Genomic DNA, 56189 nt, shown 5'->3' with positions numbered 1-56189 from the left:
AAACGAGGCCGTCGAACAGCTGGACGTGGACCGCGTCGCCCGCCGCGACGTCGCCCTGGTTCTCGTCCAGCACGATGAAGCAGTTGGCCTCCGACATGGAGCGCAGGATGCCCGAGCCCTGCTTGCCGGCCGGGCGGACCTTCCACTCGCCGGCTTCCTCGAACAGGCGGCCGCGCAGGAACTCCCGGCGGTTCGCCAGCTTGCGGATCGCCTCGCTGCAGATCACGCGGGTCAGCGGGCGTTCGGGCAGCGGGTCGAGGCCGGCGATCTTCAGCAGCGCATCGACGACGAACTGGTAATAGGTGACCAGTACCGCCACCGGGTTGCCCGGCAAGCCGAACATCCAGGTGTCGCCGATGCGCCCGAAGGCCAGCGGGCGGCCGGGCTTGATGTCGATCTTCCAGAAGCTCACCTCGCCGAGGCGCTGCATCAGCGCGCGGATGAAGTCCGCCTCGCCGACCGACACGCCGCCGGTGGTCAGCACCACGTCGGCACAGGCGGCTGCGTTGCGGAAGGCGGTTTCGAGGGCCTCCGGCTGGTCCGGGACGACGCCCATGTCCACGATGTCGCAGCCCAGCTTGGCGAGGGCGCCGTACAGCGTGTAGCGGTTGGAGTCGTAGACCTCGCCCGGCGCCAGCGGCCGGCCGATGCTGGCCAACTCGTCGCCGGTGGAGAAGAAAGCCACCCGCAGGCGCCGATGGACGCTGACCTCGGCCAGCCCGAGGGACGCCACCAGCCCCAGCTCGGCCGGGCCGATGAGCTTGCCGCGGGGGAGGGCGACGGCGCCTTCGGCCAGATCCTCGCCAGCCCGCCGCACGTTCTGGCCGCAACGGATGCCGGGCGGTACGACGATCACGCTGCCGTCCCTCCGCGCGACCTCCTGCACGACGATGGTGTCGGCGCCGGCGGGCATCACGCCGCCGGTCATGATGCGCACCGCCTGGCCGGGGCCGACCAGGCCGGAAAACCCCCGCCCGGCCAGCGCGGTGCCGACCACCTGCAGCGTCACATCACCATCGGCCTCTAGATCGTCGGCGCGCACCGCGTAGCCGTCCATCGCCGAGTTGTCGTGGGCCGGCACATTGCACGGCGCTACCACGTCCTCGGCGAGGATGCGCCCGAGGGCGGCGCGGATCGCCACGCGCTCCCAGCCGGCCAGCGGCCCGATGCGACCGAGGATGATCCGCCGCGCCTCCGCGGCGCTGATCGACTTGCGGCCGTCGGCGCCGCTACAGCCTGCATCCATGTCCATCGCGCGTCTCCTGCTGGGGGCGGAGCGGGATTAATAGCACATCGGGTGGCTGCTTGACCATGAGGCGGCGCGCAGGGATTTTTTCATACGAAAAAAGCTCTTTTTCGTATGAAGGAAACGATTTTTCAGGTGACAAAAAGACCAAGCGGCGCCGCTGGACCGTTTTGTCACGTCACGAAATCTGTTGGTGGCGTGAAAAAATCATTATTCCGTGCCGCTGGAGAGTTCTTTGGCGTGAAGGATGATTTATGTCGTATGAAAATTTGAATATTTCATATGAAAAATAATTTTTTTCAGCCGGAGAAATGAATGGACGGCGCCACCGGGCCTCACTGTCGTGTGCCGGCCCAATCAGTCTGGCGCTCTCCGACACGGGCATTTGAGTTGGCTGCGAGCACTTTGGATTCGCCGGGCTTCCATCCTCCTCCAAGTGCCTTGAATGCAGCGACCGCTGCGCGTGCAGATTCTGTTTGCGCCTGTACTCGCGCATCGGAGGCTCGAAGGAGAACTTCGTCGGCCTGCAGCACTTCAATCAGACTGACCACCCCTTTCTTATAGGCTGCAAACGAAGCCGCGCGTGCGCGGGCGAGTGAGTCCACGCCTTTGGCAAGTGCTGTCGCCTGATCTTCCCGCTTTACCAAAGCTGAAAAGGCGTTTTCTACGTCCTCCGCGGCATGTAGCACGGCCAGACGATACGCAGCCAACATCTCGGCTTCCTGCCCCTTGGCCTGCTCGATCTGCGCATTGATGCGACCGAAATCGAACAGGCGCCAGCGCAGCCCGAGTACGCCAGCGGTTTGACTGGCGCCGCCAGTGAACAGATTGCCGCTGGACACCGATGTCGCGCTGCCAAGCAGTCCGCTCAGGGAGACCTTGGGGTAGTACTCGGCGATGGCGATACCTATACGGGCGTTCGTCGCGGCTAGGCGACGCTCCGCCACGATCAGATCAGGCCGCTGCCTGAGTAACTCGCTGGGCGATCCGGTGTCTGCGATTCTCGGTGCGACCGGGATGACGCCTGTTTCAACCAGTTCTCCTCCATGCGTCCCAGGCGGTGAACCCAACATGACATCGAGCGCATTCGTGGCTGCGTCCAGGCCCGTCTCAAGGGCAGGGACCGACGCCTGGACCTGGGCCAGCGCTCCTTCAGCCTGTCTGACTTGAAGTTCAGCCGCCAAGCCTTTCTCATGGAGGCGGTTGATCATGGAGAGCAGTTCCTGCTGTGTCAGAACCTGCTGTCGGGCAACCGCCAGGCGGGTCTGCAATCCACGTATGCTGATGTAGATGTCGGCGGTTTGCGCTGCCACTGCCAAGCGCGTAGCAACTGCTCCAGCTTCGGATGCCTGGTACTCGGCGAGTGCAGCTTCCTGTCCGCGGCGTAGCCCTCCGAACACATCCAGTTCCCAGCTTGCACCAAGATTGGTTTCGTAAGCGGTGCCATAGCGGTCGAACCCAGGGGTGGAGTTCAAAACCCGTCCCAACGGAGTTTCGACGGATTGATAGGCTCTGGAAGCCTGACTGGTAACGGTGCCGGACGGTACTAACGCAGCATTGGCGGCACCTAGCCCTGCGCGCGCCTGAGCGACCCGCGCCGTTGCCTGCGCCAGATCGAGGTTTTGCGCCAGCGCCAGCGTCACGAATCGGGTCAGTTGTGGATCGCCGAAGCCCGTCCACCACGCGGCAAGATCCGCATTGGCTGCAGCGGCTCTCTGTTCTACGGCGTGCTGTCCTTGGAAGCGCTCCAGCAAGGGCACATCAGGGCGAACGTAATCCGGGCCGACAGCACAGCCCGTCGATAAGCCGGCAACCAGGAGCGCTGCGAAGCTACGTTTCGGCAACATAGAGAATCATCCTCGAAAGATATTTGTGACTATATTACGAAGTGGTCACAAATTGTCCAGTGCTTTCAACCGGCGTAAGCTGCATGCTATGAAGAAAACAAGCTCATCCACTTATCCTGCTGCAACCCGAGGGCCAGCCGACCACGAGGTGCGAAACCAGATTGTTGCCGCGGCGACGGAGCATTTCAGCCGCTATGGTTACGAGAAAACGACGGTTTCTGACCTCGCCAAGGCTATCGGTTTCTCCAAGGCCTACATCTACAAGTTCTTCGAATCCAAGCAAGCCATCGGCGAGATGATCTGCGCAAACTGCTTGTGTCAGATCGAGACTGAGGTCAGTGCAGCAATTGCCGAGGCCGATCATCCGCCTGAGAAGCTGCGGCGGATGTTCAAGGCGGTTGTCGAAGCCAGTCTTCGCCTGTTTTTCCAGGATCGTAAGCTCTATGAGATCGCTGCATCGGCCGCTACCGAGCGATGGCAGGCCACGCGCGCTTACGAAGAACGCATCCAGAAGTTGCTCCAGGATATTTTGCTGGCGGGCCGTCAGAGCGGGGACTTCGAGCGCAAGACACCGTTGGACGAAACGACGATGGCGATTTACCTGGTCATGCGCCCCTACCTTAACCCGCTGCTCCTGCAATACAGCTTCGATTACACCGACCAGGCACCGGGCCAGTTATCCAGTCTGGTGCTGCGCAGTCTGTCGCCCTGAGCGCATGTTAGATTTGTGACTGTTGACGTAATTGGTCACTGGTACCAGAATGAAAGTCCTGAACATTTCACGAGGGGACTTTCATGCTCCGGCGTCGCATCGCTACAACTTCTGCCATTTGCGCATTGCCGTTTGCGTTGGTCGCTTGCGGTGAAACGACGCCAGCCGATCCGCGTACCGAAGCCCCCTTGGTGCGTGCCGCAATCGTCCAAGGGGCCACGTCTGCATCACGTTCATTCACGGGAACCGTAGCCGCTCGGGTACAAAGCGACCTCGGCTTTCGCGTCTCCGGCAAGGTGCTGGAGCGGCTCGTGGATGCAGGGCAAACCGTCAAGCGCGGCCAGCCCCTGATGCGCATCGATCCCGTCGATCTCAAGCTTGCTGCGCAGGCGCAGCAGGAGGCCGTCGTCGCCGCGCGGGCTCGGGCGCAACAGACCGCTGAAGATGAAGCACGCTACCGCGACCTGCGTGGAACCGGCGCCATATCCTCTTCGGCCTACGATCAGATCAAGGCCGCAGCAGATGCCGCCAAAGCCCAGCTCAGTGCCGCTGAGGCGCAGGCTGAAGTCGCCCGTAATGCGAGCCGCTATGCTGAATTGGTCGCAGACGGCGACGGGGTGGTCGTGGAAACGCTGGTCGAACCGGGCCAGGTCGTCAATGCGGGACAAGTCGTGGTGCGCCTGGCCCGCGCCGGACAGCGCGAGGCCGTTATCCAACTGCCAGAAACGCTTCGTCCTGCCCTTGGCTCGGTCGGACAAGCCTGCCTCTTCAGCAAGGAAGACCTTCGCGTTCCGGCCAGGCTCCGGCAACTCGCCAACTCCGCAGATCGACTTACGCGCACCTTCGAGGCGCGGTATGTGCTGGATGGCGAACTGTCAAACGCACCCCTGGGCACCACGGTCGTAATCCAGATACCGGACGGACATTCTTCAGGACAGGACAGTCTGTACGTGCCGATTGGTGCTTTGTTCGACGCGGGCAAAGGACCCGGGGTGTGGACCATCAATGGCGAGCCGGCAAAGGTGTCCTGGCGACCGGTCGCTGTTCAGCGCATGGATGACACCGGCGCCTACGTTGCGGGTCAGATCAAGCAGGGGGAACGGATCGTTGCGCTCGGCGCGCATCTGCTACGCGAAGGCGAGCAGGTTAGGGTGGCGGGTCTCGCCGTCGCCACTGGGGCTGAAGGAGCACGTCCGTGAGCGAGGGGCGTTTCAACCTGTCGGCGCTCGCGGTACGCGAACGCGCCATTACCCTGTTCCTGATCGTCCTGATCTCGGCCGCTGGCATTCTCGCGTTCTTCAAGCTTGGGCGTGCGGAAGACCCGCCATTCACGATCAAGCAGATGACGATCGTCACCGCCTGGCCGGGTGCGACGGCCAAGGAGATGCAGGACCAGATCGCCGAACCGCTGGAAAAGCGCATGCAGGAATTGCGCTGGTATGACCGCACGGAAACCTTCACCCGCCCCGGCCTGGCCTTCACCATGGTTTCGCTGCGTGACAGCGCACCGCCTGCGGAGGTCCAGGAGGAGTTCTACCAGGCCCGCAAGAAGATCAGCGACGAGGCCAAGAAGTTGCCTGCAGGCGTCATCGGTCCGATGGTCAACGACGAATATGCGGACGTGACCTTTGCGCTCTTCGCCCTCAAGGCCAAGGGCGAAGAGCAGAGACTGCTGGCGCGCGACGCGGAAGCGCTGCGCCAGCAACTACTGCATGTCGCCGGCGTCAAGAAGGTCAACATCATCGGCGAGCAGCCCGAACGCATCTTCGTGTCCTTCTCGCACGACCGCCTGGCGACGCTGGGGGTTGCGCCGCAGGATATCTTCGCCGCGCTCAACAGCCAGAACGTGCTGACGCCCGCCGGCTCGATCGAAACCAAGGGGCCGCAGGTCTTCGTGCGCGTCGATGGCGCTTTCGACACGCTGGAGAAGATCCGCCAGACCCCGATCGTTGCGCAGGGCCGCACGCTGAAGCTGTCGGATGTGGCGAGCGTCGAGCGGGGGTATGAAGATCCCGCCACCTTCCTGGTTCGCAACGGCGGCGAGCCGGCGCTGTTGCTCGGCGTCGTGATGCGCGACGACTGGAACGGGCTCGACCTGGGCAAGGCACTGGGGGCGGAAGTCACCAAGATCAACGCGGAACTCCCGCTGGGCATGACACTGACCAAGGTCACCGATCAGTCCGTCAACATCAGCTCGGCGGTGGACGAGTTCATGGTCAAGTTCTTCGTCGCCCTGCTGGTGGTGATGGTGGTGTGTTTCGTCAGCATGGGTTGGCACGTCGGGATTGTGGTGGCGGCAGCCGTACCGCTGACGCTGGCGGCGGTGTTCGTCATCATGGCGGCTACCGGCAAGAACTTCGACCGCATCACGCTGGGCTCGCTGATCCTGGCGCTGGGGCTGCTGGTGGATGACGCAATCATCGCCATCGAAATGATGGTGGTGAAGATGGAAGAAGGCTATGACCGCATCGCGGCCTCGGCCTATGCCTGGAGTCATACGGCGGCGCCCATGCTGTCCGGCACGCTGGTCACGGCCGTCGGCTTCATGCCCAATGGCTTCGCACGCTCCACGGCAGGCGAATACACCAGCAACATGTTCTGGATCGTCGGTATCGCACTCATCGCCTCCTGGGTGGTGGCGGTGATGTTTACGCCTTACCTCGGTGTGAAGCTCTTGCCCGAGTTCAAGAAAGTCGAGGGCGGTCACGAGGCGATCTACGACACGCCGCGCTACAACCGCTTCCGTCAGATATTGGTGCGCGTCATCGCCCGCAAGTGGATTGTTGCCGGTACCGTGATCGGCCTGTTCGTGACGGCGGTGCTGGGTATGGCCGTGGTCAAGAAGCAGTTCTTCCCGACCTCCGACCGGCCGGAAGTGCTGGTCGAGGTACAGATGCCCTACGGCAGCTCGATCGAGCAGACCAGCGCCGCGACGGCGAAGGTCGAAGCCTGGCTGGCCAAGCAGGAGGAAGCCAGGATCGTCACCGCCTACATCGGCCAGGGCGCACCGCGCTTCTTCCTGGCGATGGCACCTGAGCTGCCCGATCCGTCCTTCGCCAAGATCGTGGTGCTCGCCGGCAACGACAAGGAACGGGAAGCCCTCAAGTTCAGACTGCGTCAGGTGATAGCCGACGGCTTGGCGCCCGAGGCGCGGGTGCGTGTCACCCAGATCGTGTTCGGGCCTCCTTCGCCGTTTCCTGTGGCTTACCGCGTCATGGGGCCGGATCCGGACAAGTTGCGCGAGATCTCCGCTGAGGTCGAGGCCGTCCTGCACGCCAGCCCGATGATGCGCACCGTCAATACGGACTGGGGACCGCGTGTCCCGACCCTGCACTTCACCCTCGACCAGGATCGGCTCCAGGCGGTTGGGTTGAGTTCCAGTTCGGTAGCCTTGCAGTTGCAGTTCCTGCTGAGCGGGGCACCGCTGACGGAGGTGCGGGAGGATATCCGCTCGGTACAGGTCGTCGGTCGCTCTGCGGGCGATGCCCGTCTCGATCCCGCGAAGATCGCAGGCTTCACGCTGGTCGGTTCGGCGGGGCAACGCATCCCGCTGTCGCAGGTGGGCAAGGTCGAGGTGCGCATGGAAGACCCCATCCTGCGGCGGCGTGACCGCACGCCGACGATCACCGTGCGCGGCGACATCGCCGAAGGCTTGCAGCCGCCGGACGTGTTGACGGCCATGACCAAGCAGCTCCAGCCCGTCATGGACAAGCTGCCGAGCGGCTACCGCATCGTGGAGGCCGGCTCCATCGAAGAGTCGGGCAAGGCTTCGGTCGCCATGCTGCCGATCTTTCCCATCATGCTGGCCGCCACGCTGCTGATCATCATCCTGCAGGTCCGCTCGATCGCCGGAATGGTCATGGTCTTCCTGACCAGTCCGTTGGGACTGATCGGTGTGGTACCGACGCTGATCCTGTTCCAGCAGCCCTTCGGCATCAATGCGTTGGTTGGCTTGATCGCGCTGTCGGGCATCCTGATGCGCAACACGCTGATCCTGATCGGACAGATTCGTGAAAACGAGCGGGCGGGGCTGGACCCTTTCCGTGCGCTTGTCGAAGCGACCGTGCAGCGCGCGCGTCCGGTGATCCTGACTGCACTGGCGGCAATCCTCGCCTTCATCCCGCTGACCCATTCGGTGTTCTGGGGAACGCTGGCCTACACACTGATTGGCGGCACCTTTGCCGGGACGATCCTGACGCTCGTGTTCCTGCCGGCCGTGTATTCCATCTGGTTCAAGATCAGGCCCGCTCACTCGCACCACTGATCAGCGGTTGCCCCAGGCTCACTCCTCAATCCTCTATTGCTGAAAAGGAATTGCCATGTCGAATGCTCAAGTTGTACTGGTTACCGGTGTGTCGTCCGGCATTGGACGCGCCACCGCAGAGAGGTTTGCCAAACGTGGTTGCCGAGTATTCGGTACCGTACGCAAGACCAGCAAAGCAATGCCAATTCCCGGTGTTGTACTGATTGAGATGGATATCCGTGACGATGCATCAGTTCAACACGGAATCCAGACAATCATTGCTCATGCCAAGCGGATCGACGTACTGGTCAATAGCGCAGGCGTGACCCTGCTGGGCGCAACGGAAGAAACGTCGATTGCCGAAGCCCAAACGCTGTTCGACACTAACCTCTTCGGGCTTTTGCGCGTGATCAAGGCCGTGCTGCCGCAGATGCGCGAGCAGCGCTCCGGCCGCATCGTCAACGTCAGCTCGGTGCTGGGCTTTCTGCCCGCGCCGTACATGGCACTCTATTCGGCCTCCAAGCACGCCGTTGAAGGGCTGTCCGAGACCCTGGATCATGAGGTGCGCCAATTCGGGATTCGAGTCTCACTGGTCGAGCCCTCGTTCACCAAGACTAACCTGGATCTCAACGCACCGCAGACCATTCGCAAGATAGCGGATTACAGCGAACAGTTCGGCGTCGTATCCCAGGCAATTCAGAAGAATGTCCAGAAGGCGCCCGACCCTGACGGCGTAGCCGGCACGATCATCGATGCAGCGTTGGGGGGCTGGACGATGCGACGCACGCCCAAAGGGGAGGCATCGCTTCTGGCCAAACTCCGTCGCTTCTTGCCTGCTGGGCCTGTCGAGCAAGGTCTAAGAAAAACGTTCGGACTTATCTGAATTGATCAATTCCGCCAGCCTCCGGTAACGCAAGATTGTAAATCGCCAGGCATTCGCTTTTTGATCGTTATTAACTAGGAGATACCAATGTCGACGCCCATGTTTGTCCTTGTGCAATTCAATGTAAAAGACTTTCCGAAATACTTTGAGCAATATGGCTCGCTGATGAGCACGGAGGTCGAGAAGTTCGGCGGCAAGTTTATTGCGGCCACACGCGATGTCGAGGTCAAAGAAGGTCAGTCCAGCGGAAATCTAACTGCCATAATCCGCTTCCCTTCCAAAGAAGCAGCCACTGCAATGTATGAGTCTGCGGGGTACGCGCCGTTGAAGGCCAAACGCATTGAAGAGCTGACAGATGGCGGAAATCTGATTTTCATACCAGGCCTTTAATAAATTCACTCACCATAGAATCTGCGGAGTAGGGCAAACGTGCAGCGTAGCTCAACTGTCTCGCCCTGGCCGTTATCCAGGGTCATTAGCCTAGCCGTGTTCCTTGGCTGGTCGGGGGCTGCCTGATCTACGCCGTCAGCGCCTTGTGGTTTTTACTGGTGCCCGGCACTGAGCCCGCGTATCTGATGCACTGGCTACCGGGCATGCTGTTGGGTGGCGTCGGCGTGGGAATGGTGTTGCCTTCGCGATCGGGCGCAGCTGTCAGCCACTTGCCTTCAGACCATTACGCCGTCGGCGGCGCCATCAATCAGGCGATACGCCAAATCGGCTCCGTCATGGGGGTTGCCCTCACTGTGTTACTTCTAGGCAGTGCCCATTTGCAGCGTGCCGACTTCGATGCTGTCTACCTGTGCCACATGACTTTGGCGTTTTTGAGCGCTGCCCTGTACCTGCCCGTCAACACGTTGTCCGTGACTCTTGCCAAAGCCCGTGGCTCCAACTCAATTTCATAAAACACAGGGGCACCGAGAGCCTGCCTTGCGGCAGCGAAGTTGCTTGGCCAACCAGCGGTCTGCCATGCGTGCAGGTGATCGGCCGAAGCGGACGTCCAGTGCAAGGGACGTGACAGGTCGCCACCGATTCATTGCGGGCGGTCGCAAAATTCGAAAGCAGTCAGATCGCTCAACGTTCGTTGTGACGCAAGCTGCCGTTCAGCAGGCGCGTGGCTTCAGCTGAACTGCTCAGCCGCCTCCATTCAGCCGACAAAAGATACGGAAGCCGACGGGGGCCAGAAGCGTCAGGATGGCCGTGCGGACGACGTGCGACGCGACCACCAGGGGAACACCGAGGTTCAGGTGGCTCGCCGTGAGCGACATCTCGGCAATGCCCCCGGGGGCGAAACTGAGCACGAGGCCGGGGAAGGGCAGGCCCATTGGTGCAGCCAGCAGGAACGCCAGGGAGGCCGTCACGGCCAGAAACACCAGGCTGACAGCAACGACGCACGCGATGAATGCCGGCGCCTTGCGCAGGAATCCGGGCCCGAACCGGCAGCCCAGGGAAATGCCGATCAGCATTTGCCCACCGGCCGTCAGCCAGTCCGGCAGCCCGGACAGGGGGACACCAAGGACCGACAGTGCAGCGACGGCCGAAAGCGTGCCAAGCACCCAGGAATTGGGCAGGCGCAACAATTTGAACAAACCGACGCCCCCCAGGCTTGCGGCCACCATCAGCGGAAAGTGCTGCCACTGGACGCTCCTGGAATGGAGTAATGCACTGCTGTCCCCGTGGCGGCCAAACAGTGTCAAGGCGAGGGGAACGATCAGCACGACCAACATGACCCGGGTTGCGTGGGCCGCTGCCACCTTGTCCACGGAGGCGTTCCACAGATCGGAAAGGTTGGCCATCTCCGAGGCCCCGCCGGGCATGGACGAAAAAAATGCGGTGGGTCGGTCGGCCAAACGCCAGCGGACGATCAGCATGGCGCCGGCCACGCCCATCATCATGGAAACGAACGCCATCCCGACGATGAGGGAGGCGTGGGAGACCAGTTCCACCAGAACGGCTGAGGTGAAATACAAGCCCATGTTGCTGCCGATGATCCACTGCCCCCCTTGCCTGGCCCACGGGGGCGCGAGCAAGGGCAGGCCGGTGATGCGTGCCAGGGCTATGGCGTACAGGGACCCCACCAGCCACGGCAGCGGCAGATTGCCGAATCGCCACAAAAGCGCCCCCGCTCCGGCGACCACGATGCTGCCGGCCATCGCTGGAAGCTGACGCAAGAGGCCAGCCCATGCGGTAGCCGGTTCGGAGGCTTTGTTCATCACTGCATGACCCCGGGACTAGGCTTGTCCCTGCGGCGCCAGCACGGAAGCGCCACGCTCGGCGATCCCGCCACGGTGGTAAAGGATCACGGTGGCGATCAGGCCGCAGACTGCCGCGAACGTCATCCAGTATCCCGGGGCCGCCTTGTCGCCGCTGGTTTCGATGAGCCAGGTCGAAATCATCGGCGTAAATCCGCCGAAAACCGCTGTCGCCAGGCTATAGGCCAGGGAAAAGCCAACCGTGCGGACATGCTTGGGCATCACTTCCGTCAGGGCCACCACCGCCGCGCCGTTGTAACTGGCGTACATGAAGGACAGCCAGAGTTCGGTCACCAGCAGGTTCTCGAAGCTGACGTTCGCTACCAGCCAGGACAGGATCGGATAGGCGGTGAGAATCGGCAGGACCGTGAAGGTCAGCAATACCGGCCGACGTCCGAACCGGTCGGATACCGCACCCATGACGGGTAGCCAGAAGAAGTTGGACATGCCGACGCAGAACGTGGTCAGCAAGCTGTCCGCGGAACTCAGCTGGAGTACGCTCTTGCCGAAGGTCGGCGTATAGACGGTGATCAGGTAGAAGGACACTGTCGTCATGACGACCATCATCATGCCGGCAATCACGATGCGCCAGTTGTGCGCGATGGAACTGACGATCTCCTTGAAGGTGGGGTGGTGCTTGCGCGCCAGGAATTCCTCGGTCTCCTGCAGGGAGCGGCGGATCATGAAGATCACCGGGATGATCATGCAGCCGATGAAGAAGGGAATGCGCCATCCCCAGGCGTTGATGTCGGCCGGGAGCAGCCATTGGCTGAGCAGGTAGCCGATGACCGACGACGCCATGATGGCCACCTGCTGGCTGGCCGACTGCCAGCTGACGTAGAAGCCCTTGTGGCCGGGTGTTGCCATTTCAGCCAGGTAAACCGACACCCCGCCCAGCTCCACCCCCGCCGAGAAGCCCTGCAGCAGGCGGCCGATCAGGACGAGGATGGGGGCGGCGATGCCGATGGTGGCGTAACCCGGCACGAAGGCAATGAGGATGGTGCCGAAGGCCATGATGCCCAGCGTCACGATCAGCCCCTGGCGGCGACCGATGCGGTCGATATAGCTGCCCAAGAGGACTGCCCCCAGGGGACGCATCAGGAAGCCCGCGCCGAAGGTGGCAAAGGTCAGGATCAGAGATGCGTATTCGTTGTCGCTCGGGAAAAACGTCTTGGAAATGTACGTGGCGTAGAAGCCGTACAGAAAGAAGTCGAACATCTCCAGGAAGTTGCCGCTGGTAACGCGCAAGACCGTAGAGATCTTCGAGGCGCGGGCTGCTTTGGTGTTTTGCATGGTGGGCTCCAAAGGCTAGTGAGCGTTGTCGTTGGCCGGATCGAGCCCGGTCTGCCGGATCAGCGGGGCCGCGGTGGGGGAGGCGAGGTAGTTGATCAGCGCCTTGGCCGCTTCCCGGGCCTTGCTGTCTGCGACGATGCCGGCGGAGAAGGGCGTGATCTGCTGGGCGGCGTCAGGCAAGGCACCGACAAGATCGATCCCTGGGATCGGCAACAACTCGCTGATCTGCTGCAGCCCGATTTCCGCCTCCCCCCGGGCGACCACCTGCCCCACCGGCTCCGCGGGAATCATCCGGCTCTTGCCCTGGATCTGCTCGGCAATGCCCATGCGCGGGATAAGCACCGTCGACAGGAAGACGCCGCTGGCGCTGTCGGAGTAGGCAATGCTCTTGGCCGCCAGCAGGGCTTTCCTCAGGCCCTCCATGCTTGAGATATCCGGCCGGGCCGCTCCGGCCTTGACCGCCAGACCGATCCTGGAGCGGGCCAAAACCTGGTGCTGGGCGTCCAGTACCTTGCCATGGCTGATCAGTTCATCCAGGGAAGTGCCGACCATGATGACGACGTCGATGTCTTCCCCCCGGGCCAGGCGATTCGGAATTGCTTGCGGGGTCTCACCCATGGAAGGTCCCCAAGCGATCACCAGATGGTGGCCGGTCTGCTTTTCGAAGCCGGGCGCCAGTGCCCGGTAGGCGGCAGCAAAGCCGCCGGAACTGACGACGTGGATGTCATCGGCAGCGGCGATTGAAACCATGAGGCCGAGGCTGGCTGCGATGATTCCCCGCAGCATGCTCCGGCCCGGCGTCCAGCACGTCATCATTTGTCTCCTTTGTGTTTATGGTGGGCCGCTGCAATAATGCATTCCACGGATTAAAAGGTTAATTGCATTTATTTAATGGATTAATGAGCCGTGCGCATCAACTTCGAGATCAGCGAACTCCAGGCCTTCATTGCCGTGGCGGAGAAATCAAGCTTTAAGGCGGCGGCCGAGAGCCTGTTCATTTCCCAGCCCGCATTGAGCCGGCGTATCGAGAAACTGGAGGCCAGCTTGCAGATTCGATTGCTGGAGCGGACGACGCGGCGTGTCTCCCTGACGGATGAAGGCCGGCAGTTTCTGGGTCACGCCGAGGCGGTGATTGAAGAGCTGGAGATGGCCATGCAGGGCATGGCGGAACGGACGGTGCTACGCCGGGAGAGCCTTACGATCGCCTGCGTGCCCTCGGTGGCGAATTACCTCTTGCCGACGGTGCTGAAGGAATTTGCCTCAACCCACCCGGGCGTCCGGGTCAAGGTCATCGACGAGAGTGCACGGGATGTCCTGGATTGCGTGGTGGCCGGACAGGCGGATTTCGGGGTGAATTTCATCGGCACCCAGGAGGCCGACATCGATTTCAAGGCCATTTATACCGAGCACTACGTCCTGATGGCACGCAAGGACCATCGCTTGGCGGGGGAGAAAACGGTGGTGTGGGCGGACCTGGCCGGTGAAAAGCTCGTATCCGTCTCGCAAAGCAGCGGCAATCGGATGCTGATCGATAACGCCCTGGCCAAGGTCGCAAGACGGCCGAGCATCCAGTACGAGATCAACCATGTGACTGGTGCCATCAGCATGGTGGCCGCCGGGCTCGGTGTGGCCGTATTGCCGGGGCTGGCGCTCGGCGACAATGTGTATCCCAATCTGGTGAGCATTCCCCTGACGGATCCGGACATCACCCGGACGCTGGGACTGATCACCCGCAAGGGCGGACGGCTTCAGCCGGCGGCGCAGGCACTGTCTGAACTTCTGGAACAGGCCGTCCGGGCCTTATGAGTGGCCGGCGCTAGGTTGTGAGGGCATCTGCCGATGGCTTCTTGCGGTAAAGCATCAGCGTGGAAACGAGCCCGCAGCCGGCTGCGAAGCTCATCCAGTAGCCCGGTGCGGCCTTGTCACCGGTCTCATTGATCAAGAAAGTGGACATCGCCAGGGTCACGCCCCCGAACAAGGCTGCGGCCAGGCTGAAGGCCAGCGAGAACCCCATGACGCGAATCCTGGATGGAATGAGCTCGATGAGCGCCGGGATCATGGCGCCGTTGTAGAGGCCGTAGTAGATGGAGAAGAGCAGCTGCACGCCCAGCAGTCGGGGCAGGCTCGGGCTACCAGCCAGCCAGGCGAACGCGGGATAGGCGCTCGCCAGCGCGAGCGTGGCGACCGTCATCAGGACCGCCTGCCGGCCGACCCGGTCGGAAAGCGCACCGCCGATCGGCAGCCAGAGAAAATTCGAGACCCCGATGCAAAGCGTGACCAACAGACTGTCAGTGGCTGACAGATTGAGGACGGTGCGGCCGAAGGTCGGGGTGTAGACCGTGATCAAGTTGAACGTGACGGTCGTCATCGCCCCCAGCAGCATTCCGTAAAACACCGTCGCCCAGTGGGCACGCAGGGTCGCGAACAGCTCCCGGGTATCCGGCGGGTGTTTGCAGGCATGAAACGCGGTTGTCTCTTCCAGGTTTCTTCGCAGCATGAAGATGCAGGGAATGATGGAACAGCCGATCAGGAAGGGAATGCGCCAGCCCCATTCGTCAATCTCCTGGGGGGAAAGCCAGTGGTGCAACCCGTAGCCGAGAGCGGCAGCAAGGACGATAGACACCTGCTGGCTTGCCGATTGCCATGCCGTGTAGAGGCCCCGGTGTCCAGGGGGAGACATCTCGGCGAGATAGACGGACACCCCGCCCATCTCCGCCCCGGCCGAAAAGCCCTGCAACAGACGGCCGACGACGACGAGTATCGGAGCCAGAATGCCCAGGCTTGCGTAGGAGGGCACGAGGGCGATGAGACCGGTGCCGCAGGCCATGATGGACAACGTCACGATCAATCCACGGCGCCGCCCGACCTCATCGATATAGCCGCCCAGCACGACAGCCCCGAGGGGACGCATCAGGAATCCGGCACCGAAAACGCTCAGCGCCAGCATCAGGGAGGCGAACTCACTGCCCGATGGGAAAAAGGTCCGGGAAATATTGACGGCGAAGAAGCCGAAAAGGAAGAAGTCAAACTGCTCGAGGAAGTTGCCGCTGGTCACCCGCAAAATCGCCCTGACACGGGACTGGCGAGCGGACCCGGATTCTTCGGCATTTTTCTCCTGGCTTTCCGGGTCCATCTCTTCTCATGGCGGGCGACGAGGTCAGTGCTCGGGATGATATCGCCGGGTTGGCGCCGATGGCAGCTTCCGGGAAACGCGGTGGACCGGTGATGACTTTGGAAACAGGCTTTGGACCGTCCGCTTCGGGCCGAAGGCAAACGTTCTCAGCTTTCGGTGCTACCGCCTTCCGCTCCCTCGCATCACGTTTCAAGCCCACCCCTCCAGCCTTGCCGCGCCGCGCATTGACATCACGATGCGGCGGCGTATTCTCAAAAGACACGCGGCCCATTTCGGGTGGGCCATGGCGGGAGATAGAGTCCGGCGGATGTTCGAGGCGCTCCACGGAGTGACCCTTCGGCCCAGCAGTGGCCGCACCGGCCGGTTCGCGATCCATCTGGAGGAGGAATCGTTCGATGTGGAAATCCCTGCACATTGATCCCAAGAAGTGCACCGGCTGCCTGCAGTGCGAGATGGCATGTTCGGTCGAGCACACCGGGGTCATCAATCCTTCCAAGTCGCGCATCAAGGTCTTCAGTTTCGAGACCGAGGGGCGCAAGGTTCCCTACACCTGTACCCAGTGCACCGAGGCCTGGTGCATGAACGCCTGTCCGGTGGATGCGATCCGCCTCGATGCGGCGACGGGCGCCAAGCAGGTCTTCGACGACGTTTGCGTCGGCTGCAAGGTCTGCACGATCGCTTGCCCCTTCGGCACCGTCAATTACAACCAGGACACCGGCAAGGTCCAGAAATGCGACCTGTGCGGCGGCGATCCGGCCTGCGCTGCAGCCTGTCCGACCGCGGCGATCACCTATGTGGACGCCGACTGGACCGGCTTCGACCGCATGCGGGCGTGGGCGGCCAAGGCCAACACGGCCGTCACGGAATAAGGAGGCGACCATGGGCTGGAACAGGAAAGTGCTGCGTGTCGACCTCACTGCCGGCACCTGCAAGGAAGAGCCGCTCAACATGGAGTGGGCCGACGAATACCTCGGTTCCCGTGGGCTGGCGACCAAGTACCTGGTGTCGGAGATCGACCCGAAGGTGGATCCGCTGTCGCCGGACAACAAGATGATCATGTCCACCGGGCCGCTGACCGGCACGATGGCGTCCACCGGCGGGCGCTACACGGTGGTCACCAAGGGGCCGCTGACGGGGGCCGTGGCGTGCTCCAACTCCGGTGGTTTCTTCGGCGCCGAGATGAAGTTCGCCGGCTGGGACATGATCATCTTCGAAGGCCGCTCGCCGAAGCCGGTGTATCTGTACGTCGAGAACGACAAGGCCGAACTGGTCGATGCCGCCGACCTGTGGGGCAAGAGCTGCTGGGAGACCGAGGAGGCGATCAAGCATCACCACCAGGACCCGCTGATCCGCGTGTCGTCCATCGGCCTGGCCGGCGAGAACCAGGTGCTGTTCGCGTGCATCGTCAATGACCTGCACCGGGCGGCGGGGCGCTCCGGTGTCGGCGCGGTGATGGGCTCGAAGAACCTGAAGGCGGTGGCCCTGCGCGGCACCAAGGGCGTGTCCGGCATCAAGGACATGAAGGCCTTCATGAAGATCACCAACGAGAAGAAGAAGATCCTCGCCGACAACGCGGTGACCGGCCAGGGGCTGCCGAAGTACGGCACTCAGGTGCTGATGAACGTGATCAACGAGATCGGTGCGCTGCCGACCCGCAACCACAAGGACGTGCAGTTCGAGGACGCCGGCAAGATCTCCGCCGAGGCCATGCACGAGAAGCGGCCCACCGACGGCAAGCCGCAACTGGTCACCAACGCGGCCTGCTTCGGCTGCACCATCGCCTGCGGGCGCATCGCCGAGATCGACAAGGGTCACTTCACGGTGGTGAACAATCCCAAGTACTGGGGCGCGTCCGGCGGCCTGGAGTACGAAGCGGCCTGGGCGCTGGGCGCCGCCAACGGCGTCGGCGATCTGGAGGCGCTGCAGTACGCCAACCTGCTGTGCAACGAGCAGGGCATGGACCCGATCTCCTTCGGCGCCACCATCGGTGCGGTGATGGAGCTCTACGAGATGGGCGTGCTGACCAAGGAGCAGCTCGGCACCGAGGCGCCTTTCGGCTCCGCCGCCGCGCTGGCGAGCCTGGCTGAGATGACCGCCCGCGGCGAGGGCTTCGGCAAGGAGATTGGCGAGGGTTCCCGGCGCCTGTGCGCCAAGTACGGCCATCCTGAACTGTCGATGACCGTCAAGGGCCAGGAATTCCCGGCCTACGACGCCCGCGGCATCCAGGGCATGGGCCTGGCCTATGCCACGTCCAACCGCGGCGCCTGCCATCTGCGCGGCTACACGGTGGCGTCGGAAGTGCTGGGCATTCCGGTCAAGACCGATCCGCTCACCACCGAGGGCAAGCCGGAGCTGGTGAAGGCCTTCCAGGATGCGACGGCGGTGTTCGACGCGGCAGGGATCTGCGTGTTCACGTCCTTCGCGTGGACCGTGGCCGATGTGCAGCCGCAGATCGAAGCGGCCTGCGAAGGCGACTGGTCGATGGAGAAGCTCAACGCGATGGGCGAGCGGATCTGGAACATGGAGCGCTTGTTCAACAATGCGGCGGGCCTGACCAGCAAGGACGACAACCTGCCGCCGCGCCTGACCACCGAACCGGCCAAGACCGGTCCGGCCAAGGGGCTGGTGAACGGCCTCGCGACGATGCTGCCGGAGTACTACAAGCTGCGCGGGTGGACGCCGGACGGGGTGCCGACGGCCGAAACCCTGGAGCGCCTGGGGCTCTGAAGAGCGGGATGGCGGGGCAGGTGTCCCGCCATTCTCTTTCAGCTTCCTGTTTCCTGCGCCGATGCAGCCATACGGTACGCGTCGGCGCGATCCTGATCCGAGGATTTCCCGATGAAACACCTCATCCTGGGCAACGGGCCGGCGGGCGTGGTGGCCGTTGAGGCCCTGCGCCGCGCTGCGCCGTGTGACGAGATCGTGATGGTCGGCTGCGAGAGCGAGCCATCCTATTCGCGGATGGCGATTCCCTACCTGCTGGAAGGCAACATCGACGAGTCCGGCACCTGGCTGCGCAAGACGCCGGATCATTTCGACAAGCTCGGCGTGCGCCAGCTCAATGCCCGGGCGGTGGCGCTGGATGCCGCGCAGCAGCGCGTGCTGTTCGCCGACGGCCATTTCGAGAACTACGACCGCCTGCTGGTGGCGACCGGCTCCCACCCGGTGCGCCCGCCGATCCCCGGTGTGGATCTGCCGGAGGTGCAGACCTGCTGGACGCTGGCCGATGCGCGGGCCATCGCCGCCCACGCCAAGCCCGGCGCGCGGGTGATCCAGCTCGGTGCCGGCTTCATCGGCTGCATCATCATGGAGGCGCTGGCCAAGCGCGGCGTCGAGCTGACCGTCGTCGAGATGGGCGACCGCATGGTGCCGCGCATGATGACGCCCAAGGCCGGCGGCATGATCAAGCGCTGGGTGCAGGAGAAGGGCATCCGCGTCGTCACGTCGGCGGGGGTTGAGCGCATCGAACGGGGCGATGCCGGCGGCGCGCCGTTGACGGTCAAGCTGTCCACTGGTGATCTGCTGCCCTGCGACCTGCTGATCGTCGCGGCCGGCGTGGCGCCCAACATTGCCTTCCTCGACGCGACGCCGGTGCATGTGGCCAAGGGCGTGCTGGTGGATGCGCGCATGGAGACCTCGGTGCCGGGCATCTTCGCCGCCGGCGACGTGGCCGAGGCGCCGGACCTGTTCACTGGCGCCCATCTGGTGTCGGCCATCCAGCCCAACGCGGCCGACCAGGCCCGCGTGGCGGCGATCAACATGGCCGGCGGCAATGCGCGCATGCCGGGCGTGCTGGCGATCAACGTGCTGGATACCCTGGGGCTGATCTCCACGTCCTTCGGGCAATGGTGGGGCGAACCGGACGGGCAGGGCGTCGAGCAGGTGGACGAGGCGGCCTACCGCTACCTCAGCCTGCAGTTCAAGGATGACGTGTTGATCGGCGCCACCTCCATCGGTATGACTCAGCACGTTGGTGCGCTGCGTGGGCTGATCCAGGGCAAGCTCAAGCTCGGCCCGTGGAAGGACGTGCTGCTGCAGGCGCCGCAACGTTTCTTCGAGGCCTACCTGGCGGCCACGCAGCCGGACTCGGTGGCCCGTCATCACCCGGTGGCCGCCTTCGCATGAGAGTCGTCTTCAAGCTGTTCGCGTCGCTCTCCGACTATCTACCGGCCGAGCGGCGCGGCAACCGCATCGAGCTCGACGTGCAGCCCGGCACGACGGTCGGCGACCTGATCGCGCGCTACCAACTGCCGGAGAGGAGCGCGCACCTCGTGCTGGTGAACGGCCATTACATCGCGCCCGCCGGACGCCCCGAACATGCGCTGCAGGAGGGCGACGAACTCGCCATCTGGCCGCCGATTGCCGGAGGCTGATGCTTGCTGCGGGGGGAAGATGTGTGCGCGCCGGGCGGCTTCGTGCGGGAAGTCGGCGCGACATTGGCGGAGTTTGAACGGGGCCTGCGGCTGGCGCTGCCGCATGGCATCACCACGCTGGAGCCGGGCCGGCTGCGGGCCGATGACGGCTGCGCGGTACTGGAGGTTGAACTCAGCGAGATGCCGGAGCGTTGCATCGGCCTGTTCCGCCTGCCAGTGCTGCAGGCGCGCCTGCGCTTCACTGCGGGCGACCGCGCCGCGCGCAGGGCGCTGCTGGCCCGCATCGATCTCGCGATGCAGCGCGGCGGCGGCTGAGCCGGGTTTTTTTACAAATAAGTTCCGCGCATGAACGGACTCACGCAGGCTTTTTCCGACGCCTTTGCCTTGCTAACCGGTTTCGACCAGCAGGTCGCCGGGATCGTGCTGCTGTCCCTGCGGGTCAGCGGCCTGGCGGTGCTGTTCGGTACGCTGCTCGGGCTGCCGCTGGGGGCTTGCCTGGGCGTCGGGCGCTTTCCCGGCCGGACGGCGCTGGTGGTGATTCTCAACGGCTGCATGGGCCTGCCTTCGGTGGTGGTGGGGGTGGTGGTCTATCTGCTGCTGTCGCGCTCCGGGCCGCTGGGTGAGTTGGGCCTGCTGTATTCGCCCACGGCGATGGTCGTCGCCCAGAGCCTGCTGGTGGTGCCGCTGATGGCGGCCATCGCCCGGCAGGTCGTCGAGGATGCCTGGCGGGAATACGAGGAAGAGCTGACGGCGATGCGTTTCGGCTGGTTCGACAGCGTGCGCGTGCTGCTCCATGACTGCCGCCATTCCCTGCTGGTGGCGGTACTGGCCGGGCTGGGGCGGGCCATGTCCGAGGTGGGGGCGGTGATGATCGTCGGTGGCAACATCGACCGCTCCACCCGCACGATGACCACCGCGATTGCGCTGGAAACCAGCAAGGGCGACTTGCCGTTGGCCATCGCGCTGGGCCTGGTGCTGCTGTCGGTGATCCTGCTGCTCAACGGTTTCGCCCACGCGCTGCGCCAGTGGGCGCTGAGGCGCTACGCATGAGGGCGGACGACGTGGTGCCGGCGCCATCCCTGTTTCCGCTGCGCGTCCATGAGCTGCGCTGGCAGGCCGGCGGGCACGCGGTGCTCGACGGGCTCAGTATGGAACTGGGCGGCGAGGGCATCACCATCCTGCTCGGCCCCAACGGGGCGGGCAAGAGCGTGTTGCTGCGTACTTTGTGCGGCCTGCTCGAAGCGGACAGCGGCGAGATCCATTGGGGAGGCGATGGCGGTCGTCCCGAGTTCGGCGTGGCGATGGTTTTCCAGCAGCCGAAGATGCTGCGCGATTCGGTGCTTGCCAACGTGGAGCTGGCGTTGTGGCCGCAGCGCGTGCCGGCGGCGGAGCGGCGCCAGCGGGCCCGTGCGGTGCTCGAACGTGTCGGCCTGGTCCATCGGGCCGATGACGGCGCCCGCGGGCTGTCCGGCGGCGAGCGTCAGCGCCTGGCGCTGGCACGGGCCTGGGTGACGCGGCCGCGCCTGCTGCTCCTCGACGAGCCGACCGCCAGCCTCGATCCATCGTCGGTGGAGGCCATCGAGCGCATCGTGCGGGAGATCCGTACCGAGGGCACACGTATCCTGATGACCACCCACAACCTCGGCCAGGCCACCCGGCTCGCCGACGACGTGGTGTTCATGGACGGCGGGCGTGTCTGCGAACACGCCCCGGTCCAGCGTTTTTTCGCCCGTCCGGCCTCCCAGGCCGCGCGGCTCTACATCCAGGGAGAACTACCATGGCGTATGGCGTTTTGAAGTTCATCAAATCGGCTGTGCTGGGCCTGGCGGTGCTGGTTTCGGCGGCCCAGGCCGGCGAGACCATCGTGGTCGCGTCCACCACGTCCACCGAGCAGTCGGGGCTGTTCAATTTCATCCTGCCGATCTTCGAGAAGGAAAGCGGCATTGCCGTGAAGGTGGTGGCCCTGGGCACCGGCCAGGCGCTGGACGTGGGGCGGCGTGGCGATGCGGACGTGGTGCTGGTGCATGACCGGCCCGCCGAGGACAAGTTTGTCGCCGATGGTTACGGCGTCGAGCGCAAGGATGTGATGTACAACGATTTTGTGCTGGTCGGCCCCGTGGCCGACGCGGCGGGCGTGAAGGGGGCGAAGGATGCGACGGATGCCTTCGCGCGCATCGCCCGCAAGGGCAGCCCATGGGTGTCCCGCGGCGACCGTAGCGGCACCCACGCGGCGGAGCTGCGTTTCTGGCAAGCGGCGGGCGTCGAGCCGAAGGGGCAGGGCTGGTACAAGGAGGCCGGCTCCGGCATGGGGCCGACGCTGAACATGGCGGCCGGCATGGGCGCCTACACGCTGGCCGACCGGGGCACCTGGGCCAGCTTCAAGAACCGCCAGGATCTGGCCATCCTGTATGCGGGCGATCCCAAGCTCTACAACCCCTATGGCGTGATGCTGGTGAACCCCGCCAAACATCCGCACGTCAAGAAGGCCGCTGGCGAGAAGTTCATCGCCTGGCTCACGTCGGCGGACGGCCGGCGGGCGATCTCGGCCTATCGCATCGGCAACGAGCAGCTGTTCTACCCCTTGCCGAAGTAGCGGGGCTTACTCGGCCTTCGGCTGCGACAGAATGGCGTGGCCGTGCTCCAGGCGCTCCACCTGGGCCAGCGTCGACACCGGGACGCCGAGCGCCTCGATGTGCTCGCGGCCCTGCTTGAAGCGCTTTTCCACCACGAAGCCGGCGCCCAGCACCTCGGCACCGGCTTCCCGCACCATGTCGATCAGGGCGGTGGCGGTGCGGCCGTTGGCAAGGAAGTCGTCGACGATGACAATCCGCTGGCCGGCCTTGATGTAGCGCTGGGAGATCACCAGCTGGGTATGGCCGCCCTTGGTCGGCGACGGGATGATCCGCGAGATCGCTGGCGCTTCCACCTGCGGCGAGTACTTCTTGGCATACACCAGCGGCACGCTGAGGGTCTGGGCGACGATCAGCGCCGGCGCGATGCCGCTCGCCTCGGCGGTGAGGATCACGTTGGGCTGGAAGAAGGACAGGCGCCGCGCCAGTTCATGGGCCAGCTCGAAGATGAAGGCCGGCTCGATGCGGTGGTTCAGGAAATGGTCGATGCGCAGGATCTGGCCGTTCTCGACGGTGGCTTCCTTTTCGATGCGATGGACCAGCGGGGCGTAAGGGGCGGTGAGATCGAGATGGGGACTCATGGTGTGGCTCGGTTTGCGTAGCGCCGGCGGTCGGATGGCCGCCTGCACGACGAGTTTATCAATTGGACTTTGCTGAGCCTGTGGCAGTTTCCGCAAGACGTTGCAGGTGGCCGCGCACCAGCGCGATGTGCTCGCGCAGGGTGTACAGCTCGGTGCTGAAGGCCAGCGGCAGCTTGCGATGCAGCGCGCGCTGCTCGATGCGGTCGACGCGCAGGATGAAGGCGTCGATGGCCTCTGCGTTGTGGGCGGCGGCGGGGCTCTGGTCGAGCTCGTTCTCCAGGTATTTCAGCTCCCCGTACCAGCGGTAGATGCGGGAACGGATGCGCCAGTTGTAGATGCCCGGCAGCACCTTGGAGAGGGGGATCACCACCGCCACCAGCGGTAGCAGCATGACGATCAGGCGGTCGATCAGCACCGCCAGCCAGAACGGCAGGTAGCGCTGCAGCAAGGGCGGGCCGCTTTCGTAGAAGCGGCGTGCCGACGGGTGCAACGGCAGCGCATGGTCCTGCGGCGCCGGGAAGGCGCCGGCCGCCTGCAGCAGGCCCGGCGCGCTGTGGATCTCGCGGGCGTGCTTGAGGAGCAGGGTGACGATGGCCGGATGGATGTCGGCCTTGACCACCAGGTTGGCGGTGGCGGCGAGCAGGTGGATGTCCTTGGCCGGCCGGTCGTCGGCGATGTCGATGGCGCCGCGGGGCAGGGTGACCGTCAGCAGGTGCGGAAAGTGGCGCACGTAGCCTTCCGCCTGGACGAAGTCGAGCAGCTTGATGCCCTCCGTGTGGAGCAGCGCATCCACCACCGGCGCCTGCGGCGCGCCGACCACGAAGAAGGCATCCACGTCGCCGCGCTTGAGGGCGTCCACCGCGTCCATGCCGCCGATGGCCACCAGCGTCGGGTCGTGGGTGGCGAAGCCGTTGGCGGACAGCAGCTGCAGCGCGAAAAGCTGGGCACCGCTGCCCTGCACGCCGACGGCGATCTGCTTGCCTTTCAGCTGGGTCAGGCGCTCGTAATCATCTTTGCCCCGGTAGAAGACCCACACCGGCTCCAGATACATGCTGCCGAGGGTGGCCAGGTCTTCCGAATCGGGCTCGTTGGCGATGCCGCCTTGCACGAAGCCGGCGTCCACGCTGTCGTCGGTCTTCAGGCGCATCAGGTTCTCGACCGCACCGGTGGACGGGCGCAGTTCGACCTCGATGCCCTCCTGGGCCAGCTTGGCTTTGTAGCGCTCGCCGAAGAACTGGTAGGCGCCACCGGCAGCCCCCGTACTGATGACGATCTTTTTCGGCGGCGCGGGCCGCACGAACTGCCAGGCCAGCACAAAGGCGGCGATGACCAGCGCGATGGCCGGCAGAGCGAGGACGAGGAGGTCGCGACGGCTGCTGGTGGCGGTCAGGCGGCGCATGGGGAGCTCCTGTGACGGCGGGTGGATTCAGGGGGGCGAATGTTACGCCTGTCCGGCGTGCTGCGGCGGCCGGCGGCTGGCCGAAATGCACCGGGAGCGTGCCTCGTTCCAGGATTTTCCCGTTGATGGTGCGCTGCCGCATGAGATGCCGTTTTGCGCGTATTCGTAAGCCCATGATTTTTATGGGAAGGCGGCGCATGATTTAACTGGCATACATGCTGCTAACTTGGATTCTGTCTTGTATCCAAGTTTGGGTGCTAACTGTGAATGCCAGCCTGCCACGTGTATTGACGATCGCCTCCCTGCTCGAAGGCTACCGGAGCGGGCGTTTCCTTCCCGGCGACCTGGTGCGTGCGTTGCTGGCACGGATCGCCGCCGCCGATGATCCGGCGGTGTGGATCAGCGTGGCGTCCCACGCCGATCTGCGCGAGCGGCTGGCGGAAATGGATGCCAGCCTGCTGGCCGACCCGGTGGCCGCTCTGGCCCGCCGGCCGCTGCTCGGCGTGCCCTTCGCGGTGAAGGACAACATCGACGTGGCGGGCTTCAGGACGACCGCCGCCTGCCGCGAATTCGCCTACCTGGCCGAGCGCTCGGCTGACGCGGTGCGGCGCCTGGAGGAGGCCGGTGCCGTCGCGCTGGGCAAGACCAACCTCGACCAGTTCGCCACCGGCCTGGTCGGCACCCGCTCACCCTACGGCGCGGTGTGCAATCCCTTTCACCCGGATTACATCTCCGGCGGTTCGAGTTCCGGTTCGGCGGCGGCGACGGCGCTCGGGCACGTGGCCTTCGCGCTCGGCACCGATACGGCCGGGTCGGGCCGGGTGCCGGCGGGCTTCTGCAACCTGGTCGGGCTCAAGCCGACGCCGGGCCTGATCGGCACCGGCGGCGTGGTGCCGGCCTGCCGTAGCCTGGACTGCGTGTCGATCTTCGCCCACACCGTCACCGATGCCTGGCAGGTGCTGGCGGTCACCGCGGACGGGGCGGTTCCCGCCCACGGGCTCAAGCCCCGCGGCATCGTCGTGGGCGTGCCGACCGGGCTGCAGGGTGAGCTCGATACGCAGGCCTGCAAGGCTTTCGAGGCGGCCCTTGCCGCGGTGCACGGTCTGCCCGGCGTGACGCTGACAGACGTCGACCTCGAGCCTTTCCACGCAGTGGCGGCGCTGCTCTATGACGGACCATGGGTTGCCGAGCGACGGGCCGCGCTGGGCAGCTTTCTCGATACCCCGCACGCCAGCCTCGACCCGGTTGTCGCATCGATCATCGGCCGTGCGGACACCCATTCCGCCGCCGACGCCTTCCGCGGACGCTATCGGCTGGAAGCGCTGGCGCCTGCCTGCCACCAGGTCTTCGAGCAGGTGGACGTGCTGCTGGTGCCGACTGCGCCAGCCCACTTCACGCGGCGCGAGATCGTCCAGCAGCCCATCGAGCGCAACGCCTGGCTGGGGCGCTATACCAACTTCGTCAATCTCCTCGGCCTGTCGGCGCTGGCGATGCCAGGACCGTTCCGCAGTGATGGCCTGCCGGCGGGCGTGACCCTGATCGGCCCGTCCGGCGCCGATCATCTGCTGGCGGAAACCGCGCGTTGCTGGGAGCACGTCCTGCATCGGCGGCTGGGCCTGACCGAAGGGGAGCCGCCGCGCCGGGAGCAGCCGCTGCCAGCCCTGCCGCTGCGGGAGGCCACCGTGCAGGTGGCCGTGGTTGGCGCTCATCTGAGTGGTCTGCCGCTCAACTGGCAGCTCCTTGAACGGGCCGCCCGTCTGGTGGAGACCATGCGTACCGCGCCGCTGTACCGCCTGTACGCCTTGCCCGGAACCGTGCCGCCCAAGCCCGGGCTCGAACGGGTGAGCGGCGGGGGGTACGCCATCGAGGTGGAAGTGTGGGAGATGCCGCTGCGCCTGTTCGGCAGCTTCGTCGCCGAGGTTCCGCCGCCGCTGGGCATCGGCACGCTGATCCTCGCCGACGGTCGGCAGGTGAAGGGCTTCATCTGCGAGGGTGCCGCCCTGGCCGGCGCCCAGGATATTTCCGCCACCGGTGGCTGGCGTGCGCATCTGCGCGCTGCGGCGCCGCCTTCCGACCCGACCTTGTCCTGAACCCCCCAACGAAAGAGAGAACAACCATGGCTCAAACCCGTTTCTCCGCCGGCCGTCGCGACATCCTCCGCATTCTCGGCAGCGGTGCCGCCGTCAGCGCCTTGCCCTTCGGCATCGGCCTGGCCGGCGCGGCCGACAAGCTGGTGGTCGGTGTGATCTACGTCGGCCCGCGGGACGACTTCGGCTACAACCAGGCCCAGGCCCAGGCGGTGGCGGCGCTCAAGAAGATGCCGGGCGTGAAGGTAGTAGAGGAAGAGAAGGTGCCGGAGACGGTGGCCGTGCAGAAGACCATGGAGGCGATGATCAACCAGGACAAGGCCAGCTTGATCTTCGCGACGTCCTTCGGCTACTTCGACCCCCACGTGCTGAAGATGGCCGAGAAATACCCGAACGTGCGTTTCGCCCACTGCGGCGGGCTGTGGACGGCGGGCAAGCATCCGAAGAACGTCGGCAGCTTCTTCGGCTACATCGACGAATGCCAGTACCTCGACGGCATCGCCGCGGCCTCGGCGAGCAAGAGCAAGAAACTCGGCTTCATCGCCGCCAAGCCGATTCCGCAGGTGCTGCGCAACATCAACGCCTTCCTGCTCGGCGCGCGCTCGGTAGACCCAAAGGCGACGGTGAAGGTGATCTTCACCGGCGACTGGTCGCTGCCGGTCAAGGAGGCCGAGGCCGCCAACAGCCTCATCGACCAAGGCGTGGATGTGCTGACCTGTCACGTGGACAGCCCCAAGGTCATCGTCGAAACCGCCGAGCGCCGTGGCGTGTACAGCTGCGGCTACCACGCCAGCCAGGCCAAGCTGGCACCCAAGGGCTACCTGACCGGCGCGGAGTGGGACTGGCAGACACCGTATACGCAGATCGTCAAGGCGACCCTCGACGGCAAGCCGATGGTCAATTTCCTGCGCGGCGGGCTGAAGGACGGCTTCGTCAAGCCATCGCCCTTCGGGCCGGCGGTGTCGGCGGAGGCGAAGAAAAAGTCCGAGGCGGTCAAGGCGGCGATGCTGAAGGGCGATTTCCCGATCTTCAAGGGGCCGTTGCTGGACAACACCGGCAAGACGGTGATCGCCGCCGGTAAGGTGCTCGGCCAGCAGGATCCCTTGCTGGAGAGCATGAACTATCTGGTCGATGGCGTGATCGGGCAGGTCTGAGCCATGGACGCCGCCATGAACCGGGCCATGCGCGCTGTCGCGCCGCTGGCGCCCTTTACCGCCGCGGCGCTGGCTGCCGCGCTGCTGTTCGCGGCCTTCCTGGCGGCCCAGGGCTTCGAGGCGCCGGAGGCGCTGGGGCTGGTGGTGGAGGGCGCTTTCGGCTCGGCCTTCGCGTGGCAGAACACCCTGGCGCGTGCCGCGCCGCTGATGCTCACCGCGCTCTGTGTGGCCCTGCCGGCCCGCGCCGGGCTGGTGATCATCGGTGGGGAAGGGGCGTTGGCGCTGGGCGCGCTGGCCGCGGCGATGGTGCCGTCCCTGACCGCCGGCTGGCCGGCCCTGCCGGTGCAGCTGCTGATGGCGCTGGCGGGCTTCGTGGCCGGCGGGGCGTGGATCGCCGCGTCCGCCTGGCTGCGCCACGTGAGGGGTATCAACGAGACCATCTCCAGCCTGCTGCTCTCCTACATCGGCATCGCGCTGTTCAATTTCCTGGTCGAAGGCGTCTTGCGTGATCCGGCCAGCCTCAACAAGCCTTCGACGCCGCCGCTGCCCGACGCGGTGCTGATTGGTCCGCTGCCGGGGCTGGAAGTGCATTGGGGCCTCGTTTGGGGCGTGCTGGCCTGCGCGGCGGCGTGGTTCCTGCTGCGGCGTACGGTGTTCGGCTTTTCGGTGGCGGTTGTCGGCGGCAATCCGCGGGCGGCGCTGATGGCCGGCCTGCCGGTCGGCACTCTGCTGCTCGCGGCCTGTTTCCTCGGCGGCGGCGCGGCCGGGGTGGCGGGGATGCTGGAGGTGGCCGCGGTGCACGGCAGCGCCAACGCCTCGCTGCTGGCGGGCTACGGCTACGCCGGCATCCTGGTGTCCTTCGCAGCCCGCCACAACCCGCTGGGCATCGTCGCCGGCGCCATCCTGGTGGGCGGTATCGGTGCGTCAGGCAGCCTGCTGCAGCGGCGCCTGGATCTGCCCGACGCTGCCGTGCTGGTCTTGCAGGGCGCGCTGTTCGTGGCCCTGCTGGCCTTCGAAACCCTCAACCGGAAAGGAGCCCGCCGTGTCTGAAACCACTGACGGCCTGGCCTTCGGCAGTCTTGCGCTGGCCCTGCTGGGCGGTGCCCTGCGGGTCAGCACCCCCTTCCTGTTCGTCAGCCTCGGGGAGTGCATCACCGAAAAATCCGGCCGCATCAACCTGGGCCTGGAGGGCACGCTGGTGCTGGGCGCGATGGGCGGCTATGGGGTCTCGCTGCTCACCGGCTCGCCATGGCTGGGCGTGCTGGCCGCTGGGCTGTGCGGGGTGCTGATGGGGCTGCTGCACGGAGGCCTGTGTTCACTGCCCAAGGTGAACGACATCGCCGTCGGCATCGCGCTGATGCTGTTCGGCACCGGACTGGCCTTCTTCCTCGGCAAGCCGCTGATCCAGCCCCAGGCACCGATGCTGCCGTCCGTGGAACTAGGGGCGTGGAGCGACAATGAACAGATCCGCTCCGCGCTGCGCATCAACGTGCTGCTGCCCGTCGGGCTGGCGTTGGCGGGCCTGCTGCACTGGGCCTTCCGGGCCAGCCGCTGGGGCCTGGCGCTGCGCCTGGTCGGCGACAACGCGGCGGCGGCTCGGGCGCTGGGCTACCCGGTGGTGCCGATCCGTATTGGGGCGACAGCGGCCGGTGGCTTCCTGGCCGGCGTCGGCGGTGCCTTTCTGTCCCTCTATTACCCGGGCAGCTGGAACGAAGGTCTGTCCAGCGGGCAGGGGCTGATGGCGGTGGCGCTGGTCATCTTCGCTCGCTGGAGCCCCTTGCGCTGCGCGCTGGCGGCGCTGCTGTTCGGGGCGGCCGGCGCGCTCGGCCCGGCCTTGCAGTCGCAGGGCATCACGGCCGGCTACTACCTCTTCAACGCGGCGCCCTATGTGCTGACCCTGGCCCTGATGGCGGCCAGCTGGACGCCGGGGCAGACCCTGGCCGGCGCGCCCGGCGAGCTGTCCTTCACCCAGCGCTGAATCCACGACAACCCTGGCAGGAGCTTCAAGCATGACCGCTTTCCACCTCGAAGCCGATCCCTATCCCTGGCCCTGGAACGGCGACCTGACGCCGGCCAACACCGCGCTGATCATCATCGACATGCAGACCGACTTCTGCGGCGTCGGCGGCTACGTGGACAAGATGGGCTACGACCTGTCCCTGACCCGCGCGCCGATCGGGCCGATCAAGGCGGTGCTGGCGCGCCTGCGCAGCCTGGGCTTCTTCATCATCCACACCCGCGAGGGGCACCGTCCTGACCTGGCCGACCTGCCGCCCAACAAACGCTGGCGCTCCCAGCGCATCGGTGCCGGCATCGGCGATGCCGGGCCTTGCGGGCGCATCCTGGTACGCGGCGAGCCGGGCTGGGAGATCATCCCCGAACTGGCGCCGCTACCCGGCGAGGTGGTCATCGACAAGCCGGGCAAGGGCTCGTTCTACGCCACCGATCTGGAGCTGGTCCTGCGCACTTGCGGCATCCGCAACATCATCCTGACCGGCATCACCACCGACGTGTGCGTGCACACCACCATGCGCGACGCCAACGACATGGGCTTCGAGTGCCTGCTGCTGGAGGACTGCTGCGGCGCCACCGACCATGGCAACCACCTGGCGGCGCTCAAGATGATCAAGATGCAGGGCGGGGTATTCGGCGCGGTGTCGGATTCCAGCACCTTGCTGGCGGCGCTGGAGTAGGGCCATGGACGCGCTCACCCACACCCTGCTGGCGGCCGACGTGCAGAACCGCGGCGCGGCCGTCGAGGCTTACCGGGTCACCAAGCGCTTCGGCGCGCTGACGGCCCTCGACGAGGTGTCCCTCAAGGTGGAGTCCGGCAGCTTCCACTGCCTGCTCGGCGAGAACGGCGCCGGCAAGAGCACGCTGGTGAAATGCTTGGTCGGCTACCACCCGCCGGAGGAAGGCAGCTTTCTGGTGGATGGTCGTGAGCAGGCCATCCGCAGCCCGCGGGACGCCCAGCGCCTGCGCATCGGCATGGTCTACCAGCACTTCACGCTGGCGCCGGGCATGACGGTGGCCGAGAACCTGCTGCTGGCCCGCGGCGACCTGCCGCTGCGCATCGACTGGCGGCGGGAGAAGGCGGCGCTGGCGGCCTTTCTGGACAGTACGCCGTTCCGCCTCGACCTGAACGCGCGGGTGGCCGACCTGGCTGCCGGCGAGAAGCAGAAGCTGGAGATCCTCAAGCAGCTTTACCTGGGCCAGCGCCTGCTGATCCTCGACGAGCCGACCTCGGTGCTGACCCCAGCCGAGGCCGACGAGGTGCTCGGCCTGCTGCACGGCATGACGCGGGACGGCCGCCTGACGGTGATGATGATCACCCACAAGTTCCGCGAGGTGAGCGCCTACGGCGACAGCGTCACGGTGCTGCGGCGCGGCAAGCTGGCGGGGAGCGGCAAGGTTGGGGAGCTGACGACCCAGGACATGGCCGAGATGATGGTCGGCAGTGCGGTGTCGGTGGCCACCGCGCCGCGGCGGCGGGCTGCCGATGCCTGGCGAACGGCTGGGGACATCCGCCTGGCGGTGGATGGCCTGTGCGCCGACAACGACCGGGGCATGCCGGCGGTGCGCGAGCTGGACTTGGTGGTGCGCGCCGGTGAGATCGTCGGCATTGCCGGGGTGGCCGGCAACGGGCAGAAGGAGCTGGTCGAGGTGCTGCTCGGCCAGCGCAGCGCGCGCGGCGGGGCGGTGCACGTGGATGGTGAGAGCTACGGCGCGACGCGGGCCGAGCTGCGCCGCCACGGTGTCTTCAGCCTGCCCGAGGAGCCCCTGCGCAATGCCTGTGTACCCAACATGAGCGTGGCGGAGAACATGGGGCTGCGGGATTTCGACATCGCGCCGTTCTCCGGCAGCTGGTTCAGTCTGCGCTTCCTGCGCCGCGGCGCGCTGACACGCCGGGCGAGGGAATGGATTGAGGCCTTCGGCGTGCGTCCGCCGGATCCGTCGGCGGCCATCGAGAACCTGTCCGGCGGCAACGTCCAGCGGGCCGTGCTGGCCCGCGAGCTGTCCGGCGCGGTACGCCTGTTGATCGTCGCCAACCCGGTGTTCGGGCTGGACTTCGCTGCGACGGAGGCGATCCACCGCCGGCTCGACCAGGCCCGCAACGACGGCGCGGCAATCCTGCTGGTCAGCGAAGACCTGGACGAGCTGCTGGAGCTGTCCGACCGCATCCTGGTGATGTCGGAAGGGCGCATCGCCCATCAGGCGCTGGCCGGTTACGTGGATGTGGCGGAGGTCGGCCGCCACATGGCGGGCGGTGCCGGGCATGGGGCGGGGCACTGAGGAGATGAGCGCCATGATCCGCGTCGACGCACAGCCTTACGGCTTCACCTTCGCGCCGGCCAGCACGGCGCTGATCGTCATCGACATGCAGCGCGACTTCATCGAGCCGGGCGGCTTCGGCGAAAGCCTGGGCAACGACGTGTCGCGGCTGACCGCGATCGTTCCGACGGTGGCCGCGTTGCTCGACACCTGCCGCCGCCACGGCATCGCCGTGATCCACACCCGCGAAGCGCACCGGCCCGACCTTTCCGATTGTCCGCCGGCCAAGCAGGGGCGGGGCGACGCAGCGCTGCGCATTGGCGACACGGGGCCGATGGGGCGCATCCTGGTGGCCGGCGAGCCGGGCAACGACATCCTTCCGGCGGTGGCGCCGCTGCCTGGCGAGATCGTCATCGACAAGCCGGGGAAGGGGGCCTTCTACGCCACCGCCTTGGGCGAGATCCTGCGGCTGAAAGGGATCACCCATCTGCTGTTCGCCGGCGTGACCACCGAGGTCTGCGTGCAGACGACGATGCGCGAGGCCAACGACCGGGGCTACGAATGCCTGCTGGTCGAGGACGCCACCGCGAGCTACTTTCCGGCCTTCAAGGCCGCCGCCATCGACATGATCGTCGCCCAGGGCGGCATCGTCGGCTGGAGCGCCCCGCTGGCCGCGCTGATGGCCGCCCTCGAACCCTCGAAAGCGAATCCATGAGCGCACCCGCCATCAATCTTCCCCATGTGCTGGCCGAACTGGGCGCCGTGTTCGAGCGCTACGAGGCCGCGCTGATCGCCAACGACGTGGCGGTGCTCAACGCGCTTTTCTGGGACAATCCGCTCACGGTGCGCTTCGGCATCGCCGAGATCCACTACGGCGCTGCCGCTATCCGCAAGTATCGGGAGCACTTCGTTCCCCCCGCCAACATGCCGCGACAACTGCGTAACCTAGTGATCACCACCTTCGACGAGAACTTCGCCACCGCCGACGTGGAATTCCTGCGCGACGGCGATCCGGTCGGCCGCCAGAGCCAGACCTGGGTGCGCTTCCCGGAAGGCTGGCGGGTCGTCTCGGCCCACGTGAGCATGCAGACCTGAGCCCATGGGCAACTCCAGCCGACCCAAAGAAAATGCCCTCGCCAACCGGATCTACCAGCAACTGAAGGACGAGATCTTCTCCTTCCAGCTGCTGCCGGGGGACCGCTTCACCGAGACCGAGGTGGCCGAGCGCTACGGGGTATCGCGCACGCCGGTGCGTGGTGCGCTGTACCGCCTGGAGCGGGAAGGCTTCCTGCAGGTGTATTTCCGCAGCGGCTGGTCCGTGCGCAGCATCGACTTCGAACGCCTGGACCAGCTCTACGACTTGCGTGTCGTGCTCGAGGAGGCGGCGGTGAGCCGCATCTGCGAAGCGCCGCAGACCGCGGACCTGGCGGCGTTGACCGAGGTGTGGCTGGTGGACCCGGCGGAGCGCCTGACCGACGGCAACCGCGTCGCCGCGCTGGACGAAGCCTTCCACCAGGGCCTGGTGCTGGCCACCGGCAACCGGGAAATGGCCGCCGTGCACCAGGACGTCACCGAGAAGATCCGCATCGTGCGCCGCCTGGACTTCACCAACCCGGCGCGCATCCAGGCGACCTACGACGAGCATGCCCAGTTGTTGCGCTTGCTGATCCAGCGCAAGGCGGCGCAGGCGAGCATTCTGCTGCGCTCCCACATCGAGGCCAGCAAGGCCGAGGTGCGCAAGATCACGCTGCACAACCTGCACGCGGCGCGGCAGCTGAATCTTGCACAGGGGCAGCTCAGCGCAGCGGCGGCGGAGCAGGGCGCAGGACACTGACCGGGCGGCTGCCTTTTCTCCGGCAAGGGCTTGAAAAACCTGGGATCGGCTCGCCGATTCGCCGTAGAATCGCGCCCTTCGACCGTGAGCGGTGTGTGTGGATTAGATGGGAATACTGTTGCTTGCGCCCATGGAGGGGCTGGCCGATTACCTGCTGCGCGACGTGCTGACCCAGGTGGGCGGCTACGACGGCGCGGTGACGGAGTTCGTCCGCGTCTCCGGCAGCCTGCTGCCCCATCGCACCTACCGCCGCATCAGCCCCGAAATCGACAACGGTGGGCGCACGTCCGGCGGCACGCCGGTGGTGGTCCAGCTGCTCGGCAGCGATCCGGCCGCGCTGGCCGAGAATGCCGCCCGTCTGTGCGAGCTGTCGCCGCCGGGCGTCGACCTCAACTTCGGCTGTCCGGCCAAGACCGTCAATTCCCACGGCGGCGGCGCCATGCTGCTGGCCGATCCCGAATGCCTGTACCGCATCGCCGGTGCGGTGCGCCGCGCGGTACCGCGGCACATTCCCTTCACCGCCAAGATGCGACTCGGCGTGGAGGACACCTCTCTCGCGCTGGACTGCGCGCGGGCGCTGGAAGCCGGCGGCGCCGAAGGCCTGGTGGTGCATGCCCGCACCAAGCGCGACGGCTACCGTCCGCCGGCCCACTGGGAATGGATAGCCCGCATCCGCGATGTGGTCAAGCTGCCGGTGGTGGCCAACGGCGAGGTGTGGAGCGAGGACGACTGGCGGCGTTGCCGTTCGGTGAGCGGCGCGGACGACGTGATGCTCGGCCGCGGCGCGGTGTCCGATCCCTTCCTGGCGCGGCGCATCGCCGCCGGTGCCGAAGTGCCGGCCGACCGGGACGCGGAGTGGGGCGAGCTGCTGCACCTCATCGGCGACTTCTGGGAGCGCGTGCAGCTGAAGGTCGAGCCGCGCCACGCGCCGGGCCGCCTGAAACAATGGATCAACATGCTGCGGCGCAATTTCCCGGCCGCCGAACTTCTTTATCAGGACCTGCGCGCCCAGCCCGAATGCCGGGCCATCGACCACGTCCTGCGCCGCCATGGCGTGCCGCTGCTGCAGGCCGCTGCCTGACCCAAACCGATGTACGCCAATTCAAAGATTCCGGAGAGCGCCCAGCAGGGCGTCCATGAACATCTCGTCGAGCGGGTGGCCAAGCACGCCAGCTGCGAGTTCCGCAAACCCGTCCTCGACCACAACAAGGCGGCCTTCGAGGCCAGCCTGGCCGGCTGGGACGGTAAGGCACCGCTGATCCTCGATTCCGGCTGCGGCGTGGGCCACAGTACCATCCAGCTGGCGCGGGCCTTTCCCGACCACTGGGTGATCGGAGTGGACCAGTCGGAAGACCGCCTGAGCCGCAAGAAACCCTACCCGGATGCGCTGCTGCCGAAGAACATGATCTTCGTGCGCGCTGACCTGGTGGACTACTGGCGTCTGATGGCCGACGCCGGTATCCGCCTGGCGCGCCATTACATCCTCTATCCGAACCCGTGGCCGAAGATCGGCCACCTGGCGCGGCGCTGGCATGCGCACCCGGTCTTCCCCTTCGTGCCGCGCCTCGGCGGCCGGCTGGAGTGCCGCAGTAACTGGAACATTTATGTGGAAGAATTCGCCATTGCGCTGGGGCTGCTGATCGGCCGCCAGCTGCCGTGGGAGTCCTTCGAGGCGCCGTCGCCGCTGACCCCATTCGAACGCAAATACCGGGATTCCGGCCAGACCCTTTACCGGTGTGTGGTGGAGCTCGATCGCCAACCGACCGTGGAGGAAACCCCGCAATGACCACCGCTCAATCCATTCCGCTGACCGAAGAAGAACTCGAGCAGCTCGAAGAACTGCTGGTGTCGGACGAAGTGCCGGCCGACTGCATGAACATGGAGATGCTGGACGGCTACCTCGCCGCCATCGTCGCCTCGCCGCTGCCGATTCCGGTGGAGGAGTGGCTCCCCGCCGTGTGGACCGCCGAAGAGGGCGAGGTGGGCTTCGGCTCCGGCGCGTCCCTGCAGAAGGCCATCGAGCTGGTGCTGCGCTACTACAACGACCTGATCGAGATGATCGGCGACGAAGAGGGCGATGAGGAAGGCGAGGCCGAAGGCTGGCAGCCGTTCTGCTACGCCCAGGGTGGCGACGACGATCCTGCCATCGGTGAGGAGTGGAGTAACGGCTTCGAGCAGGGCTTCGAGATGTGGCCGTCCGAGTGGCCGGACAAGGTGGGCGACACGTCCATCGCCGAGGCACTGCTGGAGACCATCCTCGGGCCCGAAGAGGAAGTGGCGGTTCAACCCGACACGGAGGCGCAGCTGGCCGAGCTGGAAGAGAAGGGCTTCGCCGTCCAGCATCTGTACCAGAACTGGCGTGCGCTGGGCCTGCCGGCTCCGGAGCCGGTGGCTGTCAGCGCTGCGGCGGGGGCTACCAAGAGCGGCCCGGGCCGTAACGAGCCTTGCCCCTGCGGCAGCGGCAAGAAGTACAAGAAGTGTTGTGGGGCCGACTGAGCCGTGGCTGACCCCTGCCTGAGCTGTGGCGCCTGCTGCGCCAGCTTCCGGGTGGATTTCCATATCGCCGATCTGGAAACCACGCCCGGCGGCTGCGTGCCGGTGGCGCTGACGGTGCCGCTCACCGCGACGCTGGTGCGGATGCGCGGCACCGATGCAGCGGAGCCGCGCTGCATTGCGCTAGCCGGCGAGGTAGGGCGCGAAGTGAAGTGCACGATCTACGAAAAGCGCCCCGGCCCGTGCCGGGATTTCTCGCCCTACGCGGCGCTGAACATCGGAGAGGAAGGCTGTGCGCGGGCCCGGCGGCGGCATGGAATGGCGCCTCTCGGTGAGTGAGTTCGAGTCCGTTCAAGCCGCTTGGCGGCGCGATCGGGCTCTGACACAATCCCTGCCGACAGCAACATTTCCTTAACACACGCAAGGGGTGTCACCATGACCATTCGTTTCTCCGTTGAAGGCGAATTCATTCAGCTCGACCAACTCCTGAAGGCCGTGGGCCTGTGCGGTTCCGGCGGCGAGGCCAAGCAGCGCGTGGCGGACGGCGACGTATTCGTGGACGGGGATATCGAGAACCGCAAGCGGGCCAAGCTGAGGCCAGGCCAGCGTGTGGACTTTGCCGGTGAAACCATCGAGCTGATTGCCGCTGACGTTGTAGCAGCCGTGTAAAGGCCAGGGTTTCCGGTCTGACAAAGGGGGCGAGTGAATCGCCCTCTTGTCTTTTGTGCCTGCCGAATCTTGAGGGCTGATCCGGTGAAGCGTCTTGCCTCATGGCGTCAGCGTTCTGGACGTTGACTCGATGTGAATCTGAGGCCGTAAGGCACAGGAAAAGGGGGCTCCATCCTGCTGATTTCAGCGCGGATGGATGTCGCCGTTCGTATAAAGCCAACATCCGTCGATGTGCACGAAACGGCTGGTTTCGTGCAGGCGGTGGGCTCGCCCTCCGATCTTGTAGCGCGCCACGAATTCGACGATGGCGTGCTCCGCATCCTGCTGCTGGTGGCGCTTAACCTCCAGCCCCAGCCATTTGGTGGGAGGCTCGTCGGCGAGGCGCAGGTCGGTGGGCAGGAAGTCCGGATGCCAGGTGGCGCGCAGGTAGGCTTCGTTGCCGAGCGTGAAGGCGGTGTAGCGGGAGCGCATCAGGGCTTCGGCAGTGGGTGCAACTGCACCGCCATCGATGTAAGGGCCACAGCACGCGGTATAGGAGGTTTGGGAGCCGCAGGGGCAGGAGGACATGGGCGTGCAAGCTTCATGGGCAGGGCCCGGTATTCTCGGCGGGATTCCGCATCTGCGGCAAGGCGTATGGCAAGCTGCGTTCCTGTTTGAGATTTCCGGTGCCGGGCCGATAAGTCCCGAGGAACAAGAAACATCCGATCGATGACGGGGGGCCGGCGGTCCTGGAGCGACACGCCGGCAATGGGGAGAGGTATGGCGTTCGGGGCATGGATGAAGGGGATCCGCGCCAAGTTGATCGCGATTTTCGTGGTCATCAAGGTGGTTCCATTGGTGTTGTTGGCCTTGCTGGCGTGGAGCATGGCGCAGAGGCTGGGCCAGAGCGTCAGTGGCCAGGCGGAGTCCATGGCGGAAGTGATGCTGGCAACCGTCAAGCAGGTGGGAGACGCCGCGACTGGCGATGCCATCCGCGCCCTCGACGATCGGGCCCGGGAAGGCATGGAGCGGCTGACCACCGACACCGCGCGGGCGGTGGCGGCGTTTCTCTATGACCGGGATTCCGATCTGCGCCAGGCCGCCGAGTTGACGCCCGATGCGGAGGCCTATCGGCGTTTCCTGGCTCACCGCAGCCGTACGCTCTATGGGCACGGCCGCTGGCAGCTGTCCGCCGACAAGAAGCGCTGGGAACCCGTCGAGCCCGAAACTCCCGACACGAAGCTGGCCGCCGATCCGCGCCAGGCGCTGGGCGACAATGCGAAGGCCTTCAGTGCGCGGGCGCCCGAATTCCTCGGTATTCCCGAGCAGCGTCCGCTGTTCGTGGAGATGAGCTTTGTCGATCTGCAGGGGCGGGAGCGCGTCAAAGTCACGACGGGAACCTTGACCCAGCCCGGCCTGCGGGACGTGAGCCGTCCGGAAGGCACTTTCCTCAGGGCCGAGCGTTACTGGCCGGAGCTCAAGCGCCTGAAGCCCGGCGAGATCTACGTTTCGGATGTCATCGGTGCTTACGTTGGCAGCCGGGTGATCGGTGCCTACCTGCCGGAGAGCGCCCGCAAGGCCGGTGTCGACTTCAGGCCTGAGGAGTCCGCCTACGCGGGCACCGAGAACCCGGTCGGCAGGCACTTTCGCGCCATCGTGCGGTGGGCCATGCCGGTGGTGCAGGGCGGCAAGGTAACGGGTTACGTGACGCTGGCGCTGGATCACGACCACATCCGCCAGTTCACCGACCGCATCAGCCCGACGGAGCGGCGTTACACGCAGATCAGCGATGCCATCGTCGGCAACTACGCCTTCATGTGGGATCACAACAGCCGGGCGATCTCCCATCCGCGGGACTATTTCATCCCCGGCTACAATCCCGCCACCGGCAAGCCGGTGGTGCCGTGGCTGGACCAATCCCTGTATGAAGCCTGGCAGGCGTCCGGCCAGTCAGCGCAGGAATTCCTCGCCGGAGTGAAGCCTTTCGATGGACAGTCCCTGAAGAAGAAGCCGGCCGCAGCGCAGATCAAGGCCGGCACGGTAGCGCTGGATTGCCGTTACCTGAACTTCTCGCCCCAGTGCGCGGGTTGGAACCAGCTGACGGAGAAGGGTGGTTCGGGCTCTTTCGAGATCTTCTTTTCGGGCTTGTGGAAACTCACCACCGCGGCGGCCATTCCCTATTACACCGGCCAGTATGGCCGGACGCCGCAGGGCTTCGGGTTTGTGACCATCGGCGCCAACGTGGATGATTTCCACCGCGCGGCGACCGAGTCGGCGAAGCGCATCGGCGCCACCATCGCCGAGCGGGACCGGGACTTCCAGACCCGCCGTCAGGGCCTGCTCGAATCCATCGGGCGCAATCTGGCCGAAACGGCGACGGCCCTGGGCTTGTCTACGCTGATGATGGGAGGTGTGGTGATCGTCGTGGCGATCTGGATGGCCCAGTTCATCACCCGGCGCATCACCGACATGGTCCAGGGGCTCGGCCGTTTCGAGAAAGGGGAGATGTCTCACCGGCTGGACGTGCGTTCGGATGACGAAATGGGGCAACTGGCCCGCTCCTTCAACCGCATGGCCGACACCGTGCAGGAATCCTTCCAGCGCTCGGAGGAGGCGCGCAGCAAGGCGGAAGAGGCCTACCGACTGAAGTCGGAATTCCTGGCCAGCATGTCCCACGAACTGCGCACGCCACTGAATGGGATACTCGGCTATTCTGAACTACTGAGCCTGGATCTGACGGAACCTGACCAGCGGGAGTTCGCGGCCACCATCCACAGTTCCGGCGAACATCTGCTCAATATCGTCAATGACATTCTGGACCTGGCCAAGATCGAGGCCGGTGGAATCGAGCTCAAGCCGTCGGACGTGGACGTGGCCCGTCTGGCCGGCGAACTGGTGGCTGCACACCGGGCTCATGCGCGGGCAAAGGGGCTGGAGATGGAACTGGATCTGGCCCCCGATTTGCCGGAAACGGTCCATATCGACGTGCTGCGGGTGCGTCAGGTGCTGAACAACCTGTTGAACAATGCGGTGAAATTCACCGAAAATGGCAAAATCGGCCTGCGGGTCAGTCGGGACGGTAGCCGGCTGGCCTTTGCGGTCTTCGATACCGGTCGCGGTATCCCACCCGAAGCGCTGGAGCTCATCTTCGAAAGGTTCCGGCAACTGGATCATTTCGTGACCCGCGATCACGGTGGATCGGGCCTCGGCCTTGCGTTGGCGCGGGAGCTGGCCCAGCTTCTGGGAGGCAGCCTGTCCGTGGCGTCGAAGCTCGGCGAGGGCTCGACCTTCATCCTTCATCTTCCTGTACAGGAGCCCGGCTCCTGATTCATCCATGAGCGAGCAGTCTCCTGAGCAAAAGAAAGTCCTCGTTGTCGACGACAACGCCATCAACCGGCGCCTTGCGGTTGCCTTCCTGACACGGCTGGGTTTGCAGACCCAGGAGGCGGCGGATGGTCCCATGGCGCTCGAGCGCCTCAACTCGGGAAGTTTCGACGTCGTGCTGCTCGACATCAGCATGCCTGGCATGTCCGGGGAGGAAGTGCTGGCGGTGCTGCGGGCAGACCCCCGCCTCAGCGGGCTTCCCGTGATTGCCTATACTGCCCATGCCTTGCCCGACGAAAAGCAGCGCCTGCTGGATGCCGGCTTCGACGAACTGCTGATCAAACCAATCACCTTCAAGGCCGTCGAGGACGCGTTGGCCGCTTGTTTCAGTCGGTAAGTGCATTCGATGCGGAAAGTGTAACCGGCCTGCAAAATTGGATTGGTGCAACCGCACAATCCTCAGAGAAATAAAATATAATATATATAAGACTTGGCCCTGGTCATTTATAACAATGGTGCCAGTCCATTAGGGAGAGGCGCTCCGGGCCTGTACCGGCCGGTCGCACGCGTCAGCACCACAGTCACGTAACCACCGTCTAGGAAGGATGTATCCATGCTTGAAGCCTACCGCCAGCATGTTGCCGAGCGCGCAGCCCTCGGTATCCCGCCGCTGCCCCTGTCGAAGCAGCAAACCCAAGCTCTGGTCGAGCTGCTGCAGAACCCGCCGGCCGGCGAAGAAGCTTTCCTGGTGGAATTGCTGACCTACCGTGTCCCCGCCGGCGTGGACGACGCCGCCAAGGTGAAGGCCGAGTTCCTGGCCAAGGTTGCCAAGGGCGAGCTGTCCGTCGGCCTCGTGTCCCGCGCCAAGGCCACCGAACTGCTGGGCACCATGCTTGGCGGTTACAACGTCAAGCCGCTGATCGACCTGCTGGGCGATGCCGAAGTCGGCACCGTGGCCGCCGAAGGCCTCAAGAAGACCCTGCTGGTCTTCGACTTCTTCCACGACGTTGCCGAACTGGCCAAGGGCGGCAACGCCAACGCCAAGGCCGTGATCCAGTCCTGGGCCGACGCCGAGTGGTTCACCTCCCGCCCTGAAGTTCCGGCCAGCCAGAAGCTGACCGTCTTCAAGGTCACCGGCGAAACCAACACCGACGACCTGTCGCCCGCTCCCGATGCCTGGTCCCGTCCGGACATCCCGCTGCACGCGCTGGCCATGCTGAAGAACCCCCGTCCGGGCATCGAAGCCGACGAGCCGGGCAACCGCGGCCCGCTGAAGCAGCTCGAAGGCCTAGCCGCCAAGGGCAACCTGATCGCCTACGTCGGTGACGTGGTTGGCACCGGTTCTTCCCGCAAGTCCGCCACCAACTCCGTGCTGTGGTTCACCGGCGAAGACATCCCCTACGTTCCGAACAAGCGTTTCGGCGGCGTCTGCCTGGGCTCCAAGATCGCCCCGATCTTCTTCAACACGATGGAAGATGCCGGCGCGCTGCCGATCGAAATCGACGCCGGCCAGATGGACATGGGCGACGAGATCGAACTGAAGGTCGACGGCGCCACCGGCAAGGTCACCGCGCTCAAGAACGGTGCCACCATCGCCGAATCCCAGCTCAAGACCCTCGTCATCCTCGACGAAGTCCGCGCTGGCGGCCGTATCCCGCTGATCATCGGCCGTGGCCTGACCGCCAAGGCGCGTGAAGCCCTGGGCCTGGCCCCGTCTACCCTGTTCCGTCTGCCGCAGCAGCCGAATGATCCGGGTACCGGTTATTCCCTGGCCCAGAAGATGGTCGGCCGTGCCTGTGGCCTGCCTGAAGGCAAGGGCATCCTGCCGGGCACCTACTGCGAGCCCAAGATGACCACCGTCGGCTCCCAGGACACCACCGGCCCGATGACCCGCGACGAACTGAAGGATCTGGCCTGCCTCGGCTTCTCCGCCGATCTGGTCATGCAGTCCTTCTGCCACACCGCGGCCTACCCGAAGCTGGTGGACGTCAAGATGCACCGCGAGCTGCCGACCTTCATCTCCACCCGTGGCGGCGTTGCGCTGCGTCCGGGCGACGGCGTGATCCACTCCTGGCTGAACCGCCTGCTGCTGCCGGATACCGTCGGCACCGGTGGCGACTCCCACACCCGCTTCCCGATCGGCATCTCCTTCCCGGCCGGTTCCGGCCTGGTCGCCTTTGCCGCTGCCACCGGTGTGATGCCGCTGGACATGCCGGAATCGGTGCTGGTCCGCTTCAAGGGCACGATGGCTGACGCCACCGCCCGCGGCATCACCCTGCGCGACCTGGTCAATGCGATCCCGCTGTACGCCATCAAGGCCGGCCTGCTGACCGTCGAGAAGAAGGGCAAGAAGAACATCTTCTCCGGCCGCATCCTCGAAATCGAAGGTCTGCCGGATCTGAAGGTCGAACAGGCCTTCGAGCTGTCCGATGCTGCTGCCGAGCGCTCTGCCGCTGCCTGCGCCGTGGCCCTGAACAAGGAGCCGATCGTCGAGTACATGCGTTCCAACATCACCCTGATGAAGTGGATGATCGCGGAAGGCTACGAAGATGCCCGCACCCTGAAGCGCCGCATCAAGTCCATGGAAGAGTGGATCGCCAACGGCACGCTGCTGCAGGCCGATGCCGCCGCCCAGTACGCCGCGGTGATCGAGATCGATCTGGCCGACGTGACCGAGCCGATCCTGGCCTGCCCGAACGATCCGGACGACGTCAAGGTGCTGTCCGAAGTCGCCGGCGACAAGATCGACGAAGTGTTCATCGGTTCCTGCATGACCAACATCGGCCACTTCCGCGCTGCGGGCAAGGTGCTGGATGGCAAGTCCGACATCCCGACTCGCCTGTGGATCGCTCCGCCGACCAAGATGGACGCCCTGATCCTGACCGAAGAAGGCTACTACAGCGTCCTCGGCAAGGCCGGCGCCCGCATGGAAATGCCGGGTTGCTCCCTGTGCATGGGTAACCAGGCACAGATCCGCAAGGGCTCCACCGCCGTGTCCACCTCGACCCGTAACTTCCCGAACCGTCTGGGTATCGACACCCGCGTTTACCTGGCTTCCGCCGAACTGTCGGCCATCGCTGCCCTGCTGGGCCGCCTGCCGACCGTCGCCGAATACCAGGAAAAGGTCCAGGCGGTTAACGCCAAGGCGGCCGATGTCTACCGCTACATGAACTTCGACCAGATCCCGGCCTTCGTTGAAGTCGCCGATACCGTCGAGGTTTGATGTTCAGCAGATAGGCCTCGTTAGGTCCTTGAAAACCCGCATCGTTACCGATGCGGGTTTTTTTTTGATTGCTTGTCGTGAATTGTTAGCGCCTTTGAGAGCTAACTCATTGATGAAATAAGAAAATTCTGCCAGAGTAAAAATCCATAAATCATTACCTCAAAAGCATGCTTTCGAGCCTGAAAATCCGCTACCGACTGGCCTTGCTCGTCGTCGGAGCGTTGTTGTTGATGCTTGCAACCGCTGGCTATGGGCTGACAATCCTGCGCGGCTCGATCCTCGAAGACAAGCGCATCGAAACGCGAGAAATCGTTGACCTCGCTTACAGCATCGCTGAGCACTACGGCAAAGAGGCGGAGAGCGGCAAACTTACCCAGGACGAAGCGAAGGAGCGGGCTCAGGTCGAAATTGCCGCGCTACGCTACGGGGGAGGCAATTACTTCAGCCAGTACGACACGACGTACCGAATGGTCCGACATCCCTTCAAGCCGGAACTGAATGGGAAGGATCAGAGCCAGCTGAAGGACAGTACTGGCAAGCGTATCGTCTATGAACTGGTCGAGGCCGCCAAGCGCGGCCAGGGCGAATTTGTCGAATACCTGTGGCCGCGTGGGGCTGACAAGACCCCGCTGCCCAAACTGGCAACGGCCCGCTTGTATGCGCCGTGGGGCTTGGTTGTAACTTCCGGCATCTACATCGACGACGTCGATACCCAGTTCCTCCGGGCTGCCGGGGTGATCGGCATCGGTATCGCCTGCGGGATCCTGCTGCTGGTGACCCTTTCCTGGTTTATCGCAATGAGCATCGCCAAGCCTTTGACCCAGTTGAGCGACGGTATGCACCAGGCTGCCGCCAGCGGCGATCTGAGCCGGGCGATCGACGTAGGCAGCGGTGCCGAGATTGGTGCCATCGCCCGAGCCTTCAATGCGCTTCAGCAGAAATTTGGCGAGATCATCCGCGATATTTCCTCCAGTTCACAACAGGTTCTTGCCGCCTCAGAGCAATTGACCAACAGCATCCAGCGCATCGAGCAAAGCAGCACGCGGCAAAGCGATGCCGCGGCCTCGACGGCCAGCACCATCGAAGAGGTTAGTCAGAGCATCGCCAGCACCACCAACAGCCTGCAGCAATTGACCGGGATTGCCGGCTCCTCGCAGCAATTGACGCTGGAAGGGCGCAGTGTCGTTGCCCAGGCCTCCGGCGAAATGAGCCGCATTGCCCAATCTATCTCCGGCACGGCCCAGGCAGTCGACCAACTCGGCGAGGAGTCCCTCCGTATTTCGGACATTGTCGCCGTCATCCGCGAGATCGCCGATCAGACCAACCTGCTGGCGCTCAATGCCGCCATTGAAGCGGCCCGGGCGGGCGAGTCCGGCCGTGGCTTTGCCGTCGTCGCCGACGAAGTGCGCAAGTTGGCTGAAAGAACCGCTCAGTCAACCGGCCAGATCACCAGCATGATCGGCTCGATCCAATCGCGTACCGAACAGGCGGTGAAGGAAATCGGTCTGGTCTCGAGCATGGCGCTGAACGGAGTGACGCTGGCGGAAAAGGCCGGCGACTCTGTCCGCAGCATCAACGGCAGCGTCGGCGAAGTCAGCCAGATCGTCGCCGACATCGCCCGTGCCGCCGAGGAGCAGCACGCCGCCAGCGCCTCGATCTCGGGCCATATCGAAGACATCTCCCGGCAGGCCTTCGAGAACACCTCAGCGATCCGTGACGTTGCCCATGCCGCGCAAAGCCTGGAGGCCATGGCGGTAAACATGCGCGAGCGCATCGCCCGCTTCCACGTCTGATCGTCCGGCTCAAGACCAGAGTCGCGATCTTGTCAGTCTGTTCGATAGGCACAACCCGGTCTGCGGCAGATCTTCAGGCCGGGCTGCGTGCGAAAGGGGTCGCGTCCTCCTGCCTGGTAGAGGCCGCCATCTGCCCTGAGCGTCTAGCCTTCCAGTTGTAGTGCTTCGGCGAGCAATGCCTCGGCCATCGGGGAGCGCGGCTGGCGGTTGAGCAGGATGAGGCCGGTGGCCCATTCCACGACGGGTTCGCGCAGATCGTAGGCGCGGATGCCGTTGGGGATGCCGATCAGGTCGAGTACGGCACGCGGCACGATGCTCGACCAGTGGCCGGCGCCCACGTGGGCCAGGATGCTGACGATGGAGTCCGTCTCCAGCGTCGGCTGAGGCTTGTGGCCGATGGTCGCGAAGACGCCGTCGATGGTCTGCCGGTTGTGCATGTTGGGGGGCAGCAGGCACAGGGGCAATTCGGCGGCTTCCTGCCAGGTCACCCATTCGCGACGCTCGAAGGGACCGCCAGCGGGAGTGATCAGCACGTGGTTCTCGCACCATAGCGGCGTGGCCGACAGGTCACTGGTCGCCGCTTCCAGATAGGTGATTCCCCCATGCAGCTCGAAGCTGCGCAGCCCGGCGAGGATCTGCTGGGTGCTCATGGACAGTACTTCGATATCCACGTGCGGATGGTGGCGTGCAAAGGGTGCAGTGAGCGCGGCGACGGCAGTGAGGGCGGTAGGTATGACACCCAGCCGGAGCTTGCCCGACAGGCCGTCCTGCAACTGGGCGAGCTCCTGGCGCAGCCCCTCGGCCCGGGCGGCCATCTGGCGTGCACATTCGAGCACCCGTTCGCCTTCCGGCGTCAGCCCGGAGAATTGCTGTCCCCGCTCGACGATGGTGACGCCCAGCTCGTGCTCCATGTCACGGATGGCGGCCGACAGCGTGGACGTCGAGACGTGGCAGGCTTCGGCGGCGCGGCCGAAGTGCCGTTCCCGGGCGAGGGCGATGAGGTAGAGGTACTTGCGGGCGATCATGGGGCGGGGTTGGCTGCGGGATGGGTCGATTATCGCCCAGTGTGGGGGAGCGCGACTGCAGTGGAGTGCGCGTAATACGCCCTTCCCAAGACCCGCTGTTTTCGGCAGAGTGCCGCGACGGGGAGTGCAAGACCCCCCACCGTCGAGAGAGAGCCCTCATGGACGTCGTTCACGCCTGTCGTTCTGCCCAGTCCTGTGCCGTTGATGCCGCTGCAGCCGTGCGTGAGTTTCACGCCGGTGTCGTGCAGCCGGACATGTCGGTCGTGATCTTCTTCTGTTCGAGCCATTACGATCTGGATGTGCTGGCGTCGGAGATGTGTGCCTGTTTTCCGGGCGTCACCGTGGTGGGCTGTACGACTGCGGGAGAGATCGGTCCGGTTGGATACCGGGACTGGAGTCTTTCCGGCACGAGCTTTGCGCGGGCACACTTCTCCGTGCAGGCAGGTTTGCTGAGCGGTCTTGCTAATTTCGACCTGGATGCTGGGCGACGCTTTGCCTATGCCTTGTACGATGCGCCGGAGGTTTATGACGGCCGCCGCCGCAACGGCTTTGCGCTGATGCTGGTGGATGGGCTGTCGGTGCGCGAGGAGCTGGTTGCTCGGGCTTTTCAGGATGGCCTCGGCAATTTGCCGCTGGTGGGCGGTTCGGCCGGCGATGATCTGCGCTTTGCGAAGACGCAGGTTTATTTCGATGGTGCCTTTCACGAGGACGCTGCGGCGTTGGTGGTGGCCCATACCGATTGCCCGGTCCGTGTGTTCAAGACCCAGCATTTCGAATGTCTGGATGAGCGCCTGGTGGTCACGGCCGCCGATGCGGGGCAGCGGATCGTCAAGGAGATCAACGGCCTGCCAGCGGCCAGCGAGTATGCGCGGATCTCCGGAGTCAGTGTCGAGGACCTGCGTCCCGATGCCTTTGCGGCCGTGCCGGTGGTGGTGGTCATCAATGGTTCGGACTATGTACGCTCGATCCGCAGCGTCAATCCGGACGGCAGCCTGACCTTCTACTGCGCGATCGAGGAGGGGTTGGTCTTTCGTGTGGCGCAGGCCACCGATCTGCTGGCCAATGTGCAGGAGACCTTTCAGGGTATTCGCGATGCGCTGGGAGAGCCACAGCTGACCCTGGGTTTCGACTGCGTGCTGCGCAACCTGGAAATGGGGCAGCGCGGGCTCAAATCCGCGGTGGATGAGATTTACCGGCAGGCGAACAGTGTCGGCTTTTGCACGTATGGCGAGCAGTTCTGGGGCGTGCATGTGAATCAGACCCTGACCGGGCTGGCGATCGGCGAATATCGGGAGCTGGGCCATGACTGAACGCATCGAGATGCAGGGGGAAGATGCCCTGAAGGCGGAAGTCGTCCGCCTCAACAAGGTGGTGGCGGCATTGATCAAGCGTGCCGAGCAGTCGATGAATTCCCAGTCCTCCAGCTTCGGCATGTTCCAGAACACCTTGCTGCTCGAGCAGCAGGTCCGCCGGCGGACGCAGGAACTCGAGATCGCCTTGCGCAAGAACGAGGCGATGAACCGGGAGCTGCAGCAGGCCAAGGCTCGGATGGAGCGGGAGATCGAGGAGCACAAGCTGACCCAGGCGGCGCTGGAGGGTGAGAAGGAGGAGCAGAAGGTGCTGATCCGTCAGCTCGAGGATGCCCACGGCCAGCTGTTGCAGTCGGAAAAGCTGGCCTCCATCGGCCAGCTGGCGGCGGGTGTGGCCCATGAGATCAACAATCCGATCTGCTTCGTCAATTCCAATCTCGGCACCCTCAAGGATTACGCAGCCAAGCTGCTGGACGTGCTGGCGGTCTATGAGTCCTGTGACGTGCGCCTGGATCCGGAGATGGCGGCCCGCCTGCAGCAGGCTAGACGTGCTGCGGATATCGATTTCCTGCGCGAGGACATGGCACCGCTGATCGAGGAGTCGCTGGAGGGCACCGAGCGGGTACGCGTGATCGTGCAGGATCTGCGCGATTTCTCGCGGGCCGGGGAGAGTGTTCGTGAGTGGACCAACCTCCATGGCTGTATCGACAGCACACTCAACGTGGTCCGCAACGAGATCAAGTACAAGGCCGATGTGGTGCGTGATTACGGCGAGCTGCCGTTGGTGGAGTGCCTGCCGTCCCAGCTCAACCAGGTGTTCATGAATCTGCTGGTCAATGCAGCCCAGGCCATCGCGACCCACGGCACGATCACCATCCGGACCTATGTCGATGGCGACACGGTGCGGGTTGCCATCAGCGATACCGGCGCCGGTATCGCCCCCGAGATCCGGGCCCGGATCTTCGATCCCTTTTTCACGACCAAGCCGGTGGGCAAGGGGACCGGCCTCGGTCTGTCCTTGTGCTACGGAATCGTCGAGCGCCATGCCGGACGCATCGAGGTCGACAGCGTGCCGGGCTGCGGCTCCACCTTTACCGTTGTGTTGCCGGTGAGTCGTCCGGCCCCCGCGCCTTGATCACTGCGGGAGTGAGGGCAGGGCGGATCTAGGCCAGCTGCCAGGTTCCGCGCCCGGCCTGCTTGGCGCTGTACATCGCGGCATCGGCAGCGGCGATCAGCTTGTCGGGGGTGTCGCCGTCGGTGGGGAAGAGGCTGAGCCCGACGCTGCATGACACATTGACGACATGGGCGCCCAGACGATGGGGCTCGTTCAGCACCGAGACGATCTTTTCGGCCAGCCGGTTGGGGATGTCCGCAGTCTGCAGATCGGGCAGCACGGCGATGAATTCGTCTCCGCCCAGACGAGCCACGGTGTCTTCGTCCCGCAGGCAGTTCTCCAGGCGGCGGGCCACCTGGTACAGCAGCTCGTCGCCGGCGGCATGTCCGTACGTGTCGTTGATCGGCTTGAAGCGATCCAGGTCGATGAACAGCACCGCCACCGACGTCTGGTTACGGTGGGCGCGGGTGATGGCCTGGTGGAGGCGGTCTTCGAGGCGCTTGCGGTTGGCCAGGCCGGTGAGGGCATCGAAATTGGCTTGCCGCCACACTGCGTCGGCCTCGCGCTTGCGGTCGGTGACGTCGCTGAACAGGCCGACGTAGCGTTTGCCGTGGCCGAGCCGTTCCGGTACGACGTTGATGCGCAGCCACGAGATGTAAAGGCGGCCATCCTTGCGGCGGTTGCTGATCTCGCCCTCCCAGCGTCCGTCCCGTTCGAGGTGCTGCCACAGGCTGGTGTAGAAGGCCGCGTCATGGATGCCTGACGCGAGTATGGACGGTCGCTTGCCGACCACCTCGGCCTGCGTGTAGCCGGTGAGGACCGTGAAGGCCGGGTTGACCGCGATGATGCGGTTTTCGGTGTCGGTAACGATGATGCCTTCGCTGGCCACCTCGAAAACGGATTCGGCGACGCGCAGCGACTCTTCGGCATCAACCAGCTTGGTGATGTCTGAGAAGGAGAGCACCGCCGCGGCCCCCTGCGTGGCACTGCCGACATGCAGGGGGCGGCTGCTGACGGTGATCCACACGCGCTTGCCGTCCAGGTGCTGCACGCTGTAGAGCTGATGGTCGACGAACTCGCCGCGGGCCGCGCGCGACGATGGATAGTCGGCGAGCGCCAGTTGCGTGCCCTCCGCGTCGTACATCAGGTAGCCGCGCGAGTGCATGTCTGCTGTGCCGACGCCGAGGATGGCGAGGGCGGCCTCGTTCCACGCCGCGACCCTGCCGTCCCTGTTCATGACGGTGATGCCGTCGGCGACCGTCATGAACAGGCTGCGATGCAGATCCTCGCTCTCGGCGAGGCGATACTCCAGTTCGCGGCGGGCCGTGACGTCATGGACGATGGCGTACAACATCGTCCCGCCATCCACGTCCACCGGCCCCGAATACACCTCCACGTCCCGTGCGCTGCCGTTTGCCAGGCGATGGCGGGCGGTGAAGAAGGTACGCTCCTCGCGCAGGGCCCGGAGCATTTCGAGGCGATCCTGCTCCGGCGCCAACTGGTTGAGATCGCTCATGCGCAGCTCGAGCAGCGTCTCCCGCGGGTAGCCGTAATAGCGTATCGCAGCAGGGTTGGCGTCGACGATGCGGCCGTCCTGCGGATCGATGACCAGCTTGACCGACGCGTTCTTCTCGAAAAAGGAGCGATGGCGCCGCTCGCTGGCCACCAGGGCTTCCTGCTGGCGGGCTGCGCGGTGGAGCAGGTGCGAGACGATTCCCGCCAGCAGCAGGACGATGGCGCTGCCAACGGCGGTCCGGAAATGGGAGCGGTCGATGTCGGCATTCAGGCGTGCCAGCGACACATCCTCGTCGAGGCCCACATTGACGACTACCGGGTAGTTGTTCAGGCGATGCCAGGCATAGGTGCGGGCGATCGTGTCGAATGCGGCCGTCGTCCGGAAAGTGCCTTGTGCCGGCGCGTCGCTGCGGAGGAAGGGGCGGTCGGCCGGCAGGCGCTTGCCCATCGCCTCGAGCAACCGCGGGGTGCGGACAAGATAGCTTCCATCGGTACGGAACAGGGAGACCACGTTGCGGCCGCCCTGTTCGATCTGCTGATGGCTGTCGGCGAGGTATTGGGGGGCGAGCGACAGGACCATGACACCGGAGAATTCGCCGTTGTGGCGGATGGGGCGGGTGAACTGGATGGACCACACCCCCGAAGCGCGCCCCAGGACCGGGTGGCTGATGAACAGGCGATCGTCCGGTGTATCCAGGTGGGCGCGGAAATGTTCCCGGTCGCCCAGGTAGGTCCGTTCGGAGTGGCCGACGCTGGTTTTCCGGAGGTAGCCGTCGGGGGCGATCACGGCGACCTGCACGATGGCGTTGGGGGGAAGCTCTCGCGAATCGTCCGGATGGTTTCGTCGATGTCGCGCCCGGCCGCGTATTCATCGCGCAGGTGGCGCAGCGCCAGGTCGACGCTGCGGATGGTGGTTTCCGTATGGGCGGCGACGGAGTCCGCGAGTTCGACCGCGCGCAGGTTGATTTGCGCCAGTGCCTCATCATGCAACTGCTGGTAGAAGGCTTCCACGCGCCACCAATAGATGCCGACCGCCCCGGAGGCCAGCGCCAGCGTGAGCCATGCGAGTATCGGCAAGCGCCTGGCCCGCAGACGCGGGATACGGAGATTCAGCACGGAGCACTCCGGGCGCCGGGCACTGGGCGGGGCATCGAATGGGAAGGGGCGGCTGGCACGGAGTCAGGGCGTCAGAGTTCGGCCCCTGATTATAAATAGGCTCTATTCCTAAGCCTTAAGTTATACGCGTCCGCCGTGAGTAATTTCCGGCCCGGCGTGTTCCGGACCGTCCTGTGGTGCAAGGGGCGCCACGCCGTCGCGGATCATATCGAGCATCGCCGACGCAATCTGGGCTGGCGTGCGTTGCCCCGGGCGGTACCAAAGATAGACCCAGTTCATGCTGCCCAGCAGGGTCAGGCGCAGCAGGCTGGGGTCGACGCCGGGGCGCAGGGGCAGAGCGTCGATCAGTTCGCGGAAGACCAGTTCGTACTCGTCGCGGAAGGGCTGGATGCGCGCCTGCAGGCTCTCGTTGCCGATGAGGGCCAGGTTGGTGCCGGTGATGCGGTCCACCGGGGATCCGTCGGTCATCCCGTGTACGTGGACTTCGCAAGCCCGCCGCAGGCGTTCCCATGGATCGGTGATCCCCTGGCCGGCGGCCTTGGCGCGCTTCAGCACGCGGCGGAAGCCTTCCCGATGGACCGCGATGTAGAGCTCTTCCTTCGACGGGAAGTGGTGGTAGATCGAACCCGGCAGCAGGCCGACGCGGCTGGCGATGTCGCGGATCGACGTACGGTCGTAGCCCGCGGTGCTGAACAGCTCGGCTGCCGCGTTGATGATGATCTCGCTGCGCTCCAGCGGCTCGTCCGTCGCTGTGCCGTCGTTGCCGCCCGGGTGGAGCAGCCGGGCGGTGACGGAGTTGCGTTCGAGCAGCTCGCGCTGGCTGTCGGTCAGCGCCTCCACACCTTCGGCGGAATCGGCGGCCAGCGCGTTGAGGCGCTTCACCGTGGTTTCCAGATCGTGCTTCTGCCAGATGTAGCGGACCCCGGACGGGGAGATGCGGTAGCCCTGATCCTGCAGCCGTCGGGCGACGGCTGCCTGACCGAGTTCGGGTTCGTTGCGTGCCAGTTCGAGAATCGCCGCCTCGCTGTCCTGCACGGTGGCGGTGGGTGTTGCCTGCTGTGTTGCCATGTGTCCTGCCTTTCCTGTCCCCGTCAGTCTAAACCAGCCGCCGGCGGCCCTGCCGCGGGCCGATTTACCCGTCACCGAAATTTTAACTAATTAGTTATCCAAGTGTTTGACAGGGTAGTTAGTGAACGATAGAGTGGCATCACGCTGCAGGCATAAGGCAGCGCCTACCGGAAAAGAGCGACACAAGCCGCCGTCCGGTTCCACTTACAGGAATGTGAGGAGACAACAGATGTGCCCGAGACCGAGCTCTCAAGCTCCGGTTTCATCGGTTCCCCTGCGGGTTTGGGCGTGGCGCGGCATGATCCGCGGCGCCGGCAGGTCGGGGAGGCTTTGATGGAACTGGATATTGCGCTGATCCTGACTCAGGACGGCATTACCTCCGGCGCGGTGTACGCGCTGCTGGCCCTGGCGCTGGTACTGGTGTTCGCCGTGACCCGCGTCATCTTCATTCCCCAGGGCGAGTACGTGGCCTACGGGGCGCTCACCATGGCCATGCTGCAGCAGGGCAAGGTGCCCGCCACCCTGTGGCTGCTGGTCGTCCTCGGCGCGCTGGCTGCCGGGCTGGATGCGTGGAAGGCGCTGCGCGGCGGCAGCCGGGCGGGGCTGGCAGCCAGCTTCGCTTGGTGTCTCGGCTACCCGCTGACACTGGCCGCGCTGATGTACGCGCTGCCGGCCAGTCAGTCGGTACTCGTGCAGTCGGTGCTCACACTGGCGATCCTCGTGCCGCTGGGGCCGCTGGTGTATCGGCTCGCCTATCAGCCGGTGGCGGAAGCGCCGGTGCTGATCCTGCTGATCGTCTCGGTGGCGATCCACGTGGCGATGGTCGGCCTCGGCCTGCTGTTCTTCGGCGCCGAAGGGGCGCGCACATCGGCCTTCTCCGATGCCCAGTTTGCGTTGGGTAGCCTGACTGTCAGCGGACAGCAGGTGTGGGTGGTCGCCGTGTCGGCGGCGCTGATCGGCGGGCTGTGGCTGTTCTTCGAGCGCAGTCTGTACGGCAAGGCCCTGCGCGCCACCGCCATCAACCGCAACGGCGCGCGCCTGATGGGCTTCTCGCCGGTCTTCGCAGGGAAGCTCACCTTCCTGCTGGCGGCTTTCATCGGCGTGCTGTCGGGCATCCTGATCGCGCCGCTGACCACCATCTACTACGACACCGGCTTCCTGATCGGGCTCAAGGGCTTCGTCGCGGCCATCGTCGGCGGCCTCGCCAGCTATCCCATCGCCGCCGCCGGTGCGCTGCTGGTCGGCGTGCTGGAGTCCTTCTCGTCCTTCTGGGCCAGCGCCTACAAGGAAGTCTTCGTTTTCACGCTGATCATCCCGGTGCTGATGTGGCGCTCCTTCACCAGCCACCACGTGGAGGAAGAAGAATGAACGCTCCCATCCGCAACGCAGCCGTGACGCTGCTGCCCACCGCCGGCTCGGCCCCGGCCACCCGTTTCGCCCTCAGCCTGCCGCTCGCGCTGCTGGCCCTGCTGGCGGTGGCGCCGGCGGTGCTGCCCGAGTTCTACGTGACGCTGCTCAACTACATCGGCCTGGCAGCGATGGTGGCCCTCGGCCTGGTGCTGCTGACCGGCGTCGGCGGGCTGACCAGCTTCGGCCAGGCGGCCTTCGTTGGCCTCGGTGCCTACACCACGGCGGTGCTCACCACCAGCCCGGATCTGCCGGCCTGGCTGGCCTGGGCGGCCTCACCGTGGGCCGCGCTGGTGGTCGGCCTGCTGCTCACCGCCACCGTGGCGCTGGTCCTCGGCTCCCTGACGCTGCGCCTGTCGGGCCACTACTTGCCGCTCGGCACCATCGCCTGGGGCATGAGCCTGTACTTCCTGTTCGGCACCATGGACACCCTGGGCGGCCACACCGGCCTCACCGGCATCCCGCCGATCAGCCTGTTCGGCTGGGAGCTGGACGAGGGGCGCGAGCTGTTCTACCTGATCTGGGCCTTCCTGCTGGTGGCCGTGCTGACCACCCGCAACCTGCTGGATTCCCGCGAAGGGCGGGCGATCCGCGCGCTGAAGGGCGGCATGGTGATGGCCGAGGCGATGGGCGTGAATACCTCCCGCTCGCGGATGATCATCTTCGTCATCGCCGCGCTGCACGCCGCCGCGTCCGGCTGGCTGTACGCCCACCTGCAGCGCTTCGTCAATCCGTCGCCCTTCGGCGTGCATGTGGGCATCGAGTACCTCTTCATGGCGGTGGTCGGTGGGGCGGGGCAGGTGTGGGGCGCCATCGTCGGCGCCGGCGTGATCACCCTGCTCAAGCAGTGGCTGCAGGACTGGCTGCCGAGCCTGCTCGGCGCGTCCGGCAACTTCGAGACGATCATCTTCGGCCTGCTGATGGTGGTGCTCCTACAGCGGGCGCGGGAAGGCCTGTGGCCGCTGATCGCCCGCCTGGCGCCGAGCCGCGGCACGGTGCGCCACGTGGATGCCGCCGCCGAGCCGTTGCCGCGCAAGACCATGCCGACCGCCGGCGAGGTGATCCTCGAAGCGAAGAACGTGACCCGGCGCTTCGGCGGTCTCGTCGCCAACAACGACATGAACCTGCATGTGAAGGCCGGCGAGATCCTCGCGCTGATCGGCCCCAACGGCGCCGGCAAGAGCACCATGTTCAACCAGCTGTCTGGCGTCGACACGCCGACCTCCGGCGAGGTGCTGTTCCGCGGCAAATCCATCGCCGGCCACGGTTCGCGGGAGATCGCCCGCCTTGGCATGAGCCGCAGCTTCCAGCACGTACGCCTGTTGCCGCGCATGACGGTGCTGGAGAACGTTGCCCTCGGTGCCCACCTGCGCGGCAGCCGCGGCGTGCTGCCGGCTGCCTGGCGTATGGACCGGGACGAGGAAGCCCGCTTGCTGCGCGAGGCCGCCTACCAGATCGAGCGCGTCGGCCTCGGCGAATTCATGCACGCCGAAGCCGGCAGCCTGGCCCTCGGCCAGCAGCGCATCCTCGAGATCGCCCGGGCGCTGGCTTCCGACCCCTGCCTGCTGCTGCTCGACGAGCCAGCCGCCGGCTTGCGCCTGAAAGAGAAGCAGGCCCTCGGCGAGCTGCTGGTCAAGCTGCGCGGCGAAGGCATGGCGATCCTGCTGGTGGAGCACGACATGGACTTCGTGATGGGTCTGGTGGATCGCGTGGTGGTGATGGAGTTCGGCCAGAAGATCGCCGAAGGCCTGCCCGACGAGGTGCAGCAGAACCCGCGCGTACTGGAAGCCTATCTGGGGGGAGTGGAGTGATGAACACGACGACCCGCAACGTGCTGGAAGTCAGCAAGCTGTGCGTGGCCTACGGCAAGGTCGAGGCGCTCACCAACGCCAGCCTGCGCGTTGGCGAAGGGCAGATCGTCACGGTGATCGGGCCCAATGGCGCCGGCAAGACGACGATGTTGTCGGCGATCATCGGCCTGCTCGAATCGAAGGGCCAGGTGCGCTTCGACGGCCAGCTGGAAGTGGCGCCCGACGTGGAGCGCCTGGTGGCCGGCGGCATGAGCCTGGTGCCCGAGAAGCGCGAGCTGTTCGGCGAGATGAGCGTGGAGGACAACCTGGAGCTGGGCGCCTTCCACCGCTACCGCAGCGGCGACCGCAAATACCGGGACACCATGGAAGAGGTCTTCGGCCTTTTCCCGCGCCTCAAGGAGCGCCG

General features: G+C 65.2%; 53 protein-coding genes (3 of these 53 cut by a window edge). 40 read left to right on the top strand and 13 right to left on the bottom strand.

The genetic code is table 11. The features are described from left to right. On the top strand, positions 1–2 hold a 2-nt sliver of the coding sequence (locus tag AC1PQG_RS13415; RefSeq protein ID WP_481118358.1) for a CapA family protein. It extends 997 nt beyond the left edge of the window; a 2-nt sliver of its 999-nt coding sequence is all that appears in the window; its start codon lies off the left edge, out of view; the stop codon is cut by the window's left edge — 2 of its three bases fall inside, at positions 1–2. Here AC1PQG_RS13415 and moeA read toward each other — a convergent pair. Then, positions 1–1246, bottom strand: partial view of a molybdopterin molybdotransferase MoeA gene (gene moeA / locus AC1PQG_RS13410; protein WP_481123005.1) — the 5' portion only. 2 nt of this gene lie to the left of the window's left edge; only the first 1246 of its 1248 coding nucleotides appear in the window; the start codon lies at positions 1244–1246; the stop codon is cut by the window's left edge — 1 of its three bases falls inside, at position 1. The genes AC1PQG_RS13415 and moeA overlap by 4 nt on opposite strands. Positions 1247–1360: 114 nt before the next feature. Here moeA and AC1PQG_RS13405 point away from each other — a divergent pair, with 114 nt between their 5' ends. After that, positions 1361–1519, top strand: coding sequence for a hypothetical protein (locus tag AC1PQG_RS13405; RefSeq protein ID WP_481118357.1), 159 nt, complete (start codon positions 1361–1363; stop codon positions 1517–1519). 62 nt (positions 1520–1581) lie between these two features. Here the strand turns inward: AC1PQG_RS13405 and AC1PQG_RS13400 are convergent, their stop codons facing one another. Beyond that, on the bottom strand, positions 1582–3093 hold the full coding sequence (locus AC1PQG_RS13400) for an efflux transporter outer membrane subunit (protein ID WP_481118356.1): 1512 nt from the start codon (positions 3091–3093) through the stop codon (positions 1582–1584). Between the two features lie 88 nt (positions 3094–3181). Between AC1PQG_RS13400 and AC1PQG_RS13395 the strand changes: the two genes are divergently transcribed. The 6 genes from AC1PQG_RS13395 to AC1PQG_RS13370 all read left to right on the top strand — a co-directional run bounded on the left by AC1PQG_RS13395 (position 3182) and on the right by AC1PQG_RS13370 (position 9833). Further along, positions 3182–3805, top strand: coding sequence for a TetR/AcrR family transcriptional regulator (locus AC1PQG_RS13395; protein ID WP_481118355.1), 624 nt, complete (start codon positions 3182–3184; stop codon positions 3803–3805). Positions 3806–3888: 83 nt separating this feature from the next. Continuing rightward, on the top strand, positions 3889–5004 hold the full coding sequence (locus AC1PQG_RS13390; protein WP_481118354.1) for an efflux RND transporter periplasmic adaptor subunit: 1116 nt from the start codon (positions 3889–3891) through the stop codon (positions 5002–5004). Then, on the top strand, positions 5001–8069 hold the full coding sequence (locus tag AC1PQG_RS13385; protein ID WP_481118353.1) for an efflux RND transporter permease subunit: 3069 nt from the start codon (positions 5001–5003) through the stop codon (positions 8067–8069). The genes AC1PQG_RS13390 and AC1PQG_RS13385 overlap by 4 nt, the downstream gene beginning before the upstream one ends. A 55-nt stretch (positions 8070–8124) precedes the next feature. Then, complete coding sequence (locus tag AC1PQG_RS13380) at positions 8125–8931, top strand: oxidoreductase (protein ID WP_481118352.1); 807 nt, start codon at positions 8125–8127, stop codon at positions 8929–8931. 87 nt (positions 8932–9018) lie between these two features. Continuing rightward, on the top strand, positions 9019–9321 hold the full coding sequence (locus AC1PQG_RS13375) for a DUF1330 domain-containing protein (RefSeq protein WP_481118351.1): 303 nt from the start codon (positions 9019–9021) through the stop codon (positions 9319–9321). Between the two features lie 143 nt (positions 9322–9464). Then, on the top strand, positions 9465–9833 hold the full coding sequence (locus AC1PQG_RS13370; RefSeq protein ID WP_481118350.1) for a hypothetical protein: 369 nt from the start codon (positions 9465–9467) through the stop codon (positions 9831–9833). Positions 9834–10061: 228 nt separating this feature from the next. Here AC1PQG_RS13370 and AC1PQG_RS13365 read toward each other — a convergent pair whose 3' ends face one another. Genes AC1PQG_RS13365 through AC1PQG_RS13355 form a run of 3 tightly spaced genes read right to left on the bottom strand, consistent with a single transcriptional unit; the run spans position 10062 to position 13289 of the window. Continuing rightward, positions 10062–11141 (bottom strand): AbrB family transcriptional regulator, encoded by a 1080-nt coding sequence (locus AC1PQG_RS13365; protein ID WP_481118349.1) that lies wholly within the window; start codon positions 11139–11141, stop codon positions 10062–10064. Between the two features lie 18 nt (positions 11142–11159). Next, positions 11160–12473: a tricarballylate/proton symporter TcuC gene (gene tcuC, locus AC1PQG_RS13360; RefSeq protein WP_481118348.1), complete on the bottom strand. Its 1314-nt coding sequence runs from the start codon at positions 12471–12473 to the stop codon at positions 11160–11162. A gap of 15 nt (positions 12474–12488) precedes the next feature. Continuing rightward, positions 12489–13289 carry a substrate-binding domain-containing protein gene (locus AC1PQG_RS13355; RefSeq protein WP_481118347.1) on the bottom strand — a complete coding sequence of 267 codons (801 nt, stop codon included), beginning with the start codon at positions 13287–13289 and terminating at the stop codon, positions 12489–12491. Positions 13290–13379: 90 nt separating this feature from the next. On the opposite strand from AC1PQG_RS13355, the gene AC1PQG_RS13350 reads away from it, so the two are divergent. Further along, positions 13380–14279, top strand: a complete 900-nt coding sequence (locus AC1PQG_RS13350; RefSeq protein ID WP_481118346.1) for a LysR family transcriptional regulator — start codon at positions 13380–13382, stop codon at positions 14277–14279. A gap of 10 nt (positions 14280–14289) precedes the next feature. Here AC1PQG_RS13350 and tcuC (AC1PQG_RS13345) read toward each other — a convergent pair whose 3' ends face one another. Continuing rightward, the gene (gene tcuC, locus AC1PQG_RS13345) at positions 14290–15606 is read right to left on the bottom strand and encodes a tricarballylate/proton symporter TcuC (RefSeq protein WP_481118345.1); all 1317 of its coding nucleotides are present in this window, start codon (positions 15604–15606) and stop codon (positions 14290–14292) included. A gap of 395 nt (positions 15607–16001) precedes the next feature. On the opposite strand from tcuC (AC1PQG_RS13345), the gene AC1PQG_RS13340 reads away from it, so the two are divergent. The 8 genes from AC1PQG_RS13340 (at position 16002) to AC1PQG_RS13305 (ending at position 22572) form a co-directional block, all read left to right on the top strand. Further along, a complete protein-coding gene (locus AC1PQG_RS13340; protein ID WP_481118344.1) occupies positions 16002–16475 on the top strand; it encodes a 4Fe-4S dicluster domain-containing protein in 474 nt (157 codons plus the stop codon). A gap of 10 nt (positions 16476–16485) precedes the next feature. Beyond that, a complete protein-coding gene (locus AC1PQG_RS13335) occupies positions 16486–18333 on the top strand; it encodes an aldehyde ferredoxin oxidoreductase family protein (RefSeq protein ID WP_481118343.1) in 1848 nt (615 codons plus the stop codon). Between the two features lie 111 nt (positions 18334–18444). Then, on the top strand, positions 18445–19731 hold the full coding sequence (locus tag AC1PQG_RS13330; RefSeq protein ID WP_481118342.1) for an NAD(P)/FAD-dependent oxidoreductase: 1287 nt from the start codon (positions 18445–18447) through the stop codon (positions 19729–19731). After that, a complete protein-coding gene (locus tag AC1PQG_RS13325; protein WP_481118341.1) occupies positions 19728–19979 on the top strand; it encodes a MoaD/ThiS family protein in 252 nt (83 codons plus the stop codon). Before AC1PQG_RS13330 ends, AC1PQG_RS13325 begins: the two co-directional genes overlap by 4 nt. 3 nt (positions 19980–19982) lie before the next feature. Continuing rightward, complete coding sequence (locus tag AC1PQG_RS13320; RefSeq protein WP_481118340.1) at positions 19983–20294, top strand: hypothetical protein; 312 nt, start codon at positions 19983–19985, stop codon at positions 20292–20294. A 30-nt stretch (positions 20295–20324) separates the two neighbouring features. Beyond that, the gene (locus AC1PQG_RS13315; RefSeq protein ID WP_481118339.1) at positions 20325–21029 is read left to right on the top strand and encodes an ABC transporter permease; all 705 of its coding nucleotides are present in this window, start codon (positions 20325–20327) and stop codon (positions 21027–21029) included. Next, on the top strand, positions 21026–21775 hold the full coding sequence (locus AC1PQG_RS13310; RefSeq protein ID WP_481118338.1) for an ABC transporter ATP-binding protein: 750 nt from the start codon (positions 21026–21028) through the stop codon (positions 21773–21775). Before AC1PQG_RS13315 ends, AC1PQG_RS13310 begins: the two co-directional genes overlap by 4 nt. Beyond that, positions 21757–22572: an ABC transporter substrate-binding protein gene (locus AC1PQG_RS13305; protein WP_481118337.1), complete on the top strand. Its 816-nt coding sequence runs from the start codon at positions 21757–21759 to the stop codon at positions 22570–22572. The genes AC1PQG_RS13310 and AC1PQG_RS13305 overlap by 19 nt, the downstream gene beginning before the upstream one ends. A gap of 6 nt (positions 22573–22578) precedes the next feature. On the opposite strand, the gene AC1PQG_RS13300 is transcribed toward AC1PQG_RS13305, so the two are convergent. Together AC1PQG_RS13300 and AC1PQG_RS13295 are read right to left on the bottom strand one after the other, a co-directional pair. Continuing rightward, complete coding sequence (locus tag AC1PQG_RS13300) at positions 22579–23190, bottom strand: xanthine phosphoribosyltransferase (protein WP_481118336.1); 612 nt, start codon at positions 23188–23190, stop codon at positions 22579–22581. 58 nt (positions 23191–23248) lie between these two features. Next, positions 23249–24589, bottom strand: coding sequence for a TAXI family TRAP transporter solute-binding subunit (locus AC1PQG_RS13295; RefSeq protein WP_481118335.1), 1341 nt, complete (start codon positions 24587–24589; stop codon positions 23249–23251). A 263-nt stretch (positions 24590–24852) separates the two neighbouring features. On the opposite strand from AC1PQG_RS13295, the gene atzF reads away from it, so the two are divergent. From atzF to AC1PQG_RS13225, 14 genes are all read left to right on the top strand, one after another. Then, positions 24853–26679 carry an allophanate hydrolase gene (atzF, locus tag AC1PQG_RS13290; RefSeq protein ID WP_481118334.1) on the top strand — a complete coding sequence of 609 codons (1827 nt, stop codon included), beginning with the start codon at positions 24853–24855 and terminating at the stop codon, positions 26677–26679. Between the two features lie 26 nt (positions 26680–26705). Next, a complete protein-coding gene (locus tag AC1PQG_RS13285; RefSeq protein ID WP_481118333.1) occupies positions 26706–27830 on the top strand; it encodes a BMP family ABC transporter substrate-binding protein in 1125 nt (374 codons plus the stop codon). A gap of 3 nt (positions 27831–27833) precedes the next feature. Further along, positions 27834–28880, top strand: coding sequence for an ABC transporter permease (locus AC1PQG_RS13280; RefSeq protein WP_481118332.1), 1047 nt, complete (start codon positions 27834–27836; stop codon positions 28878–28880). Further along, on the top strand, positions 28873–29808 hold the full coding sequence (locus AC1PQG_RS13275; RefSeq protein WP_481118331.1) for an ABC transporter permease: 936 nt from the start codon (positions 28873–28875) through the stop codon (positions 29806–29808). The genes AC1PQG_RS13280 and AC1PQG_RS13275 overlap by 8 nt, the downstream gene beginning before the upstream one ends. Positions 29809–29839: 31 nt before the next feature. Continuing rightward, complete coding sequence (gene biuH, locus AC1PQG_RS13270; RefSeq protein ID WP_481118330.1) at positions 29840–30523, top strand: biuret amidohydrolase; 684 nt, start codon at positions 29840–29842, stop codon at positions 30521–30523. Between the two features lie 4 nt (positions 30524–30527). Then, positions 30528–32123, top strand: a complete 1596-nt coding sequence (locus AC1PQG_RS13265; RefSeq protein ID WP_481118329.1) for an ABC transporter ATP-binding protein — start codon at positions 30528–30530, stop codon at positions 32121–32123. A gap of 13 nt (positions 32124–32136) precedes the next feature. Then, a complete protein-coding gene (locus AC1PQG_RS13260) occupies positions 32137–32817 on the top strand; it encodes a cysteine hydrolase family protein (RefSeq protein ID WP_481118328.1) in 681 nt (226 codons plus the stop codon). Further along, complete coding sequence (hpxZ, locus tag AC1PQG_RS13255) at positions 32814–33197, top strand: oxalurate catabolism protein HpxZ (protein WP_481118327.1); 384 nt, start codon at positions 32814–32816, stop codon at positions 33195–33197. Before AC1PQG_RS13260 ends, hpxZ begins: the two co-directional genes overlap by 4 nt. A gap of 4 nt (positions 33198–33201) precedes the next feature. Continuing rightward, the gene (locus tag AC1PQG_RS13250; RefSeq protein ID WP_481118326.1) at positions 33202–33936 is read left to right on the top strand and encodes a GntR family transcriptional regulator; all 735 of its coding nucleotides are present in this window, start codon (positions 33202–33204) and stop codon (positions 33934–33936) included. Positions 33937–34042: 106 nt separating this feature from the next. Further along, positions 34043–35017 (top strand): tRNA dihydrouridine synthase, encoded by a 975-nt coding sequence (locus AC1PQG_RS13245; RefSeq protein ID WP_481118324.1) that lies wholly within the window; start codon positions 34043–34045, stop codon positions 35015–35017. A 9-nt stretch (positions 35018–35026) separates the two neighbouring features. Beyond that, the gene (gene trmB / locus AC1PQG_RS13240) at positions 35027–35722 is read left to right on the top strand and encodes a tRNA (guanine(46)-N(7))-methyltransferase TrmB (protein WP_079433877.1); all 696 of its coding nucleotides are present in this window, start codon (positions 35027–35029) and stop codon (positions 35720–35722) included. Beyond that, a complete protein-coding gene (locus tag AC1PQG_RS13235; RefSeq protein ID WP_481118322.1) occupies positions 35719–36432 on the top strand; it encodes a UPF0149 family protein in 714 nt (237 codons plus the stop codon). Before trmB ends, AC1PQG_RS13235 begins: the two co-directional genes overlap by 4 nt. A gap of 3 nt (positions 36433–36435) precedes the next feature. Next, the gene (locus AC1PQG_RS13230) at positions 36436–36768 is read left to right on the top strand and encodes a YkgJ family cysteine cluster protein (protein ID WP_481118321.1); all 333 of its coding nucleotides are present in this window, start codon (positions 36436–36438) and stop codon (positions 36766–36768) included. 96 nt (positions 36769–36864) lie between these two features. Continuing rightward, positions 36865–37098: an RNA-binding S4 domain-containing protein gene (locus tag AC1PQG_RS13225; RefSeq protein WP_079433874.1), complete on the top strand. Its 234-nt coding sequence runs from the start codon at positions 36865–36867 to the stop codon at positions 37096–37098. Between the two features lie 183 nt (positions 37099–37281). Here the strand turns inward: AC1PQG_RS13225 and AC1PQG_RS13220 are convergent, their stop codons facing one another. Further along, positions 37282–37665, bottom strand: coding sequence for a YchJ family protein (locus AC1PQG_RS13220; RefSeq protein ID WP_481118320.1), 384 nt, complete (start codon positions 37663–37665; stop codon positions 37282–37284). Between the two features lie 192 nt (positions 37666–37857). On the opposite strand from AC1PQG_RS13220, the gene AC1PQG_RS13215 reads away from it, so the two are divergent. The 4 genes from AC1PQG_RS13215 to AC1PQG_RS13200 all read left to right on the top strand — a co-directional run bounded on the left by AC1PQG_RS13215 (position 37858) and on the right by AC1PQG_RS13200 (position 45417). Continuing rightward, positions 37858–40404 carry a HAMP domain-containing sensor histidine kinase gene (locus AC1PQG_RS13215; protein WP_481118319.1) on the top strand — a complete coding sequence of 849 codons (2547 nt, stop codon included), beginning with the start codon at positions 37858–37860 and terminating at the stop codon, positions 40402–40404. A 7-nt stretch (positions 40405–40411) separates the two neighbouring features. Beyond that, positions 40412–40798 carry a response regulator gene (locus tag AC1PQG_RS13210; RefSeq protein WP_481118318.1) on the top strand — a complete coding sequence of 129 codons (387 nt, stop codon included), beginning with the start codon at positions 40412–40414 and terminating at the stop codon, positions 40796–40798. A 216-nt stretch (positions 40799–41014) separates the two neighbouring features. Continuing rightward, on the top strand, positions 41015–43624 hold the full coding sequence (locus AC1PQG_RS13205; protein ID WP_481118317.1) for a bifunctional aconitate hydratase 2/2-methylisocitrate dehydratase: 2610 nt from the start codon (positions 41015–41017) through the stop codon (positions 43622–43624). A 230-nt stretch (positions 43625–43854) separates the two neighbouring features. Then, positions 43855–45417 carry a methyl-accepting chemotaxis protein gene (locus AC1PQG_RS13200; RefSeq protein ID WP_481118316.1) on the top strand — a complete coding sequence of 521 codons (1563 nt, stop codon included), beginning with the start codon at positions 43855–43857 and terminating at the stop codon, positions 45415–45417. A 143-nt stretch (positions 45418–45560) separates the two neighbouring features. Here AC1PQG_RS13200 and AC1PQG_RS13195 read toward each other — a convergent pair whose 3' ends face one another. Next, a complete protein-coding gene (locus tag AC1PQG_RS13195) occupies positions 45561–46442 on the bottom strand; it encodes a LysR family transcriptional regulator (protein WP_481118315.1) in 882 nt (293 codons plus the stop codon). 158 nt (positions 46443–46600) lie between these two features. On the opposite strand from AC1PQG_RS13195, the gene AC1PQG_RS13190 reads away from it, so the two are divergent. Both AC1PQG_RS13190 and AC1PQG_RS13185 read left to right on the top strand, forming a co-directional pair. Further along, complete coding sequence (locus AC1PQG_RS13190; protein WP_481118314.1) at positions 46601–47752, top strand: FIST N-terminal domain-containing protein; 1152 nt, start codon at positions 46601–46603, stop codon at positions 47750–47752. Further along, positions 47745–48887, top strand: coding sequence for a histidine kinase (locus AC1PQG_RS13185; protein WP_481118313.1), 1143 nt, complete (start codon positions 47745–47747; stop codon positions 48885–48887). The genes AC1PQG_RS13190 and AC1PQG_RS13185 overlap by 8 nt, the downstream gene beginning before the upstream one ends. Before the next feature lie 28 nt (positions 48888–48915). Here the strand turns inward: AC1PQG_RS13185 and AC1PQG_RS13180 are convergent, their stop codons facing one another. From AC1PQG_RS13180 to AC1PQG_RS13170, 3 genes are all read right to left on the bottom strand, one after another. After that, positions 48916–51168, bottom strand: a complete 2253-nt coding sequence (locus tag AC1PQG_RS13180; protein WP_481118312.1) for a sensor domain-containing diguanylate cyclase — start codon at positions 51166–51168, stop codon at positions 48916–48918. Continuing rightward, positions 51165–51497, bottom strand: a complete 333-nt coding sequence (locus AC1PQG_RS13175) for a hypothetical protein (protein ID WP_481118311.1) — start codon at positions 51495–51497, stop codon at positions 51165–51167. Before AC1PQG_RS13175 ends, AC1PQG_RS13180 begins: the two co-directional genes overlap by 4 nt. 120 nt (positions 51498–51617) lie before the next feature. Beyond that, positions 51618–52565 carry a TetR/AcrR family transcriptional regulator gene (locus tag AC1PQG_RS13170; protein ID WP_481118310.1) on the bottom strand — a complete coding sequence of 316 codons (948 nt, stop codon included), beginning with the start codon at positions 52563–52565 and terminating at the stop codon, positions 51618–51620. Between the two features lie 333 nt (positions 52566–52898). Between AC1PQG_RS13170 and AC1PQG_RS13165 the strand changes: the two genes are divergently transcribed. The 3 genes in view from AC1PQG_RS13165 to AC1PQG_RS13155 are tightly spaced (each overlapping or abutting the next) and all read left to right on the top strand, a layout consistent with a single transcriptional unit that may run on beyond the window. Beyond that, positions 52899–53933 carry a branched-chain amino acid ABC transporter permease gene (locus AC1PQG_RS13165; protein WP_481118309.1) on the top strand — a complete coding sequence of 345 codons (1035 nt, stop codon included), beginning with the start codon at positions 52899–52901 and terminating at the stop codon, positions 53931–53933. Then, on the top strand, positions 53930–55783 hold the full coding sequence (locus AC1PQG_RS13160) for a branched-chain amino acid ABC transporter ATP-binding protein/permease (RefSeq protein WP_481118308.1): 1854 nt from the start codon (positions 53930–53932) through the stop codon (positions 55781–55783). The genes AC1PQG_RS13165 and AC1PQG_RS13160 overlap by 4 nt, the downstream gene beginning before the upstream one ends. Beyond that, positions 55783–56189, top strand: the 5' portion of a protein-coding gene (locus tag AC1PQG_RS13155) for an ABC transporter ATP-binding protein (RefSeq protein WP_481118307.1). 352 nt of this gene lie beyond the right edge of the window; only the first 407 of its 759 coding nucleotides appear in the window; its start codon is at positions 55783–55785; its stop codon lies off the right edge, out of view. Before AC1PQG_RS13160 ends, AC1PQG_RS13155 begins: the two co-directional genes overlap by 1 nt.

The sequence above is a fragment of the Zoogloea sp. GDB6 genome, from assembly GCF_056724105.1.
Note: the sequence above shows the minus strand (reverse complement) of the source record. Positions and strands in the feature narration are given on the sequence as shown.

Excerpts from the sequence above, each read along its gene's own strand:
- AC1PQG_RS13405 (WP_481118357.1), top strand. The coding sequence starts at position 1,361 with ATGAAGGAAACGATTTTTCAGGTGACAAAAAGACCAAGCGGCGCCGCT.
- AC1PQG_RS13400 (WP_481118356.1), bottom strand. The coding sequence starts at position 3,093 with ATGTTGCCGAAACGTAGCTTCGCAGCGCTCCTGGTTGCCGGCTTATCG.
- AC1PQG_RS13395 (WP_481118355.1), top strand. The coding sequence starts at position 3,182 with ATGAAGAAAACAAGCTCATCCACTTATCCTGCTGCAACCCGAGGGCCA.
- AC1PQG_RS13390 (WP_481118354.1), top strand. The coding sequence starts at position 3,889 with ATGCTCCGGCGTCGCATCGCTACAACTTCTGCCATTTGCGCATTGCCG.
- AC1PQG_RS13380 (WP_481118352.1), top strand. The coding sequence starts at position 8,125 with ATGTCGAATGCTCAAGTTGTACTGGTTACCGGTGTGTCGTCCGGCATT.
- AC1PQG_RS13375 (WP_481118351.1), top strand. The coding sequence starts at position 9,019 with ATGTCGACGCCCATGTTTGTCCTTGTGCAATTCAATGTAAAAGACTTT.
- AC1PQG_RS13365 (WP_481118349.1), bottom strand. The coding sequence starts at position 11,141 with ATGAACAAAGCCTCCGAACCGGCTACCGCATGGGCTGGCCTCTTGCGT.
- tcuC (WP_481118348.1), bottom strand. The coding sequence starts at position 12,473 with ATGCAAAACACCAAAGCAGCCCGCGCCTCGAAGATCTCTACGGTCTTG.
- AC1PQG_RS13355 (WP_481118347.1), bottom strand. The coding sequence starts at position 13,289 with ATGATGACGTGCTGGACGCCGGGCCGGAGCATGCTGCGGGGAATCATC.
- tcuC (WP_481118345.1), bottom strand. The coding sequence starts at position 15,606 with ATGGACCCGGAAAGCCAGGAGAAAAATGCCGAAGAATCCGGGTCCGCT.
- AC1PQG_RS13340 (WP_481118344.1), top strand. The coding sequence starts at position 16,002 with ATGTGGAAATCCCTGCACATTGATCCCAAGAAGTGCACCGGCTGCCTG.
- AC1PQG_RS13335 (WP_481118343.1), top strand. The coding sequence starts at position 16,486 with ATGGGCTGGAACAGGAAAGTGCTGCGTGTCGACCTCACTGCCGGCACC.
- AC1PQG_RS13330 (WP_481118342.1), top strand. The coding sequence starts at position 18,445 with ATGAAACACCTCATCCTGGGCAACGGGCCGGCGGGCGTGGTGGCCGTT.
- AC1PQG_RS13325 (WP_481118341.1), top strand. The coding sequence starts at position 19,728 with ATGAGAGTCGTCTTCAAGCTGTTCGCGTCGCTCTCCGACTATCTACCG.
- AC1PQG_RS13315 (WP_481118339.1), top strand. The coding sequence starts at position 20,325 with ATGAACGGACTCACGCAGGCTTTTTCCGACGCCTTTGCCTTGCTAACC.
- AC1PQG_RS13310 (WP_481118338.1), top strand. The coding sequence starts at position 21,026 with ATGAGGGCGGACGACGTGGTGCCGGCGCCATCCCTGTTTCCGCTGCGC.
- AC1PQG_RS13305 (WP_481118337.1), top strand. The coding sequence starts at position 21,757 with ATGGCGTATGGCGTTTTGAAGTTCATCAAATCGGCTGTGCTGGGCCTG.
- AC1PQG_RS13300 (WP_481118336.1), bottom strand. The coding sequence starts at position 23,190 with ATGAGTCCCCATCTCGATCTCACCGCCCCTTACGCCCCGCTGGTCCAT.
- AC1PQG_RS13295 (WP_481118335.1), bottom strand. The coding sequence starts at position 24,589 with ATGCGCCGCCTGACCGCCACCAGCAGCCGTCGCGACCTCCTCGTCCTC.
- AC1PQG_RS13285 (WP_481118333.1), top strand. The coding sequence starts at position 26,706 with ATGGCTCAAACCCGTTTCTCCGCCGGCCGTCGCGACATCCTCCGCATT.
- AC1PQG_RS13280 (WP_481118332.1), top strand. The coding sequence starts at position 27,834 with ATGGACGCCGCCATGAACCGGGCCATGCGCGCTGTCGCGCCGCTGGCG.
- biuH (WP_481118330.1), top strand. The coding sequence starts at position 29,840 with ATGACCGCTTTCCACCTCGAAGCCGATCCCTATCCCTGGCCCTGGAAC.
- AC1PQG_RS13265 (WP_481118329.1), top strand. The coding sequence starts at position 30,528 with ATGGACGCGCTCACCCACACCCTGCTGGCGGCCGACGTGCAGAACCGC.
- AC1PQG_RS13260 (WP_481118328.1), top strand. The coding sequence starts at position 32,137 with ATGATCCGCGTCGACGCACAGCCTTACGGCTTCACCTTCGCGCCGGCC.
- hpxZ (WP_481118327.1), top strand. The coding sequence starts at position 32,814 with ATGAGCGCACCCGCCATCAATCTTCCCCATGTGCTGGCCGAACTGGGC.
- AC1PQG_RS13250 (WP_481118326.1), top strand. The coding sequence starts at position 33,202 with ATGGGCAACTCCAGCCGACCCAAAGAAAATGCCCTCGCCAACCGGATC.
- AC1PQG_RS13245 (WP_481118324.1), top strand. The coding sequence starts at position 34,043 with ATGGGAATACTGTTGCTTGCGCCCATGGAGGGGCTGGCCGATTACCTG.
- trmB (WP_079433877.1), top strand. The coding sequence starts at position 35,027 with ATGTACGCCAATTCAAAGATTCCGGAGAGCGCCCAGCAGGGCGTCCAT.
- AC1PQG_RS13235 (WP_481118322.1), top strand. The coding sequence starts at position 35,719 with ATGACCACCGCTCAATCCATTCCGCTGACCGAAGAAGAACTCGAGCAG.
- AC1PQG_RS13225 (WP_079433874.1), top strand. The coding sequence starts at position 36,865 with ATGACCATTCGTTTCTCCGTTGAAGGCGAATTCATTCAGCTCGACCAA.
- AC1PQG_RS13220 (WP_481118320.1), bottom strand. The coding sequence starts at position 37,665 with ATGTCCTCCTGCCCCTGCGGCTCCCAAACCTCCTATACCGCGTGCTGT.
- AC1PQG_RS13215 (WP_481118319.1), top strand. The coding sequence starts at position 37,858 with ATGGCGTTCGGGGCATGGATGAAGGGGATCCGCGCCAAGTTGATCGCG.
- AC1PQG_RS13210 (WP_481118318.1), top strand. The coding sequence starts at position 40,412 with ATGAGCGAGCAGTCTCCTGAGCAAAAGAAAGTCCTCGTTGTCGACGAC.
- AC1PQG_RS13205 (WP_481118317.1), top strand. The coding sequence starts at position 41,015 with ATGCTTGAAGCCTACCGCCAGCATGTTGCCGAGCGCGCAGCCCTCGGT.
- AC1PQG_RS13200 (WP_481118316.1), top strand. The coding sequence starts at position 43,855 with ATGCTTGCAACCGCTGGCTATGGGCTGACAATCCTGCGCGGCTCGATC.
- AC1PQG_RS13195 (WP_481118315.1), bottom strand. The coding sequence starts at position 46,442 with ATGATCGCCCGCAAGTACCTCTACCTCATCGCCCTCGCCCGGGAACGG.
- AC1PQG_RS13190 (WP_481118314.1), top strand. The coding sequence starts at position 46,601 with ATGGACGTCGTTCACGCCTGTCGTTCTGCCCAGTCCTGTGCCGTTGAT.
- AC1PQG_RS13185 (WP_481118313.1), top strand. The coding sequence starts at position 47,745 with ATGACTGAACGCATCGAGATGCAGGGGGAAGATGCCCTGAAGGCGGAA.
- AC1PQG_RS13170 (WP_481118310.1), bottom strand. The coding sequence starts at position 52,565 with ATGGCAACACAGCAGGCAACACCCACCGCCACCGTGCAGGACAGCGAG.
- AC1PQG_RS13165 (WP_481118309.1), top strand. The coding sequence starts at position 52,899 with ATGGAACTGGATATTGCGCTGATCCTGACTCAGGACGGCATTACCTCC.
- AC1PQG_RS13160 (WP_481118308.1), top strand. The coding sequence starts at position 53,930 with ATGAACGCTCCCATCCGCAACGCAGCCGTGACGCTGCTGCCCACCGCC.